This is a genomic window from Pararhodobacter zhoushanensis, from assembly GCF_025949695.1.
Classification (GTDB): Bacteria; Pseudomonadota; Alphaproteobacteria; order Rhodobacterales; family Rhodobacteraceae; genus Pararhodobacter; species Pararhodobacter zhoushanensis_A.
The window spans coordinates 1,020,057-1,075,938 of record NZ_JAPDFL010000001.1; the positions used below are offsets into that span (position 1 = coordinate 1,020,057).

52 protein-coding genes and 2 pseudogenes (2 of these 54 only partly in view) are annotated in these 55,882 nt (G+C 67.3%); 21 read left to right on the forward strand and 33 right to left on the reverse strand.

The window, feature by feature from the left end:
- The 4 genes and pseudogenes from polA to OKW52_RS05040 form a co-directional block, all read right to left on the reverse strand.
- Positions 1–2,574: pseudogene (polA, locus tag OKW52_RS05025) on the reverse strand (DNA polymerase I) (it extends 241 nt beyond the left edge of the window).
- 95 nt (positions 2,575–2,669) lie between these two features.
- A pseudogene (locus OKW52_RS05030) lies at positions 2,670–3,573 on the reverse strand (pirin family protein).
- A gap of 98 nt (positions 3,574–3,671) precedes the next feature.
- The gene (locus tag OKW52_RS05035; protein WP_264504735.1) at positions 3,672–4,331 is read right to left on the reverse strand and encodes a TIGR02117 family protein; all 660 of its coding nucleotides are present in this window, start codon (positions 4,329–4,331) and stop codon (positions 3,672–3,674) included.
- Positions 4,328–4,528 (reverse strand): zinc-finger domain-containing protein, encoded by a 201-nt coding sequence (locus OKW52_RS05040; protein ID WP_264504736.1) that lies wholly within the window; start codon positions 4,526–4,528, stop codon positions 4,328–4,330. The genes OKW52_RS05035 and OKW52_RS05040 overlap by 4 nt, the downstream gene beginning before the upstream one ends.
- 77 nt (positions 4,529–4,605) lie before the next feature.
- On the opposite strand from OKW52_RS05040, the gene OKW52_RS05045 reads away from it, so the two are divergent.
- Entirely contained in the window at positions 4,606–5,544 is a 939-nt protein-coding gene (locus tag OKW52_RS05045) for an ABC transporter ATP-binding protein (RefSeq protein ID WP_264504737.1), read from the forward strand.
- On the opposite strand, the gene OKW52_RS05050 is transcribed toward OKW52_RS05045, so the two are convergent.
- Positions 5,541–6,659: an MFS transporter gene (locus tag OKW52_RS05050; RefSeq protein ID WP_264504738.1), complete on the reverse strand. Its 1,119-nt coding sequence runs from the start codon at positions 6,657–6,659 to the stop codon at positions 5,541–5,543. The two genes, OKW52_RS05045 and OKW52_RS05050, sit on opposite strands and share 4 nt — an antisense overlap.
- Positions 6,660–6,732: 73 nt before the next feature.
- The gene (locus tag OKW52_RS05055) at positions 6,733–7,317 is read right to left on the reverse strand and encodes a DUF1285 domain-containing protein (protein WP_264504739.1); all 585 of its coding nucleotides are present in this window, start codon (positions 7,315–7,317) and stop codon (positions 6,733–6,735) included.
- Positions 7,318–7,433: 116 nt separating this feature from the next.
- Here OKW52_RS05055 and OKW52_RS05060 point away from each other — a divergent pair, with 116 nt between their 5' ends.
- The 5 genes from OKW52_RS05060 (at position 7,434) to OKW52_RS05080 (ending at position 15,057) form a co-directional block, all read left to right on the forward strand.
- Positions 7,434–8,168 carry a gamma-glutamylcyclotransferase gene (locus OKW52_RS05060; RefSeq protein WP_264504740.1) on the forward strand — a complete coding sequence of 245 codons (735 nt, stop codon included), beginning with the start codon at positions 7,434–7,436 and terminating at the stop codon, positions 8,166–8,168.
- Positions 8,169–8,310: 142 nt separating this feature from the next.
- Complete coding sequence (locus OKW52_RS05065; RefSeq protein WP_127105298.1) at positions 8,311–9,315, forward strand: AAA family ATPase; 1,005 nt, start codon at positions 8,311–8,313, stop codon at positions 9,313–9,315.
- Entirely contained in the window at positions 9,312–10,211 is a 900-nt protein-coding gene (locus tag OKW52_RS05070) for a DUF58 domain-containing protein (protein ID WP_264504741.1), read from the forward strand. The genes OKW52_RS05065 and OKW52_RS05070 overlap by 4 nt, the downstream gene beginning before the upstream one ends.
- Complete coding sequence (locus tag OKW52_RS05075) at positions 10,208–12,988, forward strand: DUF4159 domain-containing protein (protein WP_264504742.1); 2,781 nt, start codon at positions 10,208–10,210, stop codon at positions 12,986–12,988. Before OKW52_RS05070 ends, OKW52_RS05075 begins: the two co-directional genes overlap by 4 nt.
- Entirely contained in the window at positions 12,988–15,057 is a 2,070-nt protein-coding gene (locus OKW52_RS05080) for a hypothetical protein (RefSeq protein ID WP_264507660.1), read from the forward strand. Before OKW52_RS05075 ends, OKW52_RS05080 begins: the two co-directional genes overlap by 1 nt.
- Before the next feature lie 225 nt (positions 15,058–15,282).
- On the opposite strand, the gene OKW52_RS05085 is transcribed toward OKW52_RS05080, so the two are convergent.
- The 7 genes from OKW52_RS05085 to OKW52_RS05115 all read right to left on the reverse strand — a co-directional run bounded on the left by OKW52_RS05085 (position 15,283) and on the right by OKW52_RS05115 (position 23,186).
- The gene (locus OKW52_RS05085; protein ID WP_264504743.1) at positions 15,283–16,437 is read right to left on the reverse strand and encodes an iron-containing alcohol dehydrogenase; all 1,155 of its coding nucleotides are present in this window, start codon (positions 16,435–16,437) and stop codon (positions 15,283–15,285) included.
- A complete protein-coding gene (locus OKW52_RS05090; RefSeq protein WP_264504744.1) occupies positions 16,434–17,822 on the reverse strand; it encodes an aldehyde dehydrogenase family protein in 1,389 nt (462 codons plus the stop codon). Before OKW52_RS05090 ends, OKW52_RS05085 begins: the two co-directional genes overlap by 4 nt.
- A 90-nt stretch (positions 17,823–17,912) precedes the next feature.
- Positions 17,913–19,280: a glutamine synthetase family protein gene (locus OKW52_RS05095; protein ID WP_264504745.1), complete on the reverse strand. Its 1,368-nt coding sequence runs from the start codon at positions 19,278–19,280 to the stop codon at positions 17,913–17,915.
- A gap of 134 nt (positions 19,281–19,414) precedes the next feature.
- Complete coding sequence (gene dctP / locus OKW52_RS05100; protein ID WP_264504746.1) at positions 19,415–20,452, reverse strand: TRAP transporter substrate-binding protein DctP; 1,038 nt, start codon at positions 20,450–20,452, stop codon at positions 19,415–19,417.
- A gap of 54 nt (positions 20,453–20,506) precedes the next feature.
- Positions 20,507–21,835, reverse strand: coding sequence for a TRAP transporter large permease (locus tag OKW52_RS05105; RefSeq protein ID WP_264504747.1), 1,329 nt, complete (start codon positions 21,833–21,835; stop codon positions 20,507–20,509).
- Positions 21,835–22,341: a TRAP transporter small permease subunit gene (locus OKW52_RS05110; protein ID WP_264504748.1), complete on the reverse strand. Its 507-nt coding sequence runs from the start codon at positions 22,339–22,341 to the stop codon at positions 21,835–21,837. Before OKW52_RS05110 ends, OKW52_RS05105 begins: the two co-directional genes overlap by 1 nt.
- Positions 22,341–23,186: an N-formylglutamate amidohydrolase gene (locus tag OKW52_RS05115; RefSeq protein WP_264504749.1), complete on the reverse strand. Its 846-nt coding sequence runs from the start codon at positions 23,184–23,186 to the stop codon at positions 22,341–22,343. Before OKW52_RS05115 ends, OKW52_RS05110 begins: the two co-directional genes overlap by 1 nt.
- A gap of 140 nt (positions 23,187–23,326) precedes the next feature.
- On the opposite strand from OKW52_RS05115, the gene OKW52_RS05120 reads away from it, so the two are divergent.
- Both OKW52_RS05120 and OKW52_RS05125 read left to right on the forward strand, forming a co-directional pair.
- Entirely contained in the window at positions 23,327–24,247 is a 921-nt protein-coding gene (locus OKW52_RS05120; protein ID WP_264504750.1) for a MurR/RpiR family transcriptional regulator, read from the forward strand.
- A complete protein-coding gene (locus OKW52_RS05125; protein ID WP_264504751.1) occupies positions 24,232–25,893 on the forward strand; it encodes a Na/Pi cotransporter family protein in 1,662 nt (553 codons plus the stop codon). Before OKW52_RS05120 ends, OKW52_RS05125 begins: the two co-directional genes overlap by 16 nt.
- Positions 25,894–25,901: 8 nt before the next feature.
- Here OKW52_RS05125 and OKW52_RS05130 read toward each other — a convergent pair whose 3' ends face one another.
- On the reverse strand, positions 25,902–26,666 hold the full coding sequence (locus OKW52_RS05130; RefSeq protein WP_264504752.1) for a prepilin peptidase: 765 nt from the start codon (positions 26,664–26,666) through the stop codon (positions 25,902–25,904).
- Between the two features lie 99 nt (positions 26,667–26,765).
- On the opposite strand from OKW52_RS05130, the gene gspG reads away from it, so the two are divergent.
- The 9 genes from gspG to OKW52_RS05175 are packed head-to-tail and all read left to right on the forward strand — an operon-like array spanning position 26,766 to position 31,559.
- Positions 26,766–27,242, forward strand: coding sequence for a type II secretion system major pseudopilin GspG (gene gspG, locus OKW52_RS05135; RefSeq protein WP_264504753.1), 477 nt, complete (start codon positions 26,766–26,768; stop codon positions 27,240–27,242).
- A complete protein-coding gene (locus OKW52_RS05140) occupies positions 27,211–27,726 on the forward strand; it encodes a GspH/FimT family pseudopilin (RefSeq protein WP_264504754.1) in 516 nt (171 codons plus the stop codon). The genes gspG and OKW52_RS05140 overlap by 32 nt, the downstream gene beginning before the upstream one ends.
- Positions 27,711–28,070 (forward strand): prepilin-type N-terminal cleavage/methylation domain-containing protein, encoded by a 360-nt coding sequence (locus tag OKW52_RS05145; RefSeq protein WP_264504755.1) that lies wholly within the window; start codon positions 27,711–27,713, stop codon positions 28,068–28,070. Before OKW52_RS05140 ends, OKW52_RS05145 begins: the two co-directional genes overlap by 16 nt.
- Entirely contained in the window at positions 28,070–28,576 is a 507-nt protein-coding gene (locus OKW52_RS05150; RefSeq protein ID WP_264504756.1) for a PulJ/GspJ family protein, read from the forward strand. The genes OKW52_RS05145 and OKW52_RS05150 overlap by 1 nt, the downstream gene beginning before the upstream one ends.
- A 17-nt stretch (positions 28,577–28,593) precedes the next feature.
- Complete coding sequence (locus OKW52_RS05155) at positions 28,594–29,427, forward strand: type II secretion system minor pseudopilin (protein ID WP_264504757.1); 834 nt, start codon at positions 28,594–28,596, stop codon at positions 29,425–29,427.
- Positions 29,427–30,590: a type II secretion system protein L gene (locus OKW52_RS05160; protein ID WP_264504758.1), complete on the forward strand. Its 1,164-nt coding sequence runs from the start codon at positions 29,427–29,429 to the stop codon at positions 30,588–30,590. Before OKW52_RS05155 ends, OKW52_RS05160 begins: the two co-directional genes overlap by 1 nt.
- Entirely contained in the window at positions 30,587–30,871 is a 285-nt protein-coding gene (locus OKW52_RS05165; protein WP_264504759.1) for a type II secretion system protein GspM, read from the forward strand. The genes OKW52_RS05160 and OKW52_RS05165 overlap by 4 nt, the downstream gene beginning before the upstream one ends.
- The gene (locus OKW52_RS05170) at positions 30,841–31,083 is read left to right on the forward strand and encodes a type II secretion system protein M (protein ID WP_264504760.1); all 243 of its coding nucleotides are present in this window, start codon (positions 30,841–30,843) and stop codon (positions 31,081–31,083) included. The genes OKW52_RS05165 and OKW52_RS05170 overlap by 31 nt, the downstream gene beginning before the upstream one ends.
- Positions 31,080–31,559, forward strand: coding sequence for a hypothetical protein (locus OKW52_RS05175; protein WP_264504761.1), 480 nt, complete (start codon positions 31,080–31,082; stop codon positions 31,557–31,559). The genes OKW52_RS05170 and OKW52_RS05175 overlap by 4 nt, the downstream gene beginning before the upstream one ends.
- Here the strand turns inward: OKW52_RS05175 and OKW52_RS05180 are convergent.
- Genes OKW52_RS05180 through OKW52_RS05200 form a run of 5 tightly spaced genes read right to left on the reverse strand, consistent with a single transcriptional unit; the run spans position 31,549 to position 36,854 of the window.
- Positions 31,549–32,757 carry a type II secretion system F family protein gene (locus OKW52_RS05180; RefSeq protein ID WP_264504762.1) on the reverse strand — a complete coding sequence of 403 codons (1,209 nt, stop codon included), beginning with the start codon at positions 32,755–32,757 and terminating at the stop codon, positions 31,549–31,551. The two genes, OKW52_RS05175 and OKW52_RS05180, sit on opposite strands and share 11 nt — an antisense overlap.
- The gene (locus OKW52_RS05185) at positions 32,754–33,902 is read right to left on the reverse strand and encodes a GspE/PulE family protein (RefSeq protein WP_264504763.1); all 1,149 of its coding nucleotides are present in this window, start codon (positions 33,900–33,902) and stop codon (positions 32,754–32,756) included. The genes OKW52_RS05180 and OKW52_RS05185 overlap by 4 nt, the downstream gene beginning before the upstream one ends.
- Positions 33,899–34,192, reverse strand: a complete 294-nt coding sequence (locus OKW52_RS05190; protein WP_264504764.1) for a hypothetical protein — start codon at positions 34,190–34,192, stop codon at positions 33,899–33,901. Before OKW52_RS05190 ends, OKW52_RS05185 begins: the two co-directional genes overlap by 4 nt.
- Before the next feature lie 3 nt (positions 34,193–34,195).
- Positions 34,196–36,115 (reverse strand): secretin N-terminal domain-containing protein, encoded by a 1,920-nt coding sequence (locus tag OKW52_RS05195; protein ID WP_264504765.1) that lies wholly within the window; start codon positions 36,113–36,115, stop codon positions 34,196–34,198.
- 58 nt (positions 36,116–36,173) lie between these two features.
- On the reverse strand, positions 36,174–36,854 hold the full coding sequence (locus OKW52_RS05200) for a hypothetical protein (protein WP_264504766.1): 681 nt from the start codon (positions 36,852–36,854) through the stop codon (positions 36,174–36,176).
- 80 nt (positions 36,855–36,934) lie between these two features.
- Here OKW52_RS05200 and OKW52_RS05205 point away from each other — a divergent pair, with 80 nt between their 5' ends.
- From OKW52_RS05205 to OKW52_RS05215, 3 genes are all read left to right on the forward strand, one after another.
- On the forward strand, positions 36,935–37,462 hold the full coding sequence (locus tag OKW52_RS05205; protein WP_264504767.1) for a tetratricopeptide repeat protein: 528 nt from the start codon (positions 36,935–36,937) through the stop codon (positions 37,460–37,462).
- Between the two features lie 216 nt (positions 37,463–37,678).
- Positions 37,679–38,170, forward strand: a complete 492-nt coding sequence (locus OKW52_RS05210) for a hypothetical protein (protein ID WP_264504768.1) — start codon at positions 37,679–37,681, stop codon at positions 38,168–38,170.
- Between the two features lie 11 nt (positions 38,171–38,181).
- Entirely contained in the window at positions 38,182–38,691 is a 510-nt protein-coding gene (locus OKW52_RS05215) for a hypothetical protein (RefSeq protein ID WP_264504769.1), read from the forward strand.
- Positions 38,692–38,694: 3 nt separating this feature from the next.
- On the opposite strand, the gene OKW52_RS05220 is transcribed toward OKW52_RS05215, so the two are convergent.
- The 7 genes from OKW52_RS05220 to OKW52_RS05250 form a co-directional block, all read right to left on the reverse strand.
- Positions 38,695–38,919: a formate dehydrogenase subunit delta gene (locus OKW52_RS05220; protein WP_264504770.1), complete on the reverse strand. Its 225-nt coding sequence runs from the start codon at positions 38,917–38,919 to the stop codon at positions 38,695–38,697.
- Complete coding sequence (gene fdhD, locus OKW52_RS05225) at positions 38,909–39,715, reverse strand: formate dehydrogenase accessory sulfurtransferase FdhD (protein WP_264504771.1); 807 nt, start codon at positions 39,713–39,715, stop codon at positions 38,909–38,911. Before fdhD ends, OKW52_RS05220 begins: the two co-directional genes overlap by 11 nt.
- A complete protein-coding gene (fdhF, locus tag OKW52_RS05230) occupies positions 39,715–42,597 on the reverse strand; it encodes a formate dehydrogenase subunit alpha (protein ID WP_264504772.1) in 2,883 nt (960 codons plus the stop codon). The genes fdhD and fdhF overlap by 1 nt, the downstream gene beginning before the upstream one ends.
- Positions 42,598–42,708: 111 nt before the next feature.
- Positions 42,709–42,918 carry a DUF4287 domain-containing protein gene (locus OKW52_RS05235; protein ID WP_264504773.1) on the reverse strand — a complete coding sequence of 70 codons (210 nt, stop codon included), beginning with the start codon at positions 42,916–42,918 and terminating at the stop codon, positions 42,709–42,711.
- A complete protein-coding gene (locus tag OKW52_RS05240; protein WP_264504774.1) occupies positions 42,915–44,441 on the reverse strand; it encodes a formate dehydrogenase beta subunit in 1,527 nt (508 codons plus the stop codon). Before OKW52_RS05240 ends, OKW52_RS05235 begins: the two co-directional genes overlap by 4 nt.
- A complete protein-coding gene (locus tag OKW52_RS05245; protein ID WP_127105267.1) occupies positions 44,441–44,920 on the reverse strand; it encodes a formate dehydrogenase subunit gamma in 480 nt (159 codons plus the stop codon). The genes OKW52_RS05240 and OKW52_RS05245 overlap by 1 nt, the downstream gene beginning before the upstream one ends.
- 98 nt (positions 44,921–45,018) lie before the next feature.
- Positions 45,019–45,897, reverse strand: a complete 879-nt coding sequence (locus OKW52_RS05250; RefSeq protein ID WP_264504775.1) for a LysR family transcriptional regulator — start codon at positions 45,895–45,897, stop codon at positions 45,019–45,021.
- 127 nt (positions 45,898–46,024) lie between these two features.
- On the opposite strand from OKW52_RS05250, the gene OKW52_RS05255 reads away from it, so the two are divergent.
- Entirely contained in the window at positions 46,025–47,161 is a 1,137-nt protein-coding gene (locus OKW52_RS05255) for an aminotransferase (RefSeq protein WP_264504776.1), read from the forward strand.
- Here OKW52_RS05255 and OKW52_RS05260 read toward each other — a convergent pair.
- From OKW52_RS05260 to OKW52_RS05290, 7 genes are all read right to left on the reverse strand, one after another.
- Positions 47,158–48,348: a multidrug effflux MFS transporter gene (locus OKW52_RS05260; protein WP_264504777.1), complete on the reverse strand. Its 1,191-nt coding sequence runs from the start codon at positions 48,346–48,348 to the stop codon at positions 47,158–47,160. The two genes, OKW52_RS05255 and OKW52_RS05260, sit on opposite strands and share 4 nt — an antisense overlap.
- 138 nt (positions 48,349–48,486) lie before the next feature.
- Positions 48,487–49,596, reverse strand: a complete 1,110-nt coding sequence (locus OKW52_RS05265; protein ID WP_264504778.1) for a class II histone deacetylase — start codon at positions 49,594–49,596, stop codon at positions 48,487–48,489.
- A gap of 45 nt (positions 49,597–49,641) precedes the next feature.
- A complete protein-coding gene (locus OKW52_RS05270; RefSeq protein WP_264504779.1) occupies positions 49,642–50,604 on the reverse strand; it encodes a LuxR C-terminal-related transcriptional regulator in 963 nt (320 codons plus the stop codon).
- Between the two features lie 59 nt (positions 50,605–50,663).
- On the reverse strand, positions 50,664–52,976 hold the full coding sequence (locus OKW52_RS05275; protein ID WP_264504780.1) for a LamG domain-containing protein: 2,313 nt from the start codon (positions 52,974–52,976) through the stop codon (positions 50,664–50,666).
- 4 nt (positions 52,977–52,980) lie between these two features.
- Entirely contained in the window at positions 52,981–54,510 is a 1,530-nt protein-coding gene (locus OKW52_RS05280) for a branched-chain amino acid ABC transporter permease (protein ID WP_264504781.1), read from the reverse strand.
- Entirely contained in the window at positions 54,507–55,433 is a 927-nt protein-coding gene (locus tag OKW52_RS05285; RefSeq protein ID WP_127105259.1) for a branched-chain amino acid ABC transporter permease, read from the reverse strand. Before OKW52_RS05285 ends, OKW52_RS05280 begins: the two co-directional genes overlap by 4 nt.
- Positions 55,433–55,882 carry the 3' portion of an ABC transporter ATP-binding protein gene (locus OKW52_RS05290; RefSeq protein WP_264504782.1) on the reverse strand. 246 nt of this gene lie beyond the right edge of the window, so 450 of the gene's 696 nt are visible here — the last part of the coding sequence; its start codon lies beyond the right edge, outside the window; it ends in the stop codon at positions 55,433–55,435. Before OKW52_RS05290 ends, OKW52_RS05285 begins: the two co-directional genes overlap by 1 nt.

Here is a 55,882-nt window from a genome sequence, read left to right on the forward strand (position 1 = left end):
GTGCCCTGAATGGGCGCGTTGATCGCGCCGCGGCGGGCGAAACCGGCACCGGGGCCTTTGGCGTTGATCTCGGGCGTATGGATGCGGCGGCCGAAGAGGGTTTCGACGTAAGCATGCTCTTTGGCGAAGGCGATGGTGGCCTCCATATAGTCCCTGATGCCCGGGAACCGCTCGAAATAGGTGTCGATAAAGGCCTGCGCGTCGGCGCGCGGAATGCGCAGGTTGCGGGCGAGTCCGAAGCCGGAAATGCCGTAGATCACGCCGAAGTTGATCGCCTTGGCGCGGCGGCGGATTTCCGAGGTCATCTCGTCCAGCGGCACGCCGAACATCTGGCTGGCTGTCAGCGCGTGGATGTCCAGACCGTCGCGGAACGCCTGTTTCAGCGCGGGGATGTCGGCGACATGGGCGAGGATGCGCAGCTCGATCTGTGAATAGTCGAGCGAGACCAGCTTGCAGCCCTCACGCGCGACAAAGGCCTCGCGGATGCGGCGGCCTTCCTCGGTGCGCACGGGGATGTTTTGCAGGTTGGGATCGGTCGAGGCCAGCCGCCCGGTGTTCGCGCCGGTCTGGGCATAGGAGGTGTGGACGCGGCCGGTTTCAGGGTTGATGTGCTGTTGCAGCGCGTCGGTATAGGTCGATTTCAGTTTCGACACCTGCCGCCAGTCCAGCACCTTGCCGGGCAGTTCATGCTCGGTGGCGAGGTCTTCGAGGATGTCGGCGCCGGTGGAATAGGCCCCGGTCTTGCTGGTCTTGCCGCCGGGCAGGCCCAGCTTGTCAAACAGCACCTCGCCCAGTTGTTTGGGCGAGCCGACGTTGAAGACCTCGCCGGCCATTTCGTGGATTTCGGCCTCAAGCCCGGCCATGGTCTGCGCAAAGGCCGAGGACATGCGGCTGAGCGTCTGGCGGTCGACCTGAATGCCGTGCATTTCCATCTGCGCCAGCACAGGGACCAGCGGGCGTTCCAGCGTTTCATAGACCGTGGTGACCCGCTCCTGATGCAGGCGGGGGCGCAGGACCTGCCACAGGCGCAGGGTGATGTCGGCGTCTTCGGCGGCGTATTTTGTGGCGTCTTCAATGCCGACCTTGTCGAAGGTGCGGGCGGATTTGCCCGAGCCGAGCAGCGGTTTGATCGGGATCGGGACGTGGTTGAGATAGGTCTCGGACAACAGGTCCATGCCGTGATTGTGCAGGCCCGAGAACATCGCGTAGCTCATCAGCATGGTGTCGTCGATCGGCGCGACCTTGACGCCGCGACGGGCGAAGATCTTGGCGTCGTATTTGATGTTCTGGCCGATTTTCAGGATCGAGGCGTCTTCGAGCACGGGTTTGAGGGCGTTGAGCGCCGCTTCCGGGTCGATCTGGCCGTCAAGCCGTTTGGCCGCGCCGAAGAGGTCGTCCACACCTTCACTATGGGTGAGGGGGATATAACAGGCCTCGCCGGGGATCAGCGACAGCGAGATGCCGACGAGGTCGGCCTGCATTTCATCGAGCGAGGTGGTTTCGGTATCGACGGCGACATAGCCCTGCTCGCGGATGCGCGCGACCCATTGGTTCAGCGTGTCGAGGTCGCGCACGCAGGTGTAGTTTTCCGGCGTGAAGGGCGGTTGTTCGATGGTTGCGGGGGCTTTGGCGGCGTCGGGCGCGGGGGCCGCGGCAGGGGCTTCGCTGACGGCGGGCGCCGCGACGCCCAGTTTGTCGGCGATGCGGCGGGTCAGGGTGCGGAATTCCATCTTGGCGAGGAAGTCCATCAGCGGGCCGGAGTCGGGCACCGTGCAGATCATCGAGATCGAGCGACTCGTCCAGTTCGACATCGCGTTTCAGCGAGACCAGTTCGCGTGACAGGCGGATCTGGTCGGCCTTTTCCAGCAGCGTCTCGCGGCGTTTGGGTTGCTTGATCTCGCCGGCGCGGGCCAACAGGGTTTCCAGATCGCCGTATTCGTTGATCAAGAGCGCCGCCGTTTTCAGGCCGATGCCGGGCGCGCCGGGGATGTTATCGACCGAATCGCCCGCCAGCGATTGCACGTCGATCACCCGGTCGGGACCGACGCCGAATTTCTCCATGACCTCATCGGGGCCGATCAGCTTGGATTTCATTGGATCGAACATATCGACACCGGGGCCGACCAGCTGCATCAGATCCTTGTCAGACGACACGATGGTGCAGGTGCCGCCCGCCTCAGTCGCAAGCCGGGCGTAGGTGGCGATGATGTCGTCGGCCTCGAATCCCGGTTTTTCGATACAGGAGATGTTGAAGGCGCGGGTGGCTTCGCGGGTCAGGGGGAACTGCGGGCGCAGATCCTCGGGCAATTCGGGGCGGTTGGCCTTGTACTCGGGGTACAGCTCGTTGCGGAAGGTGATCGAGCCTGCGTCGAAAATCACCGCGATATGGGTGGGCTTGGATTTGGTGGGCGTGCTGGCGCTCAACTCGTTCCAGATCAGGTTGCAGAACCCCTGAACCGCGCCCACAGGCAGCCCGTCAGACTTGCGCGTCAGCGGCGGCAAGGCGTGATAGGCGCGGAAGATAAAGGCCGAGCCGTCGATCAGGTGAAGGTGCGAGCCTTTGCCAAAGTCCATGCGAGACGCCCCCTGTTTGCGCTTCGTTCCTTGGTATCGGTCCGAAGCCGGGGCGTCCAGCGGGGAAGGGCGCGCTGACCGCGCCCCCTGCACCCTCAGCGGATAAACGTGCCGTTGTTGAGTTCCTTGAACGCCTGCTGCAGTTGCGCCTTGCTGTTCATCACGATCGGGCCGTGCCACGCCACCGGTTCCTTGATCGGCTGGCCCGAGACGAGCAGGAAACGCACGCCCTTGGGCCCCGCATTCACCACGATCTCATCGCCGGTGCCAAAGCGCACCAGCGTGCGGTCGCCGCTCATGTCGCGGATGTTCAGCTCGACGCCGTTCACTTCTTTCTCAACCCGCACGCCGACCGGGGTCGACGCATCGCGGAACGTCGCCGCGCCCGCGAAGATATAGGCGAAGGTGTTCATGTAGGTGTCCACCGGCAGCACCTTGCGGGTGTTGGGCGGGACCGAGACGTCCAGATACAGCGGCTTGGCGGCGATGCCGTCCACGGGGCCGTATTTGCCCCAGAACTTGCCGGTGATGATGCGCACGGCGGTGCCGTCATCGTCGATCACCGTCTCGATGTCCGAGCCCTTGATGTCCTGATAGCGCGGCTTGGTCATCTTGAGCTTGCCGGGCAGGTTGGCCCACAGCTGGAAGCCGTGCATCTGGCCCTTGGCGTTTCCCTTGGGCATTTCCTGATGCAGGATGCCCGACCCGGCGGTCATCCACTGCACCGAGCCTGCACCCAGCTTGCCCTTGTTGCCCAGCGAGATCGCTGTGCTCGACCGAGCCTTCAAGCACATAGGTGATCGTTTCGATGCCGCGGTGCGGGTGCCAGGGGAAGCCCTTGGAATAGAGATGCGGCTTGTCGTTGCGGAAATCGTCGAGCAGCAGGAACGGATCGCTGACCGAGGGTTCGCCAAAACCGAAGGCGCGGTGCAGGTGAACGCCTGCGCCCTCAAGCGTCGGTTTGGCCAGCGAGGTCGATTTGACGGGGCGAAAGGTCATGGGCGCTCTCCTTGATCGGTTGGCAAGGATATCGGCGTTTCGGTGGCACTAATCCAGCCCCGCCCCTGTGCGGGTATGCGCAGGGGCTGTTCGCGCCGTCAGGGCAGCGACCAGGTGAACGGGGTCCAGATGCCCGTGCGGATACCCGAAGCGCGCAACAGGTCCCCGACCCAGACATTGCAGGTCCGAAAGAGGGTGAAATACCCGGTCGCCTCGAAAAAGGCGTCGGTCCCGGTAAAGCCCGGATGCGCGATTGCCACGGCGACAGGCCCGACGGCGCGCTCGATCCCGTCCAGCATCGCGCCGTATTGCGCATCACTCAGCGAGAGGTCGGTAAAGCCGTGAGCCTCCGGCAGCCCGCCCCAGACATCGAACCGCAGCACCGCGCTGTCGCCCGTAGCCGCGCGCCAGACGGCGGCGGCTGTGATGTCGGCGTAGGAGCCGGCTGTGGTATAGAACGCGCGCGAGCCCCAGCCGACCACCAGCCAGCGGGCACGCGGATCGCGCAATGGCACCCCGGCGGGTTCGAGATACCCGAACCGCGCCATGAGGCTATCGTCCAGCGGCAGCAGGATGTCGGTGTGGATTGGTCCGGGCACCAGCAGCACGCGGTTGGTGCCGCCCGGTGCCAGCTCAGCCGTGCGGCCTGGCATCAGGCCGCCCAGCGTGCCTGCGGCGAGATAGGCGAGGATCAGCAGGACCGGCGCGGCGACAACTCCGGCGGCTCCGATGAGCAGGCGCCGGAGGGCGGGCGTCAATGCGCGTCGTGCCCCGCGCCTTCGGCCAGCGTGTAACGCGCGTCGCAATAGGGGCAGTCGATCCAGCCGGTGTCGTGCGGAATGGTCAGCCAGACGCGGGGATGACCCAGCGCGCCCTCACCGCCATCGCAGGAAAAACGGCGCGCGGCGACGACGTGGGTGGCGGGCGCATCATGCGCGGGTTGGGTGGCGGACATGTCTGCTTCCTTGTCTCGGCGGGGCAATCGACCTAGGTGATGGGTCCGAACATACCCCGTTTGGCGTCAGGAGCAAGATGACCCAGAACGCGATTGAAATCGAAGGCCTGAAGAAGACCTATGCCGCCAGCGGCAAGTCGGCGGCCAAAGAGGCCCTGACGGGCATTGACCTGACCATCCCGCAAGGCTCGGTCTTTGGCCTGCTGGGGCCGAATGGTGCGGGAAAATCCACACTGATCAACATCATGGCCGGGCTTGTGCGCAAGTCCGAGGGCCGGGTGCGGATCTGGGGGTTTGATCAGGACCAGAACCCGCGCCAGTCCCGCGCCGCCATCGGCGTCATGCCGCAGGAGCTGAACGTCGACCCGTTCTTCACCCCGCGTGAGTCGCTGGAAACGCAGGCGGGCCTGTACGGCGTGCCCGCGCGTGAGCGCCGCACGGATGAGATCCTGTCGCTGATCGGGTTGTCCGACAAGGCCGATGCCTATGCCCGCACGCTCAGCGGCGGGATGCGGCGGCGGCTCTTGCTGGGCAAGGCACTGGTGCACGGGCCGCAGGTTCTGGTGCTGGACGAGCCGACGGCGGGCGTGGACATCGCGCTGCGCCACATGCTGTGGTCCAACGTGCGCGAGCTGAACCGGCAAGGGATGACCATCATTCTGACCACGCACCATTTGGAAGAGGCGCAAGAGATGTGCGACGAGATCGCCATCATCGACCGCGGCCGTCTGGTGGTGCGCGATTCGACGGCGGCGATTCTGGCGCGGATGGACAGCAAGACGCTGTTGGTGCGGGCCGCCGGGCCGATAGGCGCGGTGGATCTGCCGCGCGGTGTCACGCGCGAGGACCGGGCGGATGGCTGGCTGGCGCTGACCTATCCGCAGAGCACGGTCAAGGCGGGGGCGCTGCTGGCCTCGCTGCACGGTGCGGGGGTCGAGGTGATCGACCTGACCACCGAGCAGGCGGATCTTGAGGATGCGTTCCTTGAGCTGACCGGCGACAAGGCGGCGGTCTAAGTCCGGCGCAGCGCGCCCGCCAGCGCGCTGATGCCCAAAGCCAGCACGGCGATCATCCAGAAGGCGACGGGCAGCGACCACAGCTGCGCGACGCCGCCGATCACGGCCGGGCCCAGCACCATGCCGCCGTATCCCAGCGTGGCAACGCCCGCGATGGCGCGGCCCTGCGGGATCTCGGGGTCGTTGGCGGCGCGCGAAAAGGCCAGGGGGATGACGACGGAATAGCCCAGACCCAGCAGCGCCAGCCCGATCAGCCCGGCGCTCAGCGTGCCGCCGGTCAGGGCGACGGCCAGACCGGCGAAGGCGACAACCCCGGCGATGCGCGCGGTGCGCACGGGGCCAAGCCGGACGATCACCGCATCGGCGCTGAAGCGCGCGACGAACATCGCGGCGGAATAGACGCCGTAGCCAAGCGCGGCGCGGGCTTCGTCGGTGCCGGTGACGTCGATCAGGAACACCGCGCTCCAGTCGGCCATCGCGCCTTCACCCAGCGACGAGCAGAACGCAACCAGCCCCACCAGCAGCAACCCGCGCGCGGGCAGGGCGAAGCCGGGACCGGCGGCGCTGCGGCGCGACTCCCACGGGATCGCGGCCAGAAACAGCGTGACGCCGCCCGCGATCACCGCGATCAGCACGAAATGCCCGAGCGGGGCCAGTCCCAGCGCGACCGCGCCGCCGCCGGTCAGCGCGCCGACCCCTGCGCCAAGGCTCCACATCGCGTGGAACGCCGCCATCATCGGGCGTTTGCGGGCGCGTTCGACTTCGGCCCCCCAGCCGTTCATCGCCACATCCATCGCCCCGTGCCCCGCGCCAAACAGCAGCAGGGCCAGCGCAAGGAAGCCGGTCGAGGGCGCGAGGGCAATGAGTGGCAGGGCAAGCGCATAGCCGATGCCGATAAACCGCGTGGCGCTGGCCGCGCCGATGCGGTCGCTCAGCCACCCGGCCAGCGGAAAGGCCAGAATGGCCCCGCCGGCAAGGCAGAGCAGCAAGCGGCCCAGCATGCCGGGTTCCAGCGCGAAAGCCTCGACGAAGGCGGGCACGCGCGCGGCCCATGCCCCGAAGAGAATGCCGTTGAGAAAGAACATCGCCGAAACGGCAAGGCGGGGGGTACGCATGAAAGGGCCTTTGCTCAGGTCAGGCCCCGGAATGCCCGAACCCGGCGCGCGGGGAAAGCCCTTGTGGCGCGCGTCAGCCCATCTCTGCCGAGGGGATGATCGGGAAGAACACGCCGCCCGACCACAGCCCGAACCAGCTGTCGCCCTCGTGCTCGGCGTGTGCACCCAGTTCCACCAGCCGGTAAAAGCTCTTGCGGTCGATGAGCGCTTCAAGCCCGGCGCGGATCATCACATAGGGGGCTGGTTCGCCGGTTTCGGGGTCGCGGGTGACGCGCAGGGGGTGGTCGGGGCCAGCCTCGACAAAATCGCCGACGTTGGTTTCAAACCGCAGGGATTGCGCAGGTCCGTTGCCGCTGGCGGTGAAATCGACGGCGACAAAGGGGGCGTCATCGACGGTGATGCCGACCTTCTCGACGGGGGTGACCAGAAAATACTTGCCATCTTCCAACTTGAGGATGGTCGAGAACAGCCGTACCAAAGGCGCGCGGCCAATCGGGGTGCCCAGATAGAACCACGTCCCGTCGCGGGCGATGCGCATGTCCAGATCCCCGCAAAACGGCGGGTTCCACAGGTGGACCGGCGGCAATCCACCCTTCTTCGCCGCCTTTTGCGCCGAGGCGGCCAGCGAGTCGGCGTTCGGGGTCGGGTGAGAAGACATAGATACTTTCCAGTTGGGGGCGGGTTCTTGGCATTACAGGACTATATAGTCGCCCCTGACATAAAATCACGCGCCGAAGGAAACGGGTGCGCGAACGAGATTGGAAAACCCGGCGCATGTCCGACGACCCTTTCCTGTATCATCCGGGCCTGCGGGATCTGATCATCGACCCGGCGCACTCGGCATTCCGCCAATTAACGACGGCCTCTGTCCGCGAGAGGGTCGAAGCCAAGGGCTATTCGACCGCATGGCTGCGCACCGATGCCGAACGCGAGGCGCTGCGCCACGCGTTTCTGGCGGATTGGCCGGGCGATATGTGGATCTTCGCCTATGGCTCGCTGATGTGGGATCCGGGCATCCATTTCACGCAGGTGCGCCGGGCGCATATGCCGGGCTATGCGCGGCGTTTCATCCTGCGCGACGTGAACGGTGGACGCGGCACGCCTGAGGCACCGGGCCTGATGGCCGCGCTCGATCACGGGGTTGAGGGCTGCGACGGGCTTGCGTTCCGCATCGATGCGGCGCAGGTCGATGCCGAGACCGCCGTGCTGTGGCAGCGCGAGATGATCGGCGCGGGCTATATCCCCATCGTCGCCCCGGCGCAGACCGAAGCCGGGACGATCCGCTGCGTGACGTTCCTTGCCGATCACGCCGCGGACAGCATCGTCGCCGGTCTCAGCCGTGCCGAGCAGGTCCGGTGTCTGGCGACGGGCGAAGGGTTCCTTGGCACCAGTCTGGACTATCTGCGCGGCATCCACCGGCACTTTGCGGCGCTGCGGATCGAGGATCCGCACGTCTCGGGTCTGCTGGCCGAGGCCGAGGCACTGGCAGCGCATCTGGCGGCTAAATAGCGATCACGGCACCGGGGTTTCGGGGCAGGGTTGTCACATTGTCTTGTGACGCCGTCATTTTATCCAACTTGGTCTGGGCGAACTGCGTTGGCCTGACGTATAAACCGGGCGAACACTGATCACGCCCGGAGGAAATGCGCCCATGAGCGACACGTTGGTCCCCGCGATCGAGGCGCTTGGCGCCCGGCTTCAACAGGCCCGCGCCGCCATTGCGCCCCGGTTTATCGGTCAGGAGACGGTGGTGGACCTGTCGCTGATGGCGCTGTTGTCGGGCGGTCATGCGCTGTTGGTCGGCCTGCCGGGGCTGGGCAAGACGCGGCTGGTCGACACGCTGGCGACGGTGATGGGGCTGCAATCCAACCGCATCCAGTTCACGCCCGACCTGATGCCGTCGGATATTCTGGGCTCGGAAGTGCTGGACACCGACGCCGATGGCCGCCGCGCCTTTCGGTTCATCGAGGGGCCGGTGTTCTGCCAGCTGCTCATGGCCGACGAGATCAACCGCGCCAGCCCGCGCACGCAATCGGCGCTGTTGCAGGCGATGCAGGAGCGTGAGGTGACCATCGCCGGTCAGCACCGCAAGCTGGGCCTGCCGTTCCACGTTCTGGCCACGCAAAACCCCATCGAGCAAGAGGGCACCTATCCGCTGCCCGAGGCGCAGCTTGACCGTTTTCTGGTGCAGATCGACGTCGATTATCCCGATCTGGCCACCGAACGCGCGATCCTGCTGGCCACCACGGGCACCGAAGAGGGCGTGGTGCATGAGGTCTTCTCGCCCGCCGATCTGCTGGCCGCCCAAACGCTGATCCGCCGGATGCCGGTGGGTGAAAGTGTTGTGGCGACGATTCTGGAGCTGGTGCGCGCCTGCCGTCCCGGCACGCCGGATGCCGACCCCAGTCTGGGCGACTCGTTGGCCTGGGGCCCCGGCCCGCGCGCCGCGCAGGCGCTGATGCTGGCGGTGCGCGCGCGGGCGCTGTTGCAGGGGCGGCTGGCCCCCTCGGCCGAGGATGTCGCGGCGCTGGCGCGTCCGGTGCTCATTCACCGCATGGCGCTGAGCTTTGCGGCGCGCGCGCGGGGCGAGACGCTGGGCGGCGTGATCGACCGGGTGGCGGGCCGCGTGACCGGCACGTTCGAGGCGGCGGCGTGAGCCAAAGCAGCGCCTCTGGCGGCAGTGCAGGTCTGCGCCGCGCCGGTGAGGCGCTGTCGGGCGCATTGCCCGCGCTGCTGGTCAGCGCCGAACATCTGACCGCCAGCGTGCTGCCCGGCGCGCATGGGCGCAGGCGCTCTGGCCCGGGGTCCGAGTTCTGGCAATTCCGCCCGATTGGCCCGGGCGATGAGGCGTCGCGCATCGACTGGCGACGCTCGGGCCGGGGCGATGATCTGTATCTGCGTGAAAGCGAATGGCAGGCGGCACGGCCAGTGAGCCTGTGGGTCGACGGCGGTGCCGCGATGACCTTCACCGGCGACAAGGCGCGCGAGACCAAATCCTACCGCGCCCGCCTGCTGGCCATGGCGCTGGCGCTGGTCCTTTTGCGCGGCGGCGAACGGGTGGGGCTGGCCGAGGCCGACATGACCCCCCGCGCCGGGCGCGCGCAGGCCAACCGGCTGGCGGTCGCGCTGGCCGAAGAGCCGGGCGTTGCCGGCGAGCATGGCGCGATCGACCTGCATGCCGCGCCGACCGGCGGGCATGTGGTGCTGTTTTCCGATTTTCTGGGCGAGCTTGCCCCCATCGAGAGCGCGCTGGCGCTGGCCGCCGCGCGCAGCATGCGCGGCATTCTGGTGCAGGTGCTCGACCCGGTGGAAGAAGCGTTTCCCTATGATGGCCGCACCCGGTTCGAAAGCATGTCAGGCCATATGAGTTTCGAGACCCTGCGCGCCAGCGATCTGCGCGCGCAATACCGCGACAAACTGGCCGCGCGCAAAGACCGGCTGGCAGCGATGGCGCGGCAGTCGGGCTGGCACGCCACGACGCTGCACACCGACAGGTCAGCGGCTGAGGGGCTGTTGTGGCTCTATCAGGCGCTGGGCGGGGGGCAGAAATGAGCCTGTTCTCGGCCCTTGGCTTTACCGCGCCCGTGTTGCTCTGGGCGCTGCTGGCACTGCCGATCCTGTGGTGGCTGCTGCGCGCCGTGCCCCCCGCGCCGGTGCGCCGCCGCTTTCCCGGCATCGCGCTGCTGCTTGGGCTGCGCGAGCGTGACCCGGAAAGCCAGCGCACGCCGTGGTGGTTGCTCTTGCTGCGTGTGGCGGCGCTGGCGGCGCTGATACTGGCGCTGGCGGGGCCGGTGCTGAACCCCTCGCGCGCGTTGCCGGGGCAGGGGCCGTTGTTGGTGGTGCTGGATGGCAGCTGGGCTTCTGCCCGCGACTGGCCGCGCCGGATGGAGCGCGCGGGGCAGGCGCTGGACGCCGCCCAACGCGCCGGGCGTCCGGTGGCGGTGGTCACACTGACCGATCCGCCGGTCGGTGAGATCGAATTCCGCGCGGGCGAGTTCTGGCGTGAGCGCCTGCCGGGACTGGCACCGCGCCCCTGGACCCCCGGCGCTGCGCTGCCCGATTGGCCGGCGGCGCTGCCTGAGGCGGTTGAGACGCTGTGGATTTCCGACGGTCTGGCCCGAGATGGTCGTGCAGCGCTGTTGGCGGCGCTTGAGGACCACGGCCCGGTGCAGGTGTTCGAGCCTGCAACCCCGGTTCTGGCGCTGGCCCCTGCCACGTTCGACGGTGAGGCGGTGACGGTCACCGCGCGCCGCAGCGGCGGGCCCGAACAGGCGCTGACCCTGCTGGCGATTGGCCGCGATCCGGCGGGGGCCGAGCGCGATCTGGCCCGCGCGCCGCTGGGCTTCGCGGCGGATGCGCTCAGTGCCGAGGCCAGCTTCACCCTGCCGCCCGAGCTGCGCAACCGCATCACCCGGTTCCAGATCGAAGCCGCGCGCGGGGCGGGCGCGGTCAGCCTGAGCGACGACAGCCTGCGCCGCCGCAAGGTCGCGCTGCTGACCGTGCGCGAGGGGAATGAATCGCTCGCCTTGCTCTCGCCGCTGCACTATCTGCGCGAGGCGCTGATGCCGACCTCGGATCTGGTCGAAAGCGCCAGTCTGGACGATCTGCTGCTGGCCGGGCCGGATGTGCTGGTGCTGGCCGATATGCCCAGCCTGTCGCAGACCGAAACCGACGACCTGACCGCGTGGGTTGACGGGGGCGGCTTGCTCTTGCGCTTTGCCGGGCCGCGCATGGCCGGGGCGGGCGCGAACGCGCTGCTGGGCGCGCCGGGGCAGGCCGATGACCCGCTCTTGCCCGTGCCCTTGCGCGCCGGGGGCCGCACCGTGGGTGGGGCGATGAGCTGGGGCGACCCGCGATCCTTGGCACCCTTCCCGGACACTTCGCCCTTCGCCGGGCTGCCCGTGCCCGCCGATGTCGGCATCCGCGCGCAGGTTCTGGCGCAGCCGGGGCCGGACCTGTCCGAGCGCACGATTGCTGCCCTTGCCGATGGCACCCCGCTGGTGACCCGCCGCGCGATCGGCGCGGGGCAGGTGGTGCTGTTCCACGTCACCGCGAATGCCGAATGGTCGAATCTGCCGCTGTCGGGGCTGTTTGTGTCGATGCTGGAACGGCTGGCCGTCAGCACCCAGGGCGGCGCGCCCGAGGCGGCGGACCTGGCCGGGACGCATTGGCAGCCTGAGGACGTGATGGACGGGTTCGGGCTGCTGTCTGACGCTGGCGACCGGGCGGCGGTCACGGGCGAGGAACTCGCCCCCGTGCTGGCCGGAACCGCGCAACCGGGGCCGAACCTGCCGCCGGGCCTGTACGCCGGGACGGCGCTGCGGCTGGCGGTGAACGCGACCGACGCGCAAACCCCGCTGACCCCGGCACAATGGCCGCTGGGCACCAATCTGGAAACCGGCGTCGAACGGCCCGAGGTGCCGCTTGCAGGCTATCTCTTCGCGCTGGCCGCCGCCGTGCTGATGGCCGACGCGCTGGCCACGCTGGCGCTGGGCGGGCGGCTGCTGCGCGCGGCACTGGTGCTGCTGGCGCTGGGCGCTGCGGTGCCGCGCGCACAGGCGCAAGACATTGATCCGCGCATTCTGGAGGCGACGGAATCGGTGGTGCTGGGGGCCGTGTCCTCGGGCGATGCACAGGTGGATGAGGTCGCGCTGGCAGGCTTGCGCGGCTTGTCGAACGCGTTGTTCCTGCGGTCTTCTGTCGAGCCTGCGTCGGCAATGTCCGTCGACATCGAGCAGGACGAGCTGTCGGTCTTTCCGTTCCTTTACTGGCCGGTGACACCTGACAGCCCGCTGCCGTCCCCGGATGCCAATGCCCGGCTGAACCGCTATCTGCGCTCGGGCGGGATGATCCTGTTCGACACACGCGATGCTGAAGCCGCGCGGCTGTCAGGCGGCACCACCAGCGCCGGACGCCGCCTGCAGCAGATCACCGCCGGGCTGGATATTCCCCCGCTGGAACCGCTGCCGGTGGACCATGTGCTGACCCGCACCTTCTATCTGCTGGGCGATTATCCCGGCCGCTATCAGGGCGGCACCGTCTGGGTCGAGGCCGCGCCGCCGGATGCCCAACGCGCCGAAGGCATGCCGTTTCGCAACCTGAATGACGGGGTGACGCCGGTGGTGTTTGGCTCGAACGATTGGGCCTCGGCCTGGGCGGTGGACGAACGCGGGATGCCACTGCTGCCGGTGGGCCGCGGCTCGACCGGCGAGCGGCAGCGCGAAATGGCGATCCGGTTCGGGGTCAATCTGGTGATGCATGTGCTGTCGGGGAATTACAAATCCGATCAGGTGCATGTGCCCGCATTGCTGGAAAGGCTGGGCCAATGATGGGTGCCGAGGTGGTCTTTGACCCGCTGCTGATCTGGCCGGTGATCGCCGGTCTGGGCGCGGCGGCGCTGCTGGTTACCGCGCTGTCCCTCTGGCGCGGGCTGGCTGGCTGGGCGTTCCGGGCATTGGGCTTTGCGCTGATCCTGACGGCGCTGGCCAATCCGTCACTGCAGAACGAGGACCGGCAAGCGCTGAGCGACATCGCGCTGGTGCTGCGCGACGAGACCGGCTCGAACCGGCTGAGCGACCGGCAGGCGCAGAGCGAGGCGGCGGTGACACAGCTGTCGGCTGAACTGGCACGGCTGGGGATCGAGGAACGCGTGGTCTCGGTCGCGGATGCGCCCGACAACGGCGGCTCGACCCTGAACACCGCGCTGGATGCAGCACTGGCCGACCTGCCGCGCGACCGGCTGGCGGGCGTATTCGTGGTGTCCGACGGTCTGGCGCATGACGCAGCGACGACCCCGCCGCCCGCCCCTGTGCATCTGGTGCAGACCGGCGAGGCGCAGGACTGGGACCGCCGCCTGATCGTGCGCAACGCCCCGGCTTATGGCATCCTTGGCGAAACAATGCGCCTGACCCTGCGGATCGAGGATGAGGGCAACGTCCCCGAAGCCCTGAGCGACCGCCCGGTGCAGGTGGGCTTTGCCCTGAACGGCGAGGATCTGCGCTATGCCACCGCCCCGGTGGGCGAGGATATGGGGCTGGACCTGACGCTGGATCGCGGCGGGCTGAACGTGCTGCGCTTTGTGCTGGAACCGCAGGACGGCGAGCTGACCGACCGCAACAATGCGGCCGTGGTGCAGATCAACGGCATCCGCGACCGGTTGCGCGTTTTGCTGGTGTCGGGCGAGCCGCATACCGGGCAGCGGACCTGGCGCAACCTGCTGAAGTCGGACCCCTCGGTCGATCTGGTGCATTTCACCATCCTGCGCCCGCCAGACCGTCAGGACGGCGTGCCGGTGAATGAGCTGTCGCTGATCGCCTTCCCGACGCGCGAGCTGTTCGTCGAGAAGATCGACGAATTCGACCTGATCATCTTTGATCGCTACCGGCGGCGCGGCATCCTGCCCAGCTCGTATTTCGAGAACATCCGGCGCTATGTCAGCGAGGGCGGCGCGCTGCTGGTTGTCGGGGGAACGGAGCTGGCCAGCGCCGAGAGCATCTATCACTCGCCGCTGGGCCGCATCCTTCCGGGCGAACCGACAGCGCGGGTGTTCGAGCAGCCGTTTACGCCGCATCTGAGCGAGATGGGCCAGCGCCACCCGGTGACGGCAGGGCTGGACGCGGACTACCCGCCGCGCGCGGGCAGCGATGCGCCCAGCTGGGGCCGCTGGCTGCGCCAGATCGATCTGACGCCGCGCGGCGGCGCGGTGGTGATGCAGGGGGTCGATGAGCGGCCGCTGCTGATCCTCGATCACGCGGGCGAAGGGCGCGTGGCGATCCTCGCCTCGGATCAGGCGTGGCTGTGGGATCGCGGATTCGAGGGCGGCGGACCGCAGGCCGAACTGCTGCGGCGGCTGGCGCACTGGATGATGCGCGAGCCGGATCTGGAAGAAGAGGCTTTGGTGGCGGAGGCCGACGGGCAGGGGCTGCGCATCACCCGCCGCTCGCTGGACGACGGGCCGCATGGCGTGACGATCACCGGGCCGGATGACAGCACGGTCGAGGTGCCGCTGGTCGAGACGGCGCCGGGGCGGTTCACCGCCGACTGGCAGGGCGCGGAGCCGGGGCTCTACCGCCTGCGCTCGGGGGAACAGGAGACGGTGGCCGTCCTGGGCACGGCAAACCCGCGTGAATATGAACGTGTGGTGGCAGGTGGGACACCCCTCGCCCCCCTGCTGGATGCAACGCGCGGCGGCACCGCTGTGATCGCCGCCGGTCTGCCCGCGCTGCGCCTGATCGACGCCGGGAGACAGGCTTACGGACGGGGTTGGTTGGGCGTGACGCCGCGCGGTGCCTACGTCACCACTGACCTGCGCCTGACGCCGCTGTTGCCCGCCTGGGCCTGGCTGTTGCTGGGGGTGGGCTTCGTGCTGGGCGGATGGCTGCGCGAATCTCGCCGGTAGGAGCGGCGCTCGGGCCCATCGAGGGCCCTCGCGCCGCGCGGGGCCAGCCCCGCGCCCCGTTCAAGGGGGACGCACGCGCCCCCTTGAAGATCCCCCCGTGGATATTTTCAGACAGATGATGAGGCGTGGTTAACGAAACCTTATCATCTGTCCTTAAATATCCTGGGGGGTGAATTGGCCGTCAGGCCAAGAGGGGGCGAGGCCCCCTCTCTGTTTCCTTTTCCCTCAGAGACAGCTTTCGAACAGCGCGCGGGTGTTCTCTGCCGTCATCTCGATCGGGTTGCCGCCGCAGGACGGGTCTTCCAGCGCCATGGCCGTCAGCGTGTCGAGGTCAGGATCGCTCACCCCCAGCGCGGTCAGCGTTTGCGGGATGGCCAGCGTTTCACGCAGGTCCATCACCGCCGCGCGGAATCCGTCGAACCCGCCGTCGATGCCCAGATAAGCCGCCGCGCGGGGCAGGCGGTCTTCAATTGCGGGACGGTTGAAGTCGAGCACCATCGGCATCACCACCGCGTTCGTCGTGCCGTGGTGGGTGTTGTAGACCGCGCCGATCGGGTGGCTGAGCGAGTGAATCGCGCCCAGCCCCTTCTGGAACGCCACCGCGCCCATCGCTGCCGCGGACATCATATGCGCCCGCGCCTCAAGGTCGGTCGGGTTGGCGTAGACGCGTGGCAGGTTCTCGAACACCAGCCGCATGCCTTCCAGCGCGATGCCCTGACTCATCGGATGGTAGAAGGGCGAGCAATAGGCCTCAAGACAATGCGCCAGCGCGTCCATGCCGGTCCCGGCGGTGATGAAGCGCGGCATGCCCACGGTCAGCGCCGGGTCGCAGATCGTCACCGCCGGCATCAGTTTGGGGTGGAAGATGATCTTCTTCTTATGCGTCACCGCATTGGTCAGCACCCCTGCGCGCCCGACCTCGGACCCCGTTCCTGCTGTCGTCGGCACCGCGATGATCGGCGCGATGGCGCTGGCATCGGCGCGGGTCCACCAGTCGCCGATATCCTCCAGATCCCAGACGCTGAGATCGCCGCGCTGGCCCGCCATCAGCGCGATCATCTTGCCCAGATCCAGCGCCGAGCCGCCGCCGAAACAGAGCACCCCGTCATGCCCGCCCGCCTTATACACCGCGATCCCGGCGGCCATGTTGGCCTCGGTCGGGTTGGCATCGACGTCGGAAAACACGCCGCGTCCCAGCCCGGCGGCTTCCAGCACATCCAGCGCCTGCGCGGTGATCGGCAGCGAGGCCAGCGCCTTGTCGGTCACCAGCAGCGGCGCTTTCAGGCCCACGGCCTTGCAGTGATCGGCCAGTTCATTGATCCGTCCCACGCCGAATTTTATCGCGGTCGGGTAGGACCAGTTCATGGTGGGAACGCTCATTTCGTCACCTTCTTGAGATGGTAGGATTTCGGCCGTGTGACCGCGTAATAGCCCAGCTCGGACAGGCCCGCACCGCGCCCGGTGTCCTTGCACCCGGTCCAGCACAGCGCCGGGTCGAGGTAATCGCAGCGGTTCATGAAGATCGTGCCGGTCTCGATCTGCGCGCCGATCTCTGCTGCCGCATCGGCGTCCTGCGTCCAGATCGAGGCGGTCAGGCCATAGGGCGAGTCGTTCATCAGTTGGATGGCTTCGGCATCGCCCGAGACCTTCATGATCCCCACCACCGGGCCAAAGCTTTCCTCGCGCATCACGCGCATGGAATGGTCCACGTTCACCAGAATCTGCGGGGCCAGATAGGCGCCACCATCGTCGGCAGGGAACAGCGCGGGGTCGATCAGCGGGGTCGCCCCTGCCGCCACAGCCTCGGCCACCTGCTCGCGCACCGTGCGCGCAAAGCGAACATTCGCCATCGGGCCGATGGTGGTGTCGGCGTCGAACGGGTTGCCCAGTTTCAGCGCCGAGACCCACGCAACCGCCTTTTCGACAAAGGCGTCATAAAGCGATGCGTGCACATAGATCCGCTCGATCCCGCAGCAGCACTGCCCCGCGTTGAACATCGCGCCGTCCATCAGGCTGTCGACCGCCGCGTCCAGATCGGCATCGGCGCGCACATAGCCCGGATCCTTGCCGCCCAGCTCCAGCCCGGTGCCGGTAAAGGTGCCTGCCGCCGCGCGCTCAATCGCCGCGCCGCCGCCGACCGAGCCGGTGAAGTTCACAAAGCCAAAGCTGCGCGCGCCGATCAGCGCCTCGGTCGTCGCGTGGTCCAGCGTGACGTTCTGGAATACGCCCTCGGGCAGGCCACCGGCGGCGAAGGCTTCGGCCAGACGCTCGCCCACGACCAGCGTTTGCGAGGCGTGTTTCAGCATCACCGCATTGCCCGCGATCAGCGCGGGAACGATGGTGTTGATCGCCGTCAGGTACGGGTAGTTCCACGGCGCGATGACAAAGACCACGCCGACCGCTTCGCGCGCCAGCGCGCGGTGGAACCGCTCGGACTCCTCAACGATCTTGGGTGCCAGCGTCGCTTCGGCGATCGAGGCCATATACGCGGCCCGCTCGTTCACCCCGCCAAATTCGCCGCCATAGCGCGTGGGGCGGCCCATCTGCCAGGCCAGTTCCTCGACAGCCTGAGCGCTGGTCTGGTTGAGCGCGGCGATCCCCGCCTGGACGAGGGCGATCCGCTCGGCCAGCGGGCGCGCGGCCCAGGCTTTTTGCGCGGTCTTGGCGCGGGAAACGGCGGCTTGCGCTTCGGCCAGCGGCAGGGCCGGGCGCTCGGCATAAACCCGCCCGTCGACGGGCGAGATGCATTGGATGGTCTTGGTCATGTCACACCTGCAGGGTTCCCGGCGGGGCCTTGGTCCGCGCGCCGCCCGGGTCGTTGAAAAGAGTTCGGCCCTTGTGGCGGGCCGGTAAGGTTACGCCCGCTCCAGCCCGCGCTTGAGCTCCCAGTCGGTCACCACGCGGTCGGTTTCGGCGATCTCCCAGCGCGCGGCGTGCACATAGTGCTCGACGACCTCGGCGCCAAGAGCGCCGCGCAGCCAGTCCGAGTTCTCGGCAAGATCCGCCGCTTCGCGCAGCGTCTTGGGTATCTCGCGCACGTCCTTGGCACCGTACATATCGCCGCTCAGCGCCGGTTCCAGCTCGAGGTTCTGCTCGATCCCGTCGAGGCCCGCCGCCAGCAGCGCCGCGCAGGCGGTATAGGGGTTCAGATCCGCCCCGCCGATCCGGCATTCCACCCGCACGCCCTTGGTCTTCTCGCCGCAGACGCGGAAACCGGCGGTGCGGTTGTCGGGGGACCAGACGGCTTTCGTGGGCGCAAACAGGCCGACGGTGAAGCGTTTGTAGCTGTTCACATAGGGCGCAAGGAACAGCGTGATCTCGCGCGCATGGGCCAGTTGACCGGCCAGAAACTGCTTCATCAGTGCCGACATGCCATGGGCGTCGTCAGCATCGGCAAAGGCCGCCGAGCCGTCCGCGCCCCAGAGCGACTGGTGCACATGGCTGGAACTGCCGGCCTTGTCACTGTCGTACTTGGCCATGAAGGTGACCGACTTGGCCTGAGCGTGGGCGATTTCCTTGGTGGCGGTCTTGATCAGGCTGTGCTGATCGGCAGTGGTCAGCGCATCGCTGTAGCGCACGTTGACCTCGGCCTGCCCGGCATCCGCCTCGCCCTTGGTGCATTCCACCTCGATGCCCGCCCCATAAAGCCCGTTGCGCAGGGCGCGCATCAGCGGCTCTTCCTTGGACGTCTGGAAGATGTGGTAATCCTCGTTATAGCTGGAAATCGGCTGCAGATCGCGCGTGCCCTTGTCGCGCAGCGCCTCGTAGCTGTTCTCAAAGACATAGAACTCCAGCTCGGTCGCCATCATCGCGTCAAAACCCATGGCTTTGGCGCGCTCGATCTGCCGCTTCAGGATCGCGCGCGGCGATTGCGGCACGGGTTTGTGCGTGGCGTGATCCAGCAGATCGCACAGTACCAGCGCCGTGCCGTCCAGCCACGGCACAACGCGCAGCGTGGCAAGATCCGGCTTCATGACATAATCGCCATAGCCCTGCGCCCAGCTGGCCGTGGCATAGCCGGGGACGGTGGTCATCTCCATGTCCACGGTCAGCAGATAGTTGCAGCAATGGGTCTCTTCCCAGCCATGCTCAAGGAAATGCGCGGCGTGGAAGCGCTTGCCCATCAGGCGGCCCTGCATGTCCACGGCGGCAACCACCACCGTGTCAATCTCGCCCGCCTCGAAAGCCTTGGCCAGGGTCTCCAACGTCAGAAGTCCGCGCATCACATCCTCATCTCGGCCAGCAGGGCGTCGGCCCCATCATCTGTCTTCAAATATCCACGGGGGGTGTCCAGAGGGGGAGCGTGCTCCCCCTCTGGCGAGGGGGTCCGGGGGCGCGCAGCCCCCGGCTTTCCCGGTCACGAATAGCGGTACGGCCGCCCGGCGCGGTCCATCGCGGCGTTGTAGTCCTTGAAGATCTGCACCACCTGCGCCTTGACCTCGGACTCGGCGCCGATCTCGTCCCAGAACGTCCGCGCGGCGGTTTCCACCCCGGCCCATTCCGCATCGGGGATCGAGGTCAGCTCCAGCTTGCCGCCTTCGGTCCGGTAGCGCGCCTCGCCGGCCCAATACCAGTGCTGGCGGTGGTAATGCGACTGCTCGAAGCAGGTCGCCAGCAGCGACTGCAGATGCGGCGACAGCTCGTTCCAGCGCTCCATGTTGGCAAAGAAATGCCCGATCCACGCGCCCGAGATGTTGTTGGTCAGGAAGTAGTTGGCCGCATCCGCCCAGCCGACGGTATAGGCCTCGGTCGCCCCGCACCACGCAACACCGTCGATCTCGCCGGTTTGCAGCGCGATCTGCACGTCCTCATAGGGCACGTTGACCGGCACCACGTCATACTGGCTCAGGAAGCGCCCGGCGGTCGGGAAGGTGAACACCCGCTTGCCCGCCAGATCCGCCAATGAGGTGATCGGGTCATTGGTGATGAAGTGGCACGGATCCCACGACCCGGCCGAGATATGCTTGACGCCGACCTTCTCGTATTCGCTTTCCCAGATCGCTTTCAGGCCCCAGTCGTTGAACAGCGCGGGCACGTCCAGCGAATAGCGGCTGGCAAAGGGGAAATAACCACCGAACACCGTCACTTCGGTCGGCGAGGCCATGCTGTCATCATCCGACTGCACGCAGTCGATCGTACCGCGCTGCATCGCCTGAAACAGCTCGCCCGTCGGCACCAGCTGGTCGGCGTAATACAGGTCGATCTGCATTGCGTCGCCGGCAAGGCTGTTGAACAGATCGACCGCCGGTTTCACCACAAACTCACCCAGCGCCGAGCCGGCATAGGTTTGCATGCGCCAACGGATCGTCGATTGCGCCTGAACAGCAGGAGCGGCCAGCGCCGCAGCGCCGCCAAGCGCGCTGGTGGTCAGGAACTTCCGTCTGGTTGTCGTCATGGTCAGATCTCCATTCTGTTGGACTTGGGGTGGGGGCCTTGAGGCCTCTTGGTATCAGCGGGAATACAGGGTCTGCGGCAGCCACAGCGCGATCTGCGGAAAGGCCATGATCAGCGCCAGCCCGAGGATCATCACCGCAACGAACGGCACAATCGAGCGGTAAATATCGGCCAGGGACACCTCATTGGGTGCCATGGCGCGCATCAGGAACAGGTTGTAGCCGAAGGGCGGCGTCATATAGGCGATCTGGCAGGTGATGGTGTAAAGCACACCGTACCACACCAGATCGAATTCCAGCATCCGCACGATGGGCACATAGAGCGGTGCCACGATGACCAGCATCGCCGTGTCATCCAGAAACGTGCCCATGAGGATGAAGCTGAGCTGCATCAGGATCAGCACTTCCCAGCGGTTCAGGCCCAGATCGGTCAGGAACAGCTCGCGCACGAAATCCACCGCGCGCAGCCCGTCGAAGATCGCACCAAAGGCCAGCGCGGCCAGAATGATCCACAGGAACATGCAGCTGATCGACAGGGTCTGCAGCAGGCAGGTCTCGAACACCTTGCGGTTCATCCGGCCCTTCAGGACCGACGCCGCGAACGCCGCCAGCGCCCCGATGACCGAGCTTTCCACCAGCCGCGTGTAGCCCATCACAAAGGGCACCATCATGACAAAGAAGATGCCCAGCGGCAGCGCGCCCGCCATCAGCAGGCGGTATTTCTCGGCCTTGGTGATGCTGGCGCGTTCTTCTTCACTCAGCGCCGGACCCAGCGCCGGATTGATCCGGCAGCGGATCCAGATATAGGCGATGAACAGCCCCGCCATCAGCAGCCCCGGCAGAATGCCCGCCAGCCACAGCTGCGCCACCGGCTGCCGCGCGATCATCGCATAAAGCACCATCACGACCGAGGGCGGGATCAGGATGCCAAGGGATGAGCCCGCCTGAATCACCCCGGTGACCATGCGTTTGTCGTATCGTCGTTTCAGCAGTTCCGGCAGCGCAATCGTCGCGCCGATTGCCATGCCTGCGACCGACAGCCCGTTCATCGCCGAGATCAGCACCATCAGCACGATCGTGCCAATTGCCAGCCCGCCCGGCACCGGGCCGAACCAGACGTGGAACATGCGGTAGAGATCATCGGCCAGACGGCTTTCCGACAGCACATAGCCCATGAAGATGAACATCGGCAGCGTGATCAGCGGGAACCAGTTCATCAGCTTGAAGGCCTGCGCAAAGGCGATGTCATGCCCGCCCCGGTCGCCCCATAGAAACAGCGCCGCCACCACGGCGACAAAGCCGATCACGCCGAACATGCGCTGACCGGTAAGCATCAGCATCAAGAGCGTGCCGAACATCAGCGCGGCAATCAATTCCGTGGGCATCAGATCTCCTTGCCGCGCAGGCGCGCGATGTCACGGATCAGAAAAGCGGTGCATTGCAACAGCATCATCAGGATACCCAAGACCATGATGATCTTGATCGGCGCCATATAAGGCCGCCACAAGCCGCGCCGCCGTTCACCGTATTCCACCGCGTATTGCAGGCTTTCCCAACCGCCCCACAGCAGGATGCCCAGATAGAACAGCAGCGTGCCGATGGTCAGCACATCGACCAGCGCGCGGGTCTTGTCGGACCAGCGTGAATAAAGCAGGTCCATGCGCACGGCGGACCCGAGCTGCAACGCATAGGCCCCGCCGATCATGAAATAGCCCATCAGGATGAACTGGGCCATTTCGTCGGTCCAGATCGGTGGCGCGCCTGCGGCGCGCGCCACGGCGCCCCACAGCAAGACACCCATCAACGCCAGCAGCGAATACATCGCGACGCGGCCCAGCAGCCAGTTGAACCGCTCGACCCAGCGCACGTAAGCGACGAAGATGCCGGGCATCACACCGCCCCCGTTTCGCGCAGCGCCACTGCCAGCACCGGGGCCAGCCGCTCGGCCATGGCGTCCTGCGCCGGGGCGTCGGTGATCAGGTCGTTGCGGATTTCCAGCATGGTGTTGGACAGGCGCATCGGCACCGCATGCAGGCGGATGGTGTGGGTCACGTCGCCAGCGGCAGAATAGGGCTCGTTCAGGCGGGTATCCAGACCGCAGTCTTTGGCCGCCATCATCACCGCCATGGTAAGCGTGGTGTCATCGTCATGGATCACGCCAAATTCGACGTCGCGGGTCTGACCGAAGTAGACCGGCGTGAAGGAATGAACCGCGATCAGCGCCGGACGGCGGCCGCGCGCGACCAGCTGCGCAATCTCGGACGCCACCGTGGCGTGGAACGGCTGGCAGATCGCCTGCGTGCGCGCCACGCGGTCGGCAGGGGTGAGGTTTTGGTTGCCGGGCACCAGATGCAGTTCGGATTTCGGCGGCATCGCGGCCAGATGATCGGGCGCGCGGTTCAGGTCATAGGCCAGCCGCGACAGCGGCGCATGCACCAGCACCGCGCCCCCCGCCACCCGTGCCAGCCGCGCGGCCAGCCCCCGCGCCAGCCCCAGCGCGCCGATGTCATAGGCGGCATGCGAGGCGCGGGTGTCGGCATCCAGCCCCAGATCGCCGCCCAGTTCGGGGTAATCCACGGGCAGGGTGTTTGACGCGTGTTCGCAGATAAGCACCACACCCGCCGGGGTTTCCCCCACGCCCGGCGTGCCATCGGCGCGCCACTGCTCGACCACCCCGTCGAAACGCGGTAGGGACAAGGCTTGGCTGTTGGCGGCGCGCTGGGCGGGCTGAGACATCGACGAAATCTCCGGTCGCGAATGGCTCAAGCCTCGGCCATCGGCCCCGAATATGTCAAGTTCTTTTCGGGTGTGGAATTTCTGTTACAAATCGAACAAACGGCGCTAGGCTGTTTTCTGTGCATAGTAGTGGCAAGACGATGAGCGACGCACCAACACCTGAGTCCCCGGACACCCCCGAAGCCCGCCTGCGCGCAGCGATGCCCGATCTGACGCGGGCTGAACGCCAATTGGCCGCGCATATGCTGGGCAATTATCCGGTGGCGGTGCTGGGATCGGTGGCTTCCGTGGCGCGGGGCGCTGGCGTGTCAGGGCCGACCGTGGTGCGGCTGGTGCAAAAGCTGGGCTATACCGGCTATCCCGATTTTCAGGCGCAGCTGCGCGAGGAAGTCGGCGAAAAGCTCGCCTCGCCCATCGCCAAGCGCGAGAAATGGGCGCGGGCCGAGAATGCCGATCCTGACCATGTGCTCGACGCTTTCGCGGCCAAGGTGATCGAGAACCTTGGCGCCACGCTGGGCCAGATCGACCACGCCGGGTTCGATGCTGTGACCGAATTGCTCGCCGACCCCTCGCGCCGGATTTCGATGCTGGGCGGGCGGCTGACCCATCCGGTCGCCGAATACTTCGCCACCACGCTGCGCGTCACGCGGGGTGAGGTGACCCTGTGGTCAAACCTGCCCAACTCGTGGCCCCCCGCGCTGCTGGATATGCGCGAAGGCGACGTCCTCGTCGCCTTCGACATCCGCCGCTATGAGACCAGCGTGCTGCATATCGTCGAAATGGCGCGGGCGCAGGGGGCGGTCGTGGTGCTGATCACCGACCGCTGGGTGTCGCCGGCGGCGGCGCATGCCCAGCACATCCTGCCCTGTCACATCGAAGCGCCCAGTGCGTGGGATCTCGATCACCTCGCTGGTCATGCTGACCGAGGCCCTGCTGGCCGGTGTGCAGAACCGCAGTTGGGACAAGACCTCGGAACGCTTGCAGCGTATGGAATCGCTGTACGCCCGCGCGCAGCTGTTCCGGCGGGCGCGGTAAAGGGCGGGCAATGCATCCGATTCTGATCCTCATCAATCTGGCCGCGGCGGTCATGCTGCTGCTTTACGCCGTGCGCATGGTGCGCACCGGAATCGAGCGCGCGCATGGCGCGGCGCTGCGTGACCGGCTGCAGGGCGCGGCGGGCAGCCGCATCGGGGCTGCGGCGGCGGGCGGCGTGCTGGCGATGCTGTTGCAGAGCGCGACGGCGGTGGGCGTGCTGGCGGCAGGCTTTGCGGCCAGCGGCGTGATCGGCGTGGCGACGGGTCTGGCGGCGCTCTTGGGCGCGGATCTGGGCTCGGCGCTGGTGGTGCGGTTGCTGGCGCTGGACCTGAAGGCGCTGGTGCCGGTGCTGATCCTGACCGGCTGCGTGCTGTTTCTGAAGATCGAGACCCGCCGCGCCAAGCAATATGGCCGGATCATTCTGGGCATCGGCTTTGTGCTGCTGTCACTGCAGATGATCAGTCAGGCGACCGAACCCCTGCGCGATTCCGCCGCTCTGCCGGTAGCGATGGAGTATCTGGGCCGTGACCCGCTGACCGCTTTCGTGCTGGCGATGCTGCTGGCCTGGGCAGTGCATTCCTCGGTCGCGATGGTGCTCTTGCTGGCGGCACTGGCGCAAAGCGGGGCGCTGCCGATGGCGGCGGCGCTGCCGATGCTGCTGGGCGCGAATACCGGCGGCGCGCTGATCGCCGTCTGGCTGACGCGCGGGATGGTGCCGGTCGCGCGGCGTATCCCCTTGGGCAACCTACTGCTGCGGGGCGCGGCGGCGCTGGCGTTGCTGGCGGTGGTCGCGGTGACGGGTGTCGAGCTGCCGGCGTGGCTGGGCCAAGGTGAAGCGGTGCGCATCGTCAACGGGCATCTGTTGTTCAACGCCGTGGTTGTCATCTTCGCCCTGCCGCTGATCGCCCCGGCGATCACGCTGGCCGCGCTTGTCGCGCCGGTCTTGCCTGAACCGATCCAGCCCGGCCAGCGCCGCAAATCCGCACTGGACCGCGCGACGCTGGCGCTGCCGCAGCTGGCGCTGGCCTCGGCCAAGCGGGAATTGTTGCTGATGGGGGCCGCGCTGGAGGAAATGCTGCGCCCTGCGCCCGAGATGTTGAGAACCCCGACGCCCGAGATCATCGCCACCGCGACGATGCTGGACGACGAGATGAACCGCCGCCACGCCGACATCAAACTGTTCCTTGCGGCGCTCGGTGAAGGCGGTCTCGACCCCGCCGAGGCGCGCGAGTCGCTGCAACTGACTGGCCTTGCGATCAATCTGGAGCACGCGGGCGATATCGTCGCCAAGACGCTTGCACCGCTGGCGCAAAAGAAAGTGGCGAGCGGACGGCAGTTCTCGCAGGTCGGCATGGAAGAGCTGCTGGCGATGCACACGCGGGTGATGGTGAACCTGCAGCTGGCGATGAATGTGCTGATCTCGGGCGATCCCGACGCGGCGCGTCGGTTGATGCGCGAGAAGGAAGTGATGCGGGCGCTGGAACGCGACAGCCATCAGGCGCATCTGGCCCGGTTGAGCGCGGGCAACCCCGAGAGCCTTGCCACCAGCCACTGGCATCTTGAGGCGCTGCGCGCGCTCAAAGAGATCAACTCGCTGCTGGTGTCCGTGGCCGTGCCGATCCTTGAGGAACGCGGCGAAGTGCTGCGCTCGCGGCTCGCGCCCGGTCAGTAATCGGGCGGTCAGTAGGCGCTGGGCAGCACCGCCACCAGCGCACCCGCCAGCGCCAAAGCCGCCCCGAACGGCAGGCGCCCCAGCCGTCGCAGGCTGCGCCCCTTGCGGCGGGCGCGCAGCAGGGCCAGCGTCAGGGCGGTTCCGGCGGCGAAGAGCACCACCAGCGGCAGGCGCACCGGTCCCAGTGCCAGACCAAGGGCGGCGATCAGGAGCACGTCGCCCAGCCCCATCCCCTCGCGTCCCGTGCGCCAGTTGTACAGCGTGCGGACCAGCCAGAACGCCCCGCCCCCCAGCGCAGCCCCCCACAGCGCGGTGGTCAGCCGCTCGCTGAGGTCGGGCCAGCCGGTGCCATCCCCGACCAGCGCCAGCGCCAGGCCAAGGGCTGCGGTCAGCGCCATCAGTGGCTCGGGCAGGCGAAAGCGGCGCAGATCGGCCAGCGCCAGCGCCAGCAGCGACCACATCCACGCCGCCAGCAGCAGCGCGCGTGCCGGGTCCGGCGCGACCCAGGCCGCCGCCGCGCCCATCACCAGCCCGGTGAGTTCGGCCTGCCACAGCACCGGCGGGATGCGCGCATTGCAGTGGCCGCAGCGCCCGCGCAACAGCGGATAGGACAGCAGCGGCACCAGATCCCGCGCCCGCAGCGTCGTGTTGCACGCCACGCAGCGCGACCGGGCCAGCGCCAGCGGCTCACCCCGCAACAGGCGCTCGGCGGCCAGCGCCGCGAAAGAGCCCATCGCCGCGCCCAGCAGGGCCAGAAGGACCATGATGCTCATGCCGCGTTTCCAACGCCTTGGGAGCGGCGTCGCGGTTGTGATGCGCGCGACGCGGGGCTAGTCTGCGGCGAAGTGCGTGTAAGCAGGCAGGGGTTGGGCATGGCGACGGACGCTATCAAGGGGCGGGGCAAGGTCAAGAACCGAAAGGCGTTGCGCCGCGATGCCGGTCTGACATTGATTGAACTGATGGTTGTCGTGGTCATTCTGGCGCTGCTGGCCGTGGTCATCGTGCCGCGCGTCATCGACCGCCCCGATCAAGCCCGCGCGGCGCGCGCACAGGCCGATATTGCAGCGATCAGCTCGGCGCTGAACCTCTACCGGCTGGATTCGGGCAGCTATCCGACCTCGGATCAGGGGCTGGCCGCGCTGGTCACCCGCCCGACCTCGGCCCCGGTTCCGGCCAACTGGTCGGACGGCGGCTATCTTGATCGGGTGCCGGATGATCCCTGGGGCCGCGCGTATCTCTACCTCTCGCCCGGTGTTCACGGGCCGTTTGACATCGTCAGCTATGGCGCCGACGGGCGCAGCGGAGGCAGTGGCGCCGATGCGGATCTCACCAGCTGGCAGGCCGAATAGACGGCGGCGGTCAGCGTCAGGGTTCACGCTGATCGAGCTGCTGGTCGTCATCACCCTCATCGCCATTCTGGCCGTCGGCACCGGGCTGAGCGCCGGTGGCGTCTTCGCGCGCCCCTCGGGCGTGTCGGACGCCGCGCGGTTGGAGCAGGGCATTGAGCGCGCGCGTGACGCGGCTTTGCTGGGACGGACGGTAACGGGGATCTATCCGCGCGCCGATGGCTGGGTGTTGGCCAAGTTGGACAGCGCGGGCACTTGGGTGAGGATCGGCGCGCCGCTGGTGCTGCGCGGGGCCTCGGTCAGTTGGCAGATCGACGGGCGGCCCTATCTGCCCGGCCTCACCGCGCCGCGCGCGCAGGACGCGCCACCGATCCGCTTTGCCGCGGACGGACGCAGCACGCCGTTTACGGTGGCGCTGTCGAGCGGCACCACGCGGCGCACCTGCTCGGCTGCAAACGCGGAGGCCCTGCAATGCGCCGCGCCGTAAAGGGGTTCACGCTGATCGAACTGGCGGTGGCCGTGGCGATTCTCGCCATCGGGACGGTGGCGGCCTATCGCAGCTTTGACAGCGCGCAGCGGGGTATCGGCGGGCAGCTGGACCGGGCCTTTGCCAGCGAAGTGGCGCTGAACCGTGCGGCGATGGTGCGGCTGCTGGGCGGTGCGGCGGCGCAGGACTTGCCCCCGCGCGAAACGATGGGCGGCACCGTGTGGGACGTGGACCAGCAGGTCACCAGCACCAGCGCCGGGTTGATGGAAGTGACGATCGTGGTCAGTGCCGACGGTCGCCCCGGTGCGCGCTATGTTGTCGCCGTGCCCCGGCAGGCGCGCTGATGCGGCGCGGGTTTACCCTGATCGAGCTGCTGGTGGCGATGGCGATTCTGGCCGTCGTGTCGATCATGGGCGTGCAGGCGCTGAGCGGCGTGTTCTTTCAGCGCGAGATCCTGACACGGACGGATGCGCAGGCGGTTGCGGTGATCCGCACGCTGTCACTGCTGCGGCAGGATTTCGAGGCGGTGGTGCCACTGCCCGCAACGCTGGAGGAAACCGAGCTGGGGCTGGCGCTGGGGGACAACCGCATCACACTGGCGCGTGGCGGGTTGGCCGAGGTGCCGGGCGATGACGGGATCGGCGTCGCGGTGATCTTTTGGCGCGTGGAAGGCGGCGCTCTGGTCCGGGGCATGCAGGGCGGTGCGGCGCGGCAGATGCTGGACGGGGTGCGCGCGCTCAGCGTGGTGCAGATCGGACGCGAAGGCGAAGGCACCGGCCTGCCCCCCGGCCTGCGCCTGACCATCGAGACCGCGCGCTGGGGTGCGCTGGACGTGGTGGTCGTGCGATGAGGCAGCACCCGCGCGGTATGGCACTGATTCAGGCGCTGCTGATCGTCGCGGCCCTTGCCGCCGTTGCGACCGCGCTGATGCTGCGGGCCGAACGCGCGCGCGAGCGGCTGGACTGGCGGCAGGGGGCCGAGCAGGCGACGCTCTACATCGGCAGCGCGGTTTCCCTGCTGCGCACCCGCTTGCCCGACGGTCCGGTGAACCGCCGTCAGGACTGGGCGCGACCGCGCGAGGGGATCGAGATTGATCGCGGGCTTTTGGCGTGGGAGATCACCGATCTGTCAGGCCGCTTCAACCTCAATCTGCTAAAGGCCGATGAGGACGGGCGCTGGCATGCCGCATTTCGGACATTGGCCGAAGGGCAGGGCCTGTCCGACGATGCGATTGCTGACATTCTGGCCGCGATCGACAGCCGGGAAGACGCGGAACCGCTATCTGCTCCCCTGTTCCTGCGCGGGGTCGTGGGCGACGCGCGCGATGACTGGGACGCGTTGCTGCCCTTCCTCACCGCCTTGCCGCGCGCGACGGCGCTGAACATCAACACGATGTCCGACGCGGTATTCGCCGCGCTGACCCCGGATCTGCCCGGCCTGACCCGTGACACGATCCTGCGGCAGGTACAGCGCGAACCGGTCGACGAGATCGCCACGCTGAACACCTGGATCGCGCAGCGTTTGGGGGACGCGGTGGCCGCAGCCTTCGATGCGTTGCCGCTTGGGACGACCTCGCGCTACTTCGAGGCGCGTATCGAGGCGCGGCTTGACACCCTTGCCCTGCGCCGGTCTGTTGTAATTGACACGGGCGGGCCTGAGGGTGACAGCGCCGTGTTGATGTCGTTGCCCGAGTTGCCCTGATGCCCCCTGTCGCCCCCTCCCGCCGCCGCCGAGCCGCCCCGCCCGCGACCTGGCGTCTGGGCGAGGATGCGCCACCCTCCGGGCCGTTCATCGCCTTGGTGCCCGGTGCCGATGCGCCCCTGATCACGCTGAGCCTGCCCGCTGCGCTGAAGGGCGCCGCGCGCGAGGATGTCGCGCGGCGACAGGCGCAGGACCGGCTGGGCGCGGGGCTCGAGGTGCGCCCGGCGCGGCTGGCCGGGGCCGATGACTGGACCCGCGTCGCGGTGGCCGAACGCGCGGCGGTATTGCGCTGGCGCGCGGCACTGGGCTCAGCCGCGCCGCGCTGCCGGGGGCTGGTGCCCGATTACCTCGCCTTGCCCACCGCGCCGGGACTGTGGTCCGTGCAGGCGGACCGCGATGGCGTGACGGCCCGGCTGGGCGTCGGCGACGGGTTTAGCGCCGAGCATCCGCTGGCGCTGCGCATGCTGACCTTGGCACTGTCCGAGGCCCGCGCGACCAGCGCGGCACCGGGCGCGGTGTTGCTGACGGGCGAGGCGGGCGCGGCCTATGCCACACTGTTCGACGGGGTGACGCTGGCGCGCGCGGCAGGGGATCTGCCGGCTGCGATGAAACCGGTGGTGCTGGAAAATAGCGAAGAATCCGTCGATTTCGCCCGCGATCCCCGCGCCGACGCCGTGGGGGTCGAGGCGCGGTTGCGCAGGCTGATGTGGCCTGCGGTTCTGGTGCTGCTGGGCGCTTTGGGCTGGGCCGGGGCGCAGGCGCTGGCGATCCGCAACGACCGCGCGCTGGCCGTGGCCGTGCAGGCCGAGACGCTGGCCGCCGTGCGCCGGGATGTGCTGCCGTCGGGGCCGATCCTTGACCTGCAGGTGCAGGTCACCCGCGAGATCGAGCGCCGCCGCGCCGCTACGGCTCCCGTCGCCGCGCCCACCGGCCCGCTGGACCTGCTGCGCGCCGCCGCGCCGGTGCTGGCCGGGGGCGAGGTGCAGTCGGTATCGCTGGGGATTGACGGGTTGAGCGCCGCGCTGCGCGTCCCCGATTTCCGCGCGCTCGACGCGCTGGCGGGCGCGCTGGCCGAGGTCGGTGTCACCGCGCGCACCACCCGCTCGGGCATCGACCCCGACGGCGGCGTCGCCGCGACCCTGTCGCTGGAGGTCGCGCCATGATCGCTGCGCTTGCCCGCGTTCTGGCCCTGCGCAGCCCGCGTGAACGGGTGTTGCTGGCGCTTCTGGCGCTGGGTGCGCTGCCGGTGGCCTTTGTCGCGCTGGTCGCCCTGCCGCTGATCGACGCCCGCGCCGCTGCCCGCGCGGATCTGACCGCCGCGCAAGCGGTGCGCGACTGGTACGCCGCGCGTCAGGGGGAGATCGCAGCGCTGCCGCGTCCCGGTGCCCCGCCCCCACAGAGCGCCCGGCCCCGGTGGGCCTTGGCGGGATCGAGCTGCGCCTGATCGACGCGCGCTTGCGCGATGCGGTGACCCTGCTCGCCAACGGCCCCAACGGGCGCGTGGCCCTGACGCTGGACGCGGTGCCGTTCGGCGACTTGATGGGCTGGCTGGACGGGATCGAGGACGGCGCGGGCTACCGCGTCAACGCGCTGCAGGTGGAACGATCCGCGCCTGGCGAGGTTGATGCAGAGCTGCAACTGGAGCCGCTGCGATGATCCGTGGGTTTGCCATCTTCCTTGGCCTCTGGCTGGGATTGTGCGTCGCTGTGCTGTTTGGCGGCTCGCTGGCGCATCTGCGGATGACCGGGCTGAGCCTGCCTGCGTGGGTTGACGGGGTCGCGGAGGACGCGGGGTTCACCGAAGGCCGGGGCACGCTGAACGGCGCGGCGCTGCACTGGCGCTTGAGCGGGTGGAGCGGGTTTGACGTCACCCTGACTGGCCCCGACTGGCAGGCGCAGGGCCGGGCCGAGCCGGAAGGGACAGCGCTGCGCATCACGCAGATCACCGGGATCGTGCCGCTGCGCTTTCTGGACGCAGGCGCGGGGGATCTGGCGCTTGAGGGCGGCGAGATGCTGGTCGGACTGGACGGCACGCTGCGCGACGGCCAGCTTGAGGGGCAGGCGCGGGGCAGTGATCCTGCCGGGCCGGTCACGCTGATCTGGGAAGACGGCTGGCGGCTGGTCAGCCGGTGACCAGCGCCTGCATGTCAAAGATCGGCAGCAGGATGGCCAGCACGATGGTCAGCACCATGCCGCCGACGATCACCATCGATGCAGGCTCGATGATCACCGAGACGCGCTTGCGTTCGGTCCTGAGCCAGCTTTCCGCCAGCACCGCCGCGCGTTCGGTCATCGGGCCCAGCCGGGCCGAGGCCTCGCCCGCCTGCACCAGTTGCCGCGCGACAGGGTTGAGGAAGGGCAGGCGGGCCAGCGCCTGTGAAAGGCTTTCGCCGCGCTTGAGCGCTTCGCCCGCTTCCTCGGCCACGGCGCGGTAGCGGGTGATGTCCAGCACGCCGGCGGAAAAGCGCAGCGCCTCGGTCAGCGGCAGGCGCGAGTTGATCACCACGGCCAGCGTGCGCAGATACTGCGCCGCCGCCGCCATGCGCAGGAAGCGACCGATCAGCGGCAGGCGCAGCAACAGGGTGTCGCGGCGATCGCGCAGGCTGGGGGTGCGGTTGACAGCGATGATCGCCGCAATCACCAGCCCCAACAGCGCCAGAAGCGCCAGCCAGTGATCGCGGATGGCATCGACGATGCCCATCACGGTGACGGTCAAGGGCGGCAGGGGGCGGCCTGATTCCTCGAACATGGCGATGATCTCGGGCGCGACGGTGGTCATCAGGATCGCGCAGACGACGATGGCGACGACGGTGACAAAGGCGGGGTAAACCAGGGCCGAGGTGATCGCCGCGCGGTCGCCGGCGCTGGTTTCCAGATGCTCGGCCAGCGTGTTGAACACCACCGCCAGATCGCCCGATTGCTCGCCCGCCCGCACCGCCGCCGCGTACCACGCGGGCAGCGCCCCACCCGCACGGGTCAGCGCGTCGGCCATCGAATCGCCCTGCAGCAACCCGGCGCGGGCTTCGGCGGCCAGCCGTTCGATCCGTGCCGCCCCGGCGGCCCCCTGCACGGCCTCAAGCGCGGCGTCAGCCGACAGGCCAGCGCCCAGCAGGACTGCCATCTGCCGGGTGAAGACGCTGAGCAGATCGCGGTCGATGCGCCGCTCGCGTTTGCGCGCTTTGGTGGGGGTGCCCGCCTGCGCGTCCAGCGTCGCGGGCATCAGGCCCAGCTCGACCACCCGCAGCGAGGCGTCGCTTTCATCCTCGGCCACCACCACGCCGCGCTTGCGTTTGCCGTCCGGCGTATAGGCGGTATAGGCGAAGGTTTTCACGGCGATTCACCCAGCACGCGCCGGACCTCGGCCAGCGAGGTCGCGCCCTCGGCCACCAGCATCAGCGCCGAGGCCATCAGTGTGGGGCGTGGCCCGGCGGCCTCGCGCAGGGTGACTTCCGAGGCGTCGCTGTCAATCGCGGCGCGCAGGGTTTCGTCTATTTCGAGGATATCGAAAATACCGACCCGCCCGGTGAAGCCAGTGTCATCGCATTTCTCGCAGCCCGCTGCGTGGCCGATCATCTCAGGCAGCGGCACGCCATGCGCGGCGAACTGCGCTGCCTCTTGCGCCGTGGGCCCGGCCTTGCGCGCACAGTCCGGGCACAGCCGCCGCACCAGCCGTTGCGCGACAACGCCGCGCAGGGTGGCGGCGATCAGATACCCCTCGACCCCCAGCTCGCGCAGGCGCACCACGGCGGCCAGTGCGGTGTTGGCGTGCAGGGACGAGAACACCAGATGCCCGGTCAGCGCCGCCTCGCTGGCGGTCTGCGCGGTTTCGGTATCGCGGATTTCGCCCACCAGGATCACATCGGGGTCTTGCCGCAGGATCGAGCGCAGGCCGCGCGCGAAGGTCAGCCCGATTTCGGGGTTCACCGGGGTCTGGCTGATGCCGGGCAGATCGTATTCAACCGGATCTTCCACGGTCAGGATCGTGCGTTCGCGCCGGTCGGCCAGTCGCAGCAGGGAATAGAGCGTGGTCGTCTTGCCCGAGCCGGTCGGCCCGGTGGCCAGAATGATGCCGTTGGGCAGCGCGGCCAACCGGTTCAGCCGCTCGGCATTCACCGCTGACAGGCCCAGCCGGTCCAGCGCCATCAGCCCGCCCGAGCGGTCCAGAAGGCGCATCACCACCCGCTCGCCGTGATGGCCGGGCAGGGTGGACAGACGCACGTCGATGGCCCGCCCGCCCAGCCGCAGCGCGATGCGCCCGTCCTGCGGCAGGCGCGTCTCGGCGATATCCAGCCCGGCCATGACCTTGAGCCGCGAAACCACGCGCTTGGCGGGCACGTCGCGGCGGTCAAAGACCGATTGCATGGTGCCGTCGATGCGCATGCGGGCGCGCAACCCGTCCTCATGCGGTTCCAGATGCAGGTCGGACGCCGAGCCGCGCACCGCCTGCCGCAGCATCTGGTTGACCAGCCGGATCACCGGCGCGTCTTCGGGGTCTTCCAGAATGTCGCGGGACAGGCCACGCTGGGGGAGTCTTCGAGGTCAAAAGCAACCTCGCCGCCCTCATCGCTGCCGGTGTCATAGAGGCGCGAGAGGCGCGACAGGAACCCTTCGCCATCGTGCATCTCAGGCTCGACCGCCTGACCCGCCGCGCGGCGGGCGGCGCGCAACCCGTTCATCGTGACCTCGGGCCCGGTGAGCAGCGTGGCCTCGTCCAGCGCGACCTGATTGTCGCGAGCAAAGGCGAAGGGCAGGCGCGCGCCGCTCATCGCTTACTGGCCCTGATCCACTTGCAGGCGGGGCGGCAGCGGCGGGAACAGACGGTCACGCACCGCCTGATCGACATAGGGATCATCGAACGGCTGGTTCAGATCCACGCCGTCGAAAGGAAACCCGGTGCGGCGCACCTGCGGGTACAGGCTGTCGGTGTTGCGCGGCGAGACGAGACGGCCCAGACGCTCGGTCTCGCGCGCGATCTGACGGCTGAGCGCGGTGGCCTGATGGTCATCGCGCACGACGCGCGGGCGCAGCATGATCAGCAGCACGCGCTGGCCCTCTTGCAGCGAGCGACCCCGGAACAGCGCGCCCAGCACAGGCAGGTTGCTCAGGCCGGGGACGCGCTGGTTCTGCGCGGTCGAGTTGTCCTCGATCAGCCCACCCAGAATGATTACCTCGCCGTCCCCGACCAGTGCGTTGGTGCTCAGCCGACGCCGGGCGGTGACTTCGCCCCCGGCGGCGGATGTCGTGCCGGTCAGGTTGGACACCTCCTGCGCGATGGCCATGCGCACGGTGCCGTCATCGGTGATCTGCGGGCGCACGGTCAGGGTCAGGCCGACGTCCTGTCGCTCGATGGTCTGGAACGGCTGATCGGGCACGGCACTGTCGCCGACGGTGGAATACTGGCCGGTCACGAAGGGCACGTTCTGTGCGACGATGATCTCGGCTTCCTGATTGTTCAGGGTCAGTACGGCGGGGGTGCTGAGCAGCCGGGTCGAGCGTTCACGGGCAATCGCAGTGAGCAGCGCGGCGAAGTTGCCGTCCGAGGCACCCAGAACGCCGCCATTGCCGGGATTGACGTTGTTGCCCGCCATGGCCGCCGAAATCAGCGTGATCAGCGAGGTGCGGCCATCCAGCGCGAACGAGGTGCCGCCGCCGATGGCGTCATTGAGCAACCCGCCGAACTGCACCGACAGGTCAGAAAAATTCTCGGCGCTGACTTCAAAGATCACCGCTTCGATCAGAACCTGCGACGGGCGGGTATCGAGCGACTGGATCGCGCGGGTGATCGCCTCGACCCGGTCCTGCGGGGCGGTGATGATGATCGCGTTGGACTGCGGTTCGGCGACGATGGTGATCGCCGCGTCGCCTTCGCCGCCCGCGCCCATCGACTGGCGGATGACATCGGCCAGTTCGGTCGCCTGCGCGAAATTCAGCCGCACGACGCGCGAGGTCGGGCGCATCTGCGGCGTATCGAGCTGCATCACGACCGAGCGCACACGGTCGCGGAATTCGGACGGGCCGGACACGACGATGGCATTCGCGCCGGGGTCGGCGGCGATGGTGCCGGTCGCGGCGGTCGGTGGCAGCGCGGCCTGCAACACGGTGATCATCTCGGATGCGCGGCCGTGGTTCAGGCGGATGGTTTCCACCGAGCGGCTGCTGGCGGTGTTCAGACGCTCGATCAGCGCCTCGATCCGGGTGATGTTTTCGGTGCGGTCCGACAGCACGAACAGCCCGGCCGAGGGGATCGGCGTCAGGATCGCATCGGGCGCGACCAGCGGTTCGAGCACATCGTACATCTCGACGATATCGCCGCCGCGCACCGGGATCACGCGCGTCTCATACCCGCCGCCGCGCTGCGCGCGTGCCGCCGCCAGACCCGAGGCCAGATGCATCGGCACGATCCGGTCGATGCCTTCGCCCTCAAGGATCGTCACGCCGTTGATTTCCAGCACGTTCAGGAAAATCTCGTACATCGACGCCGGGGTGACCGGAACGGGCGCATAGACCGAGACCGTGCCCTGCACCTCGGGATCGACCAGAAAGTTGCGCCCGGTCTGTTCCGACACCAGCTGGATATAGCTGCGCAGATCGACGTCGCGCAGATCCAGCCGGATTTGCGCCGAGGCCGGGCGCAGGGCGCCAAAGGCAAGCAAGAGTCCGAGCAGCAGGAAGGCGGCGAAGCGGGTCATGGCGCGATTGTTTCCGTTTGGTAAGCAAGGTCAACTGGTAAGCGCAGGAAGGTCGGTGTCATCGGCTGATCCCGAACCGGTCGCGCGGACTTGCCGGGACCGGTCCGTCCCGAAAGCGGTCGCCGTCAATCGGGCGTCTGCGCGTGGGGCCTTCATAATCGGCGCCCATGCTGCCGTCATAGGCATCGGCGTCGACAGGGGTGGAATCTTCGGAAAATCCGATCAGGTAGGGTTCGCCATATAGATCAATGACCACGCCCTCTTCGGTAATGTCGTCGACAGCATAGCCGTCGGGCAGCAGGTCGCCGACGTGCAGCATCATGACCCCCTCGGGCGTTTCGAGCAATGCGAAACTCTCGCTGATGCCGTCGCTCATCGCCAGCCCGCGCAGCACAAACGCGCTGTCATCGAAATCGTCGGCAGGGTCATAGGCGGGCTCGGGGATGCGGGGCGCAGGCGGAGCCTCGGCGACAGGGGCGGCGGCGGGCGGTGTGCCGAACAGCGCCGCCCAGCTTTGGCGCGCGGGGGCCGTGTCGGTCGCGGTGCCAGCGGGTTGGGTGACAGCGGCGATGGGGGGCAGGGGGGCTGCTTGCGGTGTCGGGGCGAGCAGGGCCAAAGCAGCCAGACCCAAACCGCAGCCCGCGACCACTGACGCGCAGAACAGCAACAGCGCCGACGGCCGGGCCGTCGGGGAATGCGTCAGGGCAGTCGTCACGCGGGCGGGCGTGGCAAGGGTCATGCGCGATGGGCCTCATGGGTGTTTTTGTGGACATTATCGGCCTCTCGGCCTAGGATGAAAAGAAAAATAAGGTGAGAGCAGTGATCCAATTCCTTCGGTTCAGGGGCCGGATACCGGCGCTGTGCGCAGTGCTGCTGCTCGCGTCATGCGAAGCGGCGGGAACGCTGGCAGGCGGCGGTGCGCAATCGGACTATCTGGTTGCCCGTCAGGCGCTGGAGACCGGCAATTACGATCTGGCCATCCGCCGTTATGGCGCGCTGATGGAACAGGTTGATGCCGCCTCGGCCTCGCGGTTGCAGCTTGAATATGCCCACGCCCTGTTGCGCGGTAACCGCTATGACGAGGCGATCGCGATCTGCGACACGCTGGTCGCGCGGCAAACCGGCTCGATCCATGCCTCGGCCCTGTCGGTGCGCGGCACGGCCCGCCACGAAGCGGCGCGGCGGCTGCTGGATGCAGGGCGCGACCCGTCAACCGCCCGTGCACTGCTGGTCGCGGCGGGCAGTGACATCGACGCCTTTCTGGCCGCGCCGGGTGCGCTGGACGCCGCCGGGTCGATGCGCGCCCGCTCGCAGCTGATCACCGCGGATCTGGGCCGGTTAAGCTGATCCGCACCGCCTGGTCGTGACGCCGCGCTATCGCCTGTCAGAGGCCGCCCGTGACAACGGGCGGTCTTTTTGATGGGCTGGTCTGCGGTTCGCCACCGGTTTCTGTGCCGCTGAAAAGTCAAATTCATTACAATTTTTAGTCAAAATTTGCCTAACTTCGGCCCTGTTCAGCCGCCAGTTTGCCCGCAGTGACAGTAACGGTACAGGGGTGGCTTCATGGGTCTTGAGAACACAACCGCGCGGCACGTCGCCTTCGCCATTCTGGCGGCTGGCGTTGCGCTGGCGACGCCAGCGGCAGCGACAACCGAGCTGCTGGGCGGCGGTTTCATGGTCAGCCGGTGGGGTGGCTGCGAAGACTACGGCTGGGTCGGCACCCAGCAGGTTCTGGCACGCATGGAGCCGCAGGGGGCACCCGGCAATCTGGCGACCGAGTCCCAGCTGTCCCTGCTTCTGAGCACCGGCACTATCGCCATCCGCTACAACAACGAGGGTGGCTATCGACGCAATCAGGAGATCACGCAGGCCACCTATGTCTGGAATGGTCCGTGGACGCCCGACGAGCCATCCATGTCGCTGTCATGGGATCTTTATGGCGAGATCCCCGAGGCCAGTGACAGCGCTCTGGACCAATTGGTCATCAATTTCCAGAACTTCAACGAGCACCCGGGTTGCCGCATGTCGGTTTTCCTGGTGATGCAACGCAACTGAGGGGCTCTGTGATGAAACCGTTTCTGCGCCGTCTTACCGCCCGTCTCGCCCCGCTTGTTGCCGTTGCGCTGATGGGCGTCTCTGCGCCCGCGCATGCCGAATTCATGGGCGGCGGCTATCTCACCGATTACGCGGGCTGCGATCAATACGGCTGGCCGGTCAATGTCGAAATGGTCCGCGCCCGCTACAGTGCCCGCGAGATCGACGGCGGCCCGTCGCAGATCGTGCTCACTTTCGCCGTGGGGGGCGTGAACACCTTTGTCTACTATGGCGACCTGTCGCCCAGCCGCGCCTGGCGGCAGGCGTCGGGTCAGGTGATCTGGGGCACCTCGGGGGCCATCCGGCCTGCGCCGCGCCTTCGGGTGCTCGAACGCGAAAGCATCCCGTTTGCCGGTGCCAGTTTCGATGCGCATGTCGAAAACATCCGGCTGCGCCTGCGTATCCGCCATTTCAACGGCATGCGCGGGTGCACGGTGACGGCCGTGCTGATGCTGAACGACTGGAATAACGAGATTAACTGACGCTTACGCAGGCTCGACCGGGCGGCGGATCTGATCTGCCGCCTCGATCACCAAGGGCGACAACCCCTCGCCCCCCGCGTCGAGCAGCGCGAACAGCTCGCGGCGCATCCGGGGTTCCCAGAAATCGTTGATGTGCAGCGCCAGCCCTTCGACGCCCTCGGCATGGGGTTTGGACGCCATGAAGGTGGCGATCTGATTGGCCATGCGGGTGATCTTTTCAGCGGACATTCTGCTCTCTCGTCTCGATACGGTCGGTATGGGTGAAAGCCTCGAACCGGTCGGGGCGGGCCTGCGCGATCAGGGTGATGCCCAGATGATCGGCCAGCGCGACGGCGTCGGCGGTCGGGGACGACACGGCAATGATCGCCGGGGCACCCAGCGCGGCGACCTTTTGCACAAGGTCGATGGAGACGCGGCTGGTCAGCACCACCGCGCCAGTCCCGGCGCGGGTGCCCGCGCGCAGCATCGCGCCCGCCAGCTTGTCCAGCGCGTTGTGCCGCCCGACATCCTCACGCGCCGCCACGATCCGCGCGCCGTCCCAGAACCCGGCGCAATGCACCGAGCGGGTGGCATCGTGCAGCGTTTGCTGCGCGGGCAGCGCGGCAATCGCGGCCATCACCTGCGCAGGTGTCAGGCGGAAGCTGCCATGCGGCACGGGCGCCATCTCGCGCAGCGCCTGCTCCAGACTGTCGATGCCGCACAGCCCGCAGCCCACCGGCCCGGCCATCACCCGGCGGCGCGCGGTCAGCCGCGCCTCGGCATCCTTGGACACCCAAAGCTGCACATCCAGCCCGCGCGGGGTTTCGACAACCTCGACGCTTTCGATCTCTTCGGGCCGCGCCAGCCCTTCGGTCAGCGCGAACCCAAAGGCGAAATCGGCCAGATGGTCGGGCGTGGCCATCATCACCGCCTGCGTGGTGCCGTTGAAGCTGAGCGCGACGCCGACCTCTTCAGGCAACACCCGTTCGCCCGACGCGATGGACGCGCCGAACGACAGGCGGGGAAGGGGCCGCGCGCCCTGCATTACTCGGCAGCGGGCAGGATACGGCGGGCCATTTCGGCCTGCGCGGTGTAGTCTTCCTGCCATTGCGACGGGCCATTCGACGGCGCGATCTGCACCGCCGTCACCTTGTATTCCGGGCAGTTCGTCGCCCAGTCGGAATAGTCGGTGGTGACCACGTTGGCCTGCGTGTCAGGGTGGTGGAAGGTGGTATAGACCACCCCCGGCGACACGCGGTCGGTCAGCGTGGCGCGCAGCGTGGTTTCCCCGGCGCGGCTGGTCAGGCGGACGTAATCCCCCTCATGGATGCCGCGGTTTTCGGCGTCATGGGGGTGGATTTCCAGCACGTCCTGATCGTGCCAGATCACATTCGCCGTGCGCCGCGTCTGCGCGCCGACGTTGTACTGGCTCAGGATGCGCCCGGTGGTCAGCAACAGCGGGAAACGCGGGCCGGTTTTCTCATCGGTGGCCACGTATTCGGTGCGGATGAACTTGCCCTTGCCGCGCACGAACGCGCCGATGTGCATGGTCGGCGTGCCCTCGGGCGTGGCCTCGTTGCAGGGCCACTGGATCGAGCCCAGCTCGTCGAGCCGCTCGAAGCTGACCCCGGCAAAGGACGGCGTCAGCAGCGCGATCTCATCCATGATCTGGCTGGGATGCGCGTAATTCCAGTTCGCGCCCATCGCGTTGGCCAGCATCTGGGTGACTTCCCAGTCGCCATAGCCGTTCTTGGGCGCCATCACCTTGCGCACCCGGTTGATGCGGCGCTCGGCGTTGGTGAAGGTGCCGTCCTTCTCAAGGAAGGTCGAGCCGGGCAGGAAGACATGCGCGTAATTCGCCGTCTCGTTCAGGAACAGGTCATGGACGATCACGCATTCCATCGCGGCCAGACCGGCGGCGACGTGGTGGGTGTCGGGGTCCGATTGCAGGATGTCCTCGCCCTGACAATAGAGCCCCTTGAACGTGCCCTCGACCGCCGCGTCCAGCATGTTGGGAATGCGCAGGCCCGGCTCGTTGTCGATCTTGACGCCCCAGGCGTTCTGGAACAGGTCGCGCACGTCGTCGTTCTTGACGTGGCGATAGCCCGGCAGCTCGTGCGGGAACGAGCCCATGTCGCAGCTGCCCTGCACGTTGTTCTGGCCGCGCAGCGGGTTCACGCCCACACCCGGCTTGCCGATGTTGCCGGTCAGCATGGCAAGGTTGGCGATGCCGATCACGGTGGTCGAGCCCTGGGAATGCTCGGTCACGCCCAGCCCGTAATAGATCGCGCCATTGCCGCCAGTGGCATAAAGGCGCGCGGCTTCGCGCACGGTCTGTGCCTTCACGCCGGTCAGTTCCTCGACCGCCTCGGGTGAGTTTTTCTCATCCGCGACGAATTCAGCGTAGTCCTGGAATTCATCCCAGTCACAGCGGGTGCGGATGAACTCTTCGTCCATCAGCCCCTCGGTAACGATGACATGCGCGATGGCGGTCACGATGGCGACGTTGGTGCCCGGGCGCAGCGGCAGGTGATGCGCGGCCTTGACGTGCGGGCCTTCCACGATGTCGGTGCGGCGCGGGTCCACCACGATCAGCTTCGCGCCCTTGCGCAGGCGCTTTTTCAACCGGCTGGCAAAGACCGGGTGGCCGTCGGTCGGGTTCGCGCCGATGATCATCACCACATCGGACTGCTCGACACTGTCGAAATCCTGCGTGCCGGCCGAGGTGCCAAAGGTCTGGCCCAGCCCGTAGCCGGTGGGCGAGTGGCAGACGCGGGCGCAGGTGTCGGTGTTGTTGTTCAGGAACACCGCGCGGGTCAGCTTCTGCACGAGGTAGGTTTCCTCGTTCGTGCAGCGGCTCGAGGTGATCACACCGACCGACTGGCGGCCGTGCTTTTCGATCAGGCCCTTCATGCGGTCGGCGGTGAAGCGCATCGCCTCGTCCCACGAAACCTCTTGCCACGGGTCGGTGATCTTGTCGCGGATCATCGGGTTCAGGATGCGGTCCTTGTGCGTGGCATAGCCCCAGGCAAACCGGCCCTTGACGCAAGAGTGGCCCCGGTTCGCCTTGCCGTCCTTGTGCGGCACCATGCGCACCAGTTCGTCGCCGCGCATCTCGGCCTTGAACGAGCAGCCGACGCCGCAATAGGCGCAGGTGGTGATGATCGCGCGCTCGGGCGTGCCGATCTCGACCACGGATTTTTCCACCAGCGTGGCGGTCGGGCAGGCCTGCACGCAGGCACCGCAACTGACGCAATCGGACGACAGGAACGTGTCACCTTTGCCACCCGCCGAGACGCGGCTGTCAAAGCCCCGGCCCTGAATGGTCAGCGCGAAGGTGCCTTGCACTTCCTCGCACGCGCGCACGCAGCGTGAGCAGACGATGCATTTGGACGGATCATAGTCGAAATACGGGTTCGACCCGTCCTTGACCATGTATTGCGGGTTCGCCTCGCCGTTGTGGCGCGGGCGGAAATGGGTATCGACGGCCTCATAGCGGACATCGCGCAGGCCCACCGCCCCGGCCATGTCCTGCAATTCGCAATCACCATTGGCGGCGCAGGTCAGGCAGTCGAGCGGGTGGTCCGAGATGTAAAGCTCCATCACCCCCTTGCGCAGCTTCTTGAGCGGCTCGGTTTGCGTGTGAACCTTCAGCCCCTCGGCCACCGGCGTGGTGCACGAAGCGGGCGTGCCATTGCGGCCTTCGATCTGAACCAGACACAGACGGCACGACCCAAAAGCCTCGACGCTGTCGGTCGCGCAGAGCTTGGGAATGCTGATCCCGGTCATCGCGGCAGCGCGCATGATCGACGTGCCCTCGGGCACCGTGACCTCGAACCCGTCGATGGTCAGCGTGATCTGCTTTTGCGATTTGGCGGCGGGGGTGCCGTAGTCGCGGTCATCCCAGGGAATGATAAAGTCTTTCATTTCGCATTCTCCGGTTGCTGTTTGGCTTTGGGCTGGTGGCAACGGTCAAGAAGTTCGGTGCGCAGGAAGGTCAACAGATCGACGGGGCGGGTCGGTGGGGGCGTTGTCATCTCACTCTCCCTGCGCTTTGGCGTGGGCGACGATGGCATTGGCGTGCCCGTGGCCCAGACCATGCTCGGTCTTGAGCAGGGCGACGACGGCCATGTGCGGCTTGTCCTTCAACCCGTCGCGGGCGAGGGTCAGCCAATGGTCGATCGGCTTGCCATAGGTCTTTTCGATCGACGGAAAGTACGAGGCCGGGCCTTTGACGGTATCGCTCATTCTGCGGCCTCGCGGGTGCGGGCGAAATCGTCAGGGAAATGCGTCAGCGCCGACATCACCGGATAGGGCGTGAAACCGCCCAAGGCGCAGAGCGAGCCTGATTTCATCGTGTTGCACAGATCCGCCAGCAGCGGCAGGCCCGAGGCATCGCCCGCCGCCACGCGGTCCAGCGTTTCCACCCCGCGCACCGCGCCGATGCGGCAGGGCGTGCATTTGCCGCAGCTCTCGATGGCGCAGAATTCCATCGCGAAGCGGGCCATTTTCAGCATGTCGGTGCGGTCATCGGCGATGGTCAGCCCGGCGTGGCCGATCAGCCCGTCCTTGGCGGCGAAATCCTCATAGGTGAAGGGCGTGTCGAACAGCGACGGCGGGAACCATGCACCCAGCGGACCGCCGACCTGCACCGCCTTGACGGGCCGACCCGAGGCCGTGCCGCCGGCAATATCTTCGACAATCTCGCCAAGGCTGAGGCCGAAGGCGGTCTCGAACAGCCCGCCGTATTTCACATTCCCGGCGATCTGCAGCGCCATGGTGCCATGCGAGCGGCCCATGCCGTAGTTTTTGTAAAACGCCGCCCCGCGATCCATGATCACCGGGACCGAGGCCAGCGAGATCACGTTATTGACCACGGTGGGCTTGCCCATGAAGCCCTCAAGCGCGGGCAGCGGCGGCTTGGCGCGCACCACGCCGCGCTTGCCTTCCAGCGAGTTGAGCAGCGATGTTTCCTCACCGCAGACATAAGCCCCCGCGCCGACGCGGACCTCCATGTCAAAGGCATAGTCCGAGCCCAGCACGCTGGCGCCCAGCACACCGGCCTCCCGCGCGATGCGGATCGCGGCGTCGAACTGGCTGATCGCAATGGGATATTCGCTGCGGGTGTAGATATAGCCCTTGGTCGCGCCCACGGCGATCCCGGCAATCGCCATGCCTTCGATCAGGGTGAAAGGATCACCTTCCATCAGCATCCGGTCAGCGAAGGTGGCGCTGTCGCCCTCATCGGCGTTGCAGACGATGTATTTCTGCGCGGCGGGCGCGTCGTGGACGGTTTTCCACTTGATGCCGGTCGGGAAGCCCGCACCACCCCGGCCCCGCAGGCCAGAATCCGTGACTTCCTTGACCACCTCGGCGGGCGTCATCGCCAGCGCGCGGCGAAGGCCTTTCAGGCCGTGGTGCAGTTCGTATTCATGCAGGGACAGCGGGTCGATCACGCCGACGCGGGCAAAGGTCAGCCGGGTCTGGCGCACCATCCAAGGCAGTTCTTCGGTCAGGCCCAGATATTTGGGATGGCTTTCGCCGTCGCCGAAAATCGCGGACACGTCGTCCGGCGTCATCGGACCAAAGGCGATGCGGCCCTCATCGGTGACCAGTTCGACCAGCGGCTCCAGCCAGACCATCCCGCGCGAGCCGTTGCGCACCACGGTGACGGCGATGCCGCGCTTGTCGGCTTCGGCCTTGATTGCGGCGGCGACATCATCGGCACCCAGTGCGACGGCGGCGGAATCGAGGGGGACATAGAGTTTCATCAGCGTGCCCCCTCAAGGATCTTGTCCAGCTTGGCGGCATCGGCGCGGCCCACCAACTTGCCGTTGACCATCGCGGCGGGACCGCAGGCGCACAGGCCCAGACAGAACACCGGTTCCAGCGTCAGCGCGCCATCGGCCGAGGTTTCGTGCCAGTCCAGCCCGGTTTTCGCCCGCGCGTGATCGGCCAGATCGTCGGCACCGACGGCCTGACAGGCCTCGGCCCGGCACAGTTTCAGCACCGTGCGGCCCGCCGGATTCTCGCGGAAATCGTGGTAAAAGCTCATCACGCCATGCGCTTCGGCGCGGCTGATGTTCTGGTCCTTGGCGATGATCGGCAGGGCGTCCTGGGGGACATGGCCAAAGGCCGCTTGCACCGCGTGCAGGATCGGCAACAGCGCGCCCTCCATCCCGCGATGGGTGGCAAGGATCTGGTGCAGGGTCTCAACCCCTGCTTCCCCGAACGCTGGTGTGGCTGGCATCTGGCTTCTCCGGTCGATTCACGCGTGCGTAGCGGCAAAGCGATTGAATTTCAAATTGTGAATTCCGTTATCTGATAGAGAACGTCTATCAAAGCGGCTTAACTCACGGTCTTCAGAAACGCATCCAGCAGCAGCGTCCGCCGCCCCACCGGGGGCAGGATAAAGGCGACCGTGGCGATGCCGCTGACCCCGCCGGTGATGGGAATACAGGCCAGTTCGCGCCCGGTGGCGTAGAAGGCAGCCGTGCGCGCGGGCAGGATGGTGGCGTGGTGCGGCGCGGTCACATGGCTGATCAGCGCGACGATCGAATTGGACTCGATGCGCGGTGAGACGCTGATGCCCGCGCGTGCCAGATTGGTGTCGATGATCCGCCGGTTCTGCATGTCGGTGGTCAGCAGGCCCAGCTCGTACCCGCCCAGATCGGCCCAGCGCAGCGAGGCGGGCAGGTCCGCGCGGGCGCAGGTGACCAGCGCATAGCTTTCCTCGTACAAGAGCACCGAGCGATCCGCCGCCGGCTTGTCCATCGGCGTATCGACGGCGGCATAGCTGAGGCCCGCGTCGATCTCGAACTCGGTCAGGCGTTCCAGAATCTCATGGCTGTTGAGCGACACGATGCGCAGCCGCACACCGGGATGCGCCGCCAGAAACGGGCGGGTCAGGTCATGGATAGAGGACAGCGCGGTCGGGATCACCCCCAGCCGCAGCGTCCCTGACAGCCCCTCGCGCGCCACGGCCACATCGGATTTCATCGCCCGCGCCTCGGCCACGATGGTCTTGGCGCGGGCCAGCACGCGCTCGCCCTCGGTCGTCAGGCCGATATAGCGCGCCCCGCGCTGCACCAGCTGCACGCCGAGGCTCTGCTCCAGCGCCTTGATGCCGGATGACAGGGTTGGCTGCGTCACATGGCAGGCCTCGGCCGCGCGTCCGAAGTGACGCTCGCGGGCAAGGGCGATGAGCATTTCCAGCTTGTCGATCATATCCGCCAGCTTGCCGCAAAGCGACGTCGGCGGAAAGGGTCCGACTGTCCGGCTAAAGCGTTTGCAATGCGGAACGGCCCGCGTGATGCTGCGCGCCAAGGCATGCAAGAGAGCACGGAGGGACGCGATGCACATCCAACCATTCGGCGTTGAGATCTGGATGAACGAGTGGGAAACCCGCTGCGATCTGAACCTTGCCGAGACTTGCGTGGAAAGCCTGACCATCGCGCAACTGCTGGAACTGACCGGGCGGAATGGCGACGATCTGTCGGCGCTGTTGCCGCTGCAGATGACTTACGGCGCGATTGAAGGCTCGGACCGGCTGCGCGATGCGATTGCGGCGCTGTATGCGAAACAGCAGCGGGAGAACGTGATTGTCACCCATGGCACGATTGGCGCGAATATGCTGGTGCACAAGGCGCTGGTCGGGCCCGGTGACCGCGTGGTCGCCGTGGTGCCGACGTATCAGCAGCATTACTCGATCCCCGACAGTCTGGGCGCGGATGTGCACCAGCTGGCCTTGCAGGCCGAGAATGGCTGGCTACCCGATCTGGACGCCCTGCGGGCGCTGGTGGTGCCGGGCACCAAGCTGATCGCGCTGACCAATCCCAACAACCCCACGGGTGCGCTGATCCCGGTCGAGATGTTGCAAGAGATTGCCCGGATCGCGCGCGAGGTCGACGCATGGGTGCTGTGCGATGAGGTGTACCGCGGCACGGATCAGACCGGCGACGGGCGCACGGCTTCGATGGCGGATCTGTATGAAAAGGGGATCAGCACGGCGGGGATGTCCAAGGCGTTTTCCCTGGCCGGGTTGCGGCTGGGCTGGGTGGTGGCCCGGCAAGAGCTGCTGGACATGGTGTCCATCCACCGGGATTATGACACGATCAGCGTCGGCAGGGTCGACGACCATTTCGCCACGCTGGCGCTGGAAGCCGCTGACCGGGTACTGGACCGCGCGCAGGCGATCACGCGGGGCAATCTGCAGATCCTGTCAGACTGGATCGACACCCAGCCGCGTCTTGACTGGGTGCGTCCGGCCTCGGGCACCACGGCCTTCGTGCGCTTTGACGCGCCGATGACCTCGCGCGAGTTCTGCATTGCGCTGCTCGAGGACACCGGGGTGATGTTCACCCCCGGCTCGGCGCTGGGCGTCGAGGGTTGGCTGCGCATCGGCTACGCCAACAACCCCGAGATCCTGCGCGAAGGGTTGCGGCGGACGGGCGAATTTCTCGCCCGCCTGCCAGATCCTGCGCTGGTTTAGACCGCCAGCCGCCGCATCGGCAGCGACAGCGCGGCGGCGGCGAAGGCCATCACGCCACACAGCGCGATGGCTGCCGTCATGCCCATGGCCGAGTTGTCCAGCAACAGCCCGGTAATCACGATCATCACGCCGCCGGTCAGCATCTGGATCGTCCCGCCCAGCGACGAGGCCAGCCCGGCGATATCGGGATGCGGGTCCATCGCCATGACCATGGCGGTGGGGATCACCAGCCCGAGGCAGGCGTTCGCGATGAACAGACCCGCAACCACCACGGGCAGCGAGGCCAGCCCGGCAAAGGCGACGATCGCCAGCAGCACGGTCGAGGCCATGAAGCCGCTGATCGCCAGAACGATCACGCGCTGCATGCCATAGCGGGCCGAGAAACGGCCAGCCAGCTGCGAGGCACCAAAGAAGCCGATGGCGTTGATCGCGAAGGCGATCGAGAAGCCAGTCGGCGACAGGCCGAATTCACGCGTGTAGACAAAGCTGCCGGTGGCGAGGAACACAAAGAAGCTGGCCATGCCGAAGCCGCCGATCATCGTCAGCCCCATGAACGAGCGGTCGGTCAGCAGGCGGCGGAAACCGGCCAGCATGGCGCGGACGCGCACCGGGCGACGCTCGGCGACCGGGAGGGTCTCGGGCAGGGCGAAGATGATCAGCAACAGGCTGATCACCGAGGCCACGGCGAGCACCATGAAGATCTCGCGCCAGCCGCCAAAGGCCAGCACGATCGAGCCGGTCAGCGGTGCCAGCATCGGCGAGATCGAGATGACGATCATGATCGCCGCCATCATCCGCGCGGCATCAGGACCGCTGGCCATGTCGCGGATCACCGCGCGCGGGACGGCCATCAGCGTGGCAGCGCCCAGCGCCTGCAAGGCGCGGGCAGCGACCAGCGTGGGCAGATCGGGGGCCATGGCGGCGAGCACCGTGGCAACAAAGAAGATCGCAACGCCGATCATCAGCGGCTTTTTGCGGCCGATGGCATCGGCCAGCGGGCCATAGATCATCTGCGCCACGCCGAAGACGAGGAAATAGGCGGTCAGGGTCAGCCCTGCGCCGGCTTCGTCCGTGCCCAGATCGGCAGCCACCTGCGGCAGCGCGGGCAGGTACATATCAATGGCGAAAGGTCCGACAGCGGACAAAAGACCCAACAAAAGGGCCATGCGGAAAAGCGGATCGCGCATCGGAAAACCTGCGAAAAATTGGTCATGGGAAGGGCCCGCCCCGAAAAACGGGGCATGGGCCGGACGCGTAACATCGTTCGCATGTGCAGAAAGTCAACGACCGGCGGTCGATTTTCCGATTTTCGCGCGGCGCCTGTGTCAGCCAAGCCCCAGCGTTCTGGCCTGCGCGGCCAGCCGGTCGCGCTGATAGGCGATGGCGTCGGCGTCGGGTTGAGTGGCCTCGATCATCGGCAGCGTCGGGTCTTGCACCTCGGTCCGGTGGCCTGAAAGTTGCTCGATCACCGCCAGCCCGCAGAAGGGCACGATGGCCTCGGCATAGCCGCCCTCATGCACCACCACCAGCTTGCCGCCGCACAGGTCATCGGCCAGGGCCATCGCCCGCCGGGTCATCTCGCGGAACGTGTCGGAATGCGCCTGCATGCGTGCCATCGGATCAAAACCGTTGGCGTCATAGCCGCAGGCGATGACGATCAGGTCGGGTTGATAGGCGCGCAGGGCGGGTTCCACGATCAGATCGAAGCTGTCGAGATAGGTCTGGTGCCCCATCCCCGCCATCAGTTCGATGTTCAGGTTATACCCTTCGCCCGCACCGGTGCCGCGCGTGTCGGCCTTGCCCGAAAACGCCGGGTAGCAGTGGTACTGGTGGATCGAGACGGTCAGCGTGTCGTCGCGCGAAATATAGGCCGCCTCGGTGCCGTTGCCGTGGTGGACGTCCCAGTCAACCACCGCCACCCTGAGCGCGCCGTGCTGCGCCCGCGCGGCCTCGAGCGCGAGGGGGATGTTGGCGAGCAGGCAGAAGCCCATGCCGTGATCGGGCATGCAGTGATGCCCCGGCGGGCGAGACAGGGCATAGGCGCGGTCGTGGACCCCGGCCAGCACGTCGAGCACGGCCTGCTTGACCAGCCCGGCCGAGAGGGCCGCAATCTCATAGCTGCCCGCGCCAAAGGGCGCTTCCGGCCCGGCCATGCCGCCGCCTGCGTCGCTGGTGGCCTTGAGCCGGTCCAGATAGTCGGCGCTGTGCACGCGGTCCATATCGGCGCGCGTCGCGGGTGTGGCGCTGCGCACGTCCAGCTTGGCGGTCAGGCCGGACACATCCATCAGCGCCTTGAGCCGGCGCTTGGTGTCGGGGGATTCCGGGTGACCGGCAGCGGCAGAGGGCTGCACCCAGCCGCCGACGGGCAGAATCATCGCGTGCGCGCCTTGCTGGTGCCACAGGCACAGCTCGTCAAAATAGAATCCGGTCGTCATGGGGCCTCCGACAGCAGGGGGAAAGGGTGGGGAAGGGGCAGGGTGTCAGCCCTGCAGGCTGGCCTGATCGGTCAGGATCGCACGGGTCAGCGCCGCACGGCTGGACACGCCCGCCTTTTCATAGATGCGGGCCGTCTGATTGCGCACGGTGGCCGGGGCCAGCCCCAGTCCGCGCGCGATCTCCTTGTGCGTGAAGCCCTCGGCGATCAGCTCGGCGATCTCGCGTTCGCGCGCGGTGAACCGATCCACCACCCGGCGTGGCATCAGCCGCAACTCGGTCAGCTGATGACCGTCGTTCAGGGCGGTGGGCGAGGCCAGCACATTGAAGCCACGCGTTTCAAGGAAATCGTCGAAACTCTCGGCGGGCTCGCGCCGCTTGGGCTCGGCCTGCCAACCCGACCACAGAGTCAGCGCAGCGGCATTGCCCGCGACCGGGCGACCGCGCGCATCGACCAGAAGGCGGAAACTGCCATCGCGCGCCCCCTCCTGATCCAGCACGGATTGCATGTGATCCAACGCGCAGGACAGGAACTGCAGCTCGCGTTGCACCAGACTGCGCGCGCCCGTGCCGCCGCGATAGGCCGACAGGAACAGCTGCGGGCGCAGCGGGTCCAGCGCGCGGGTGACCACCGACAGCTTGCGCAATCCGTAGCGGTCGGCCAGCGCGATCATCCCGTCCGACTGGCGAGGCCCGTCGCGGTCGTATTGTGCCCAGAACCGGCCGGTGGATTTCATCGATTGCACATCGGCGGCCAGCAGGTCGTCGTTGCGGATCTCGCTCCAGAAGGCGACGTAATCGGCGGGCAGATTATGCATGGTGGTGCCGATGATATCGACCTCGGGCGGGACGGTATCGGCCCAGCCCAGCCATGCCGCGTCAAAGCCGACGATGCCCGACAACTCCCCCGCCGCCCAGTCCAGCAAAGCGGGGCCATCCATGCCGCGCCGCACCTCGTGCAATGCGCCGACAAAGCGGCTGAACGCCTGCAGTTCCGTGCCTTCGCGCAAAGGCTGGCCCCCTGGGCAATCGGGTGAACCCACAGCGTAGAGTGGCCCCATGCTTTGAGTCAACGCCACAGCTTTTCCTCTCCGACAAAGGCCCCGCCCGGCAGCGGGCCGGGACGGGCAAAGGCATCGACCACGTTCTTCATGAAGCGCGCGACGGGGTTCTGCCCGTGGTTGATCGGCAGTGCCATCGACCACGCGATTGACCCGATGCCGAGGCAAGCGCCGTTGTCGCGGGTGCTGAAATAGGTGATGTCGGCGCGCACCTGCGGGTCTTGCGTGCCGCCACGGCCGGGGAAGGCATAGGTGATCTCTTCGCTGACCAGCGGGTAGTTGTCGGAAAACCCGTCGGCCATGCCCAGAAGCATCGTGTGCGGCGGGGTGCCCAGTGACAGATCGTAGCGGTCGATCTCGATCCCCGCCGCGCCGCCAAGGCCCAGACCGGCGGTGCCGATCTTCTCCTCGGCGCCGATCCCCTCGAACATCCAGTCCACCCGCTTGTGAAAGCTGTCGGGCATGCGCTCGAAATGGGTGGAATGGTCCATGCCCTCAGCCGTAAAGCCGATGCCGACGATCTTCTGCGGGGCCCGCCCGCGCGAGCGCCAGAGGCCCGAGCGTTCGCCGGTCGAGGCCAAGTATCCTTCGCCCGCCTCGGCCTGCCACGCCCGCGAGCCGGTGTCGAGCTTGCGCACCTCCATGATCTCGGGCTCATTTTCACGCAGGCCCGAAACCCAGTAATACCCGTTCCCGCCCGCATAGATCACCCGCCCGCCAGTGGTCAGATACGCCTCGGTCGCGTCGAGCATGCGTTCGGAATAATATTCAGGGTGGGTGCAGTTCAGCACGACATTGTAGGGCTTCAGCGCCGCTGCGCCCTCGGCGTGCAGGTCGTGGTCGGTCAGGATCTCATAGTCATAGCCCGAACTCTCCAGCCACCAGATCAGCGACAGATCGGCGGGCAGCGCCCAGGGCATGCCCATCGCCGAACTGCGATAGCGCGGACGGATGTTCAGGATCGGGCGCAAATGGCTGGAATAGCAGCAGCCCGCGCCGTCCGAGTGGTGGTCATAGGTGGACAGGCCGAATTCGTTCAGCTTGACGAATTCCACATCGCGGGTGGTCAGGATCGGCGTGTGCGCGGTGATCGCCTGCGCGATGGGGGCCTCGTAAGCCAGATGCTCGTTGGCATAGGCAAGATAGGTGAAGGTGGACATCAACACCGCGATGGGGGCCTTGGGCGTGGCGGCGCGCACGAAGAAAGGGACGTGATCCTCGGCCCCGGCGGTGGTCAGGCGCAGGGCATAGACACCGCTTTTCAGACCCTGCGGCACGGTCCATTCGATTGTCGGTTCCCAGCGGCAATCGGTCATCGCGTCATCGTGGAAATGCACGCCGCCGTACTGGCCGGGGTTGAGACGATAGCAATCGTCGCGGCCCTGCCAGTTCCAGCCGGTCATCCCGCGCACCGGGCGGTTGACGCCTTCAGCGTGCAAAGCGTGGGGGCCGGTGTCCACGATCGTGTCGCCGATCCCGGTGTCGGTGTAGCCCAGCGTGGTGTCCCACAGCGCCACCGCGCCATCCACGGGGAACGCCCCGCCATCCGCAATCGCGTGCAGCGTGTCGTCGTCGAGCACGCGGTTCCACAGGCCGGTACGGTCGATCTTGCCGTTATACAGCGTCGAGACGAACCGCCCGCGCCGGTCGTTCCAGTCGCTGGCCGCGGCCCACAGGAAGGGGGCCTCGGCCACCGCCGCCTTGGGCGTGACGCGCAGGGGCGCATCGGTGATGCTGTTGTAATCATAGGGCACCACCGGTCCCAGATGCCCGTTGTAGCGCCCGACCCGGCCCAGCTGGATCAGCCGCGCGCGCTTGGTCTTGGCGTCCCAGGTGGCGGCGACGAAGTACCAGGTCCTGGGGATCGCCGGCACTTCGGCGGTGACCTGATCGACGTCCTTGCCGTTACCGACCCAGAACTCGACATGCCCCTCAGGATTCAGCCCCAGCGCCCAGCCCTGCGAGCCGGATATGTCCCAGCGCCCCAGCAAGGTCTGGCGTTGCTTGCCCGGCGCGGTGGGGCAGATGAAGGCGGCGAGGGTGAAGCTGCCCTCGGCCACGTCATGCGTTTCAAAGCCCGGCACGGTGGCATAAGCGCCTTTCTGGGTGAACTGGCGGCGGACATGCAGCCGCTCGGTCACAGCGCCGGGGATTTCCTCTTCGATGAAACCGGGGCCGTCGGGGTTTTCGTCGCCATGGATCAGACGGACCAGCATGGCGTCGGCTTCCTCGACCCCCTCGCCCGAGATCATGAAGCGCATCGCCTCGCCGGGTTTGACCGACCACGGGGTGCAATATCCAAAGATGCGGTGCTTTGCCATGGTCTCAGCTTTCCAACAGATCGTTGACCCGCAGCAGGAAGACGGCGTGATACGCCTCGTCGCGGGTTTCATAGACGCGGTCATCGACCACGCGTGGCGGTTTGCCCGGCTCGCCCGACAGCGCCATCACGCTGTAGCGCCACGCGCCCGCGTCGCCCTCTTGCAGGATGGCGTATTTGTCGGGCATCTCGCCGCGGCGGAAGTAGTTCAGCACGCGGGCCAGTGCGTCGGAATGCGGCCCCAGCGGCGCTGAATGGTGCTCTTCGATCAGCGCGGGCGTGACCATCTCCTTGAGCCGGTCGCGCAACCGGCGGTCAAAGCGGCGATAGGCGATGAGTTGCTTGTCGGCGATCTCGGTGGCTTCTTCGGGCATGACTTCCCCTCCCTTGCGGGTGCTGGCGGCGCGGCGTTCGGAGCGGATGCGGTGACGCCAGCCGCGGAACTGGCTGCGCACATCGGCCAGACCGTGATGTGTGGTAAGCGTGACGGCGATCATCACCGCCGCGATCAGGATGATGCGCAAAGGCCCCAGGTCGATCAGCGCGCGGTCGATGACGACGACGATGGCGGTGCCGATCACCGCGCCCTCGGCCCGGCCCATGCCGCCGATGACGATCATCGCGAACATCAGAAGCAGCTGATCCAGTGAGAACACGTTCAGGCTGATCGAGCGGTAGAGCATCGCGTAATACGCGCCGACAAACCCCAGCGCGGCGGAGGAGATGAGGAACACGTGCAGCCGCGCGCGGCGATAGTCGATGCCGACGGCTTCGGAGAAATCCTCATCCTCGCGCGCGGCTTGCAGTTGCAGGCCCAGCCGTTCCGAGTTGATCACCCGGAACAGCAACAGCGCCAGCAACAGCAGTACAAAGGCCGTGGCGAAGCCCAGAAGCAGGCCGGGGCGTTGCAGATACCAGTCCTGCGGGATGAACGAGCCGACGTTGTTGATCGACGAGTTCTGCGGCGCCAGCGCGCGGATCTGGCTGATGGACACCCGGCAAATCTCGGCCACGCCGATGGTGAGCAGGGCATAGTACAGCCCGTCGATGCGGGTCGAGGGCAGGGCGAGCAGCCCGCCGACCACCAGCCCGACAAAGGCCCCCACCACGAACATCAACGGCCAGGGCACGCCCAGATACACATTCGCGGCGGCAGCGGCATAGCCCGCAAGCCCGACCACGGCCATCGTCGCCAGCGACAGGATGCCCGCAGCACCAATGATCAGTGTCCAGATCACATTGATCGCGGCGAAGACGCAGAAGACCACGGCGACCTGCAGCAGCGTGTCGGGCAGCATCGGCGCGGCGCAGGCCAGCCCGCCCAGACCGATCAGCCACCACAAGGGGCGTTTGTCGGCCAGCCGCCGCTCGCGTTGCAGGGTCTTGGGGTTATAGCCGCCGCGCCATTTCAGCCAGTGACGGCTCAGGCCCGGTACGCGGCCCCGGTGCCAGTCGCGGTTGCCATCGGGGGCAAGGGTGAATTCATGCCGCCGGTTGCCGACGCGGTGAAAGACAGGAGCGATGGGTTGGGTCATTTGCGCGTCTCGCTCAACAGGCCGCCGATACCGCGCGGGCGGATGATCAGAACGGTGATGATGAAGCCGAACTGCACCACCAGCACCATCCGCTGGCCAAGGAAGGGGATCGCCCCGGTGACGGCCTCAAGCGTGCCGACCAGCAGCGCGGCAATCGCCGCACCGGGCACGGAGCCGAGACCGCCCAAGAGCGCGATGATCATGCCCTTGATCAGCGGCATCGCGCCTGCGCCGGGGCTGACATAGACCGTCTGCGACAACAGCACCGCCGCCGCGCCCGCCATGGCACCTGTCACGGCCACCACCGGCAGCGCCGTGCGCCGGACCGAGATCCCCGACAGCGCCGCGCCCTCGGCGTTCTGCATCATCGCGCGGATCTCCAGCCCCTTGCGGCTAAGCCGCAGCCACGCCAGCACCACGCCCAGCAGCACCACGGTGGCACCGATGGTCATCGCCTGATCATAGCGCAGCGGGATGCCGAACAGGTTCAGGCGTCCAAAGCCGAACACATTGGGCAGTGCCTGTTGCCGGGGTCCGAACCACCACAGAAGCGCCTGTACCGTGGCCAGGTTGATCGCCAGCGTGACGATCATCCCGCGCACCGGGAAATTGGCCTTGTCGTGGATCGGCAGGAAACCCAGCAGATAGATCAGCCCGCCAAACAGCGCGCCGACCGTGACGCCGGACAGCAGCAGCACGGTCATTTTCAAGAGCGGCAGGATGGCCCAGCCGTCAAACACCGCCTCGACCAGCGGCAACAGCGCGTTGCCCAGCACCAGTGTGCCGTATCCGGCCACGGCGAAGGTTGCGCCATGGGCCATGTTCAGCATCCCGATCGAGGACCAGAGCAGCGAAATCCCGATGGCCATCAGCGCGTAGATCGCGCTCAGGTTCAGGGCGTAGACGATCAGCGCAGCATCCATCAGCCCAGCTCCACATGTCCGACATCGCCGCGCAGACGACCGGCGTGCATGCCGATCATCCGGTCGACCTGTCCGTCCAGCAGCGTCACGTTCTGCTCGGCGATGATGATGGCCCCATCCTTGACGTCGATCTCGCGCAGCGCGGCGATGACGCGCTGGCTGATGACGGGGGCAAGGCCCAGTGACGGCTCGTCGATCAGATACAGCCGCGCCTCGGTCATCAGGGCGCGGCCCACGCTGACCATGCGCCGCTCGCCGCCCGACAGGGTGCCAACGGTGGTGTTTTCCAGTTTGCGCAGGGGCGGGAACAGATCGAAGATCGCCTCGCGCCGCCTGGCCCGTTCGCGCCACGCCTGCTTGGACCACGCCCCGCAATCGAGGTGCTGGCGCACGGTCAGGCCGGGAAAGATCGCGTCGCCCTGCGGGGTCATTGCCACACCAAGGCGCAC

What these genes read in the sequence shown, in the direction of transcription:
- OKW52_RS05060 (WP_264504740.1), top strand. Translation starts at nt 7,434, where the DNA reads ATGTCCGACGACCCTTTCCTGTATCATCCGGGCCTGCGGGATCTGATC.
- OKW52_RS05200 (WP_264504766.1), bottom strand. Translation starts at nt 36,854, where the DNA reads ATGACCCTTGCCACGCCCGCCCGCGTGACGACTGCCCTGACGCATTCC.
- OKW52_RS05240 (WP_264504774.1), bottom strand. Translation starts at nt 44,441, where the DNA reads ATGAAACTCTATGTCCCCCTCGATTCCGCCGCCGTCGCACTGGGTGCC.
- OKW52_RS05255 (WP_264504776.1), top strand. Translation starts at nt 46,025, where the DNA reads ATGCACATCCAACCATTCGGCGTTGAGATCTGGATGAACGAGTGGGAA.
- OKW52_RS05115 (WP_264504749.1), bottom strand. Translation starts at nt 23,186, where the DNA reads ATGTCTCAGCCCGCCCAGCGCGCCGCCAACAGCCAAGCCTTGTCCCTA.
- OKW52_RS05265 (WP_264504778.1), bottom strand. Translation starts at nt 49,596, where the DNA reads ATGACGACCGGATTCTATTTTGACGAGCTGTGCCTGTGGCACCAGCAA.
- OKW52_RS05090 (WP_264504744.1), bottom strand. Translation starts at nt 17,822, where the DNA reads ATGACCAAGACCATCCAATGCATCTCGCCCGTCGACGGGCGGGTTTAT.
- OKW52_RS05235 (WP_264504773.1), bottom strand. Translation starts at nt 42,918, where the DNA reads ATGAGCGATACCGTCAAAGGCCCGGCCTCGTACTTTCCGTCGATCGAA.
- dctP (WP_264504746.1), bottom strand. Translation starts at nt 20,452, where the DNA reads ATGACGACAACCAGACGGAAGTTCCTGACCACCAGCGCGCTTGGCGGC.
- OKW52_RS05160 (WP_264504758.1), top strand. Translation starts at nt 29,427, where the DNA reads ATGCCCCCTGTCGCCCCCTCCCGCCGCCGCCGAGCCGCCCCGCCCGCG.
- OKW52_RS05210 (WP_264504768.1), top strand. Translation starts at nt 37,679, where the DNA reads ATGGGTCTTGAGAACACAACCGCGCGGCACGTCGCCTTCGCCATTCTG.
- OKW52_RS05045 (WP_264504737.1), top strand. Translation starts at nt 4,606, where the DNA reads ATGACCCAGAACGCGATTGAAATCGAAGGCCTGAAGAAGACCTATGCC.
- fdhF (WP_264504772.1), bottom strand. Translation starts at nt 42,597, where the DNA reads ATGAAAGACTTTATCATTCCCTGGGATGACCGCGACTACGGCACCCCC.
- OKW52_RS05145 (WP_264504755.1), top strand. Translation starts at nt 27,711, where the DNA reads ATGCGCCGCGCCGTAAAGGGGTTCACGCTGATCGAACTGGCGGTGGCC.
- OKW52_RS05275 (WP_264504780.1), bottom strand. Translation starts at nt 52,976, where the DNA reads ATGGCAAAGCACCGCATCTTTGGATATTGCACCCCGTGGTCGGTCAAA.
- OKW52_RS05140 (WP_264504754.1), top strand. Translation starts at nt 27,211, where the DNA reads ATGCGGATCTCACCAGCTGGCAGGCCGAATAGACGGCGGCGGTCAGCG.
- OKW52_RS05080 (WP_264507660.1), top strand. Translation starts at nt 12,988, where the DNA reads ATGGGTGCCGAGGTGGTCTTTGACCCGCTGCTGATCTGGCCGGTGATC.
- OKW52_RS05085 (WP_264504743.1), bottom strand. Translation starts at nt 16,437, where the DNA reads ATGAGCGTTCCCACCATGAACTGGTCCTACCCGACCGCGATAAAATTC.
- OKW52_RS05040 (WP_264504736.1), bottom strand. Translation starts at nt 4,528, where the DNA reads ATGTCCGCCACCCAACCCGCGCATGATGCGCCCGCCACCCACGTCGTC.
- OKW52_RS05195 (WP_264504765.1), bottom strand. Translation starts at nt 36,115, where the DNA reads ATGACCCGCTTCGCCGCCTTCCTGCTGCTCGGACTCTTGCTTGCCTTT.
- OKW52_RS05215 (WP_264504769.1), top strand. Translation starts at nt 38,182, where the DNA reads ATGAAACCGTTTCTGCGCCGTCTTACCGCCCGTCTCGCCCCGCTTGTT.
- fdhD (WP_264504771.1), bottom strand. Translation starts at nt 39,715, where the DNA reads ATGCAGGGCGCGCGGCCCCTTCCCCGCCTGTCGTTCGGCGCGTCCATC.
- OKW52_RS05105 (WP_264504747.1), bottom strand. Translation starts at nt 21,835, where the DNA reads ATGCCCACGGAATTGATTGCCGCGCTGATGTTCGGCACGCTCTTGATG.
- OKW52_RS05165 (WP_264504759.1), top strand. Translation starts at nt 30,587, where the DNA reads ATGATCGCTGCGCTTGCCCGCGTTCTGGCCCTGCGCAGCCCGCGTGAA.
- OKW52_RS05285 (WP_127105259.1), bottom strand. Translation starts at nt 55,433, where the DNA reads ATGGATGCTGCGCTGATCGTCTACGCCCTGAACCTGAGCGCGATCTAC.
- OKW52_RS05245 (WP_127105267.1), bottom strand. Translation starts at nt 44,920, where the DNA reads ATGCCAGCCACACCAGCGTTCGGGGAAGCAGGGGTTGAGACCCTGCAC.
- gspG (WP_264504753.1), top strand. Translation starts at nt 26,766, where the DNA reads ATGGCGACGGACGCTATCAAGGGGCGGGGCAAGGTCAAGAACCGAAAG.
- OKW52_RS05220 (WP_264504770.1), bottom strand. Translation starts at nt 38,919, where the DNA reads ATGTCCGCTGAAAAGATCACCCGCATGGCCAATCAGATCGCCACCTTC.
- OKW52_RS05175 (WP_264504761.1), top strand. Translation starts at nt 31,080, where the DNA reads ATGATCCGTGGGTTTGCCATCTTCCTTGGCCTCTGGCTGGGATTGTGC.
- OKW52_RS05050 (WP_264504738.1), bottom strand. Translation starts at nt 6,659, where the DNA reads ATGCGTACCCCCCGCCTTGCCGTTTCGGCGATGTTCTTTCTCAACGGC.
- OKW52_RS05065 (WP_127105298.1), top strand. Translation starts at nt 8,311, where the DNA reads ATGAGCGACACGTTGGTCCCCGCGATCGAGGCGCTTGGCGCCCGGCTT.
- OKW52_RS05095 (WP_264504745.1), bottom strand. Translation starts at nt 19,280, where the DNA reads ATGCGCGGACTTCTGACGTTGGAGACCCTGGCCAAGGCTTTCGAGGCG.
- OKW52_RS05075 (WP_264504742.1), top strand. Translation starts at nt 10,208, where the DNA reads ATGAGCCTGTTCTCGGCCCTTGGCTTTACCGCGCCCGTGTTGCTCTGG.
- OKW52_RS05130 (WP_264504752.1), bottom strand. Translation starts at nt 26,666, where the DNA reads ATGAGCATCATGGTCCTTCTGGCCCTGCTGGGCGCGGCGATGGGCTCT.
- OKW52_RS05125 (WP_264504751.1), top strand. Translation starts at nt 24,232, where the DNA reads ATGCATCCGATTCTGATCCTCATCAATCTGGCCGCGGCGGTCATGCTG.
- OKW52_RS05120 (WP_264504750.1), top strand. Translation starts at nt 23,327, where the DNA reads ATGAGCGACGCACCAACACCTGAGTCCCCGGACACCCCCGAAGCCCGC.
- OKW52_RS05280 (WP_264504781.1), bottom strand. Translation starts at nt 54,510, where the DNA reads ATGACCCAACCCATCGCTCCTGTCTTTCACCGCGTCGGCAACCGGCGG.
- OKW52_RS05055 (WP_264504739.1), bottom strand. Translation starts at nt 7,317, where the DNA reads ATGTCTTCTCACCCGACCCCGAACGCCGACTCGCTGGCCGCCTCGGCG.
- OKW52_RS05190 (WP_264504764.1), bottom strand. Translation starts at nt 34,192, where the DNA reads ATGAGCGGCGCGCGCCTGCCCTTCGCCTTTGCTCGCGACAATCAGGTC.
- OKW52_RS05110 (WP_264504748.1), bottom strand. Translation starts at nt 22,341, where the DNA reads ATGCCCGGCATCTTCGTCGCTTACGTGCGCTGGGTCGAGCGGTTCAAC.
- OKW52_RS05260 (WP_264504777.1), bottom strand. Translation starts at nt 48,348, where the DNA reads ATGCGCGATCCGCTTTTCCGCATGGCCCTTTTGTTGGGTCTTTTGTCC.
- OKW52_RS05150 (WP_264504756.1), top strand. Translation starts at nt 28,070, where the DNA reads ATGCGGCGCGGGTTTACCCTGATCGAGCTGCTGGTGGCGATGGCGATT.
- OKW52_RS05250 (WP_264504775.1), bottom strand. Translation starts at nt 45,897, where the DNA reads ATGATCGACAAGCTGGAAATGCTCATCGCCCTTGCCCGCGAGCGTCAC.
- OKW52_RS05155 (WP_264504757.1), top strand. Translation starts at nt 28,594, where the DNA reads ATGGCACTGATTCAGGCGCTGCTGATCGTCGCGGCCCTTGCCGCCGTT.